46 protein-coding genes are annotated in these 50,355 nt (G+C 39.5%); 34 read left to right on the forward strand and 12 right to left on the reverse strand.

Annotation, left to right across the window (positions count from 1 at the left end):
• The 8 genes from ACLR96_RS05755 to ACLR96_RS05790 form a co-directional block, all read left to right on the forward strand.
• Positions 1 to 1,501: ATP-dependent DNA helicase (locus ACLR96_RS05755; protein ID WP_412265415.1), on the forward strand; the 1,501-nt coding region annotated here is incomplete at its 5' end.
• Positions 1,501 to 2,262, forward strand: coding sequence for a double zinc ribbon domain-containing protein (locus ACLR96_RS05760; protein WP_177267619.1), 762 nt, complete (start codon positions 1,501 to 1,503; stop codon positions 2,260 to 2,262). The genes ACLR96_RS05755 and ACLR96_RS05760, both read left to right, overlap by 1 nt.
• Before the next feature lie 581 nt (positions 2,263 to 2,843).
• On the forward strand, positions 2,844 to 3,368 hold the full coding sequence (gene hpf / locus ACLR96_RS05765; protein WP_177268953.1) for a ribosome hibernation-promoting factor, HPF/YfiA family: 525 nt from the start codon (positions 2,844 to 2,846) through the stop codon (positions 3,366 to 3,368).
• Positions 3,369 to 3,620: 252 nt separating this feature from the next.
• Positions 3,621 to 4,472: a diadenylate cyclase CdaA gene (gene cdaA / locus ACLR96_RS05770; protein ID WP_177268955.1), complete on the forward strand. Its 852-nt coding sequence runs from the start codon at positions 3,621 to 3,623 to the stop codon at positions 4,470 to 4,472.
• Positions 4,462 to 5,400: a CdaR family protein gene (locus ACLR96_RS05775; protein WP_177268957.1), complete on the forward strand. Its 939-nt coding sequence runs from the start codon at positions 4,462 to 4,464 to the stop codon at positions 5,398 to 5,400. The genes cdaA and ACLR96_RS05775 overlap by 11 nt, the downstream gene beginning before the upstream one ends.
• 28 nt (positions 5,401 to 5,428) lie before the next feature.
• Positions 5,429 to 6,778 (forward strand): phosphoglucosamine mutase, encoded by a 1,350-nt coding sequence (glmM, locus tag ACLR96_RS05780; RefSeq protein WP_177268959.1) that lies wholly within the window; start codon positions 5,429 to 5,431, stop codon positions 6,776 to 6,778.
• A gap of 10 nt (positions 6,779 to 6,788) precedes the next feature.
• Positions 6,789 to 8,618: a glutamine--fructose-6-phosphate transaminase (isomerizing) gene (gene glmS, locus ACLR96_RS05785; protein WP_177268961.1), complete on the forward strand. Its 1,830-nt coding sequence runs from the start codon at positions 6,789 to 6,791 to the stop codon at positions 8,616 to 8,618.
• Positions 8,619 to 8,687: 69 nt separating this feature from the next.
• Positions 8,688 to 9,938, forward strand: coding sequence for an adenosylhomocysteinase (locus ACLR96_RS05790; protein WP_177268963.1), 1,251 nt, complete (start codon positions 8,688 to 8,690; stop codon positions 9,936 to 9,938).
• 7 nt (positions 9,939 to 9,945) lie between these two features.
• Here ACLR96_RS05790 and ACLR96_RS05795 read toward each other — a convergent pair whose 3' ends face one another.
• Positions 9,946 to 10,926 (reverse strand): helix-turn-helix domain-containing protein, encoded by a 981-nt coding sequence (locus ACLR96_RS05795; RefSeq protein WP_177268965.1) that lies wholly within the window; start codon positions 10,924 to 10,926, stop codon positions 9,946 to 9,948.
• A 140-nt stretch (positions 10,927 to 11,066) separates the two neighbouring features.
• Here ACLR96_RS05795 and ACLR96_RS05800 point away from each other — a divergent pair, with 140 nt between their 5' ends.
• From ACLR96_RS05800 to ACLR96_RS05810, 3 genes are read left to right on the forward strand one after another with little or no spacing between them, the layout of a single operon-like run.
• Positions 11,067 to 12,731 carry an amino acid permease gene (locus tag ACLR96_RS05800; protein WP_177268967.1) on the forward strand — a complete coding sequence of 555 codons (1,665 nt, stop codon included), beginning with the start codon at positions 11,067 to 11,069 and terminating at the stop codon, positions 12,729 to 12,731.
• Complete coding sequence (locus ACLR96_RS05805) at positions 12,728 to 14,335, forward strand: amidohydrolase family protein (RefSeq protein WP_177268969.1); 1,608 nt, start codon at positions 12,728 to 12,730, stop codon at positions 14,333 to 14,335. Before ACLR96_RS05800 ends, ACLR96_RS05805 begins: the two co-directional genes overlap by 4 nt.
• Positions 14,328 to 15,605 (forward strand): M24 family metallopeptidase, encoded by a 1,278-nt coding sequence (locus ACLR96_RS05810; protein ID WP_177268971.1) that lies wholly within the window; start codon positions 14,328 to 14,330, stop codon positions 15,603 to 15,605. The genes ACLR96_RS05805 and ACLR96_RS05810 overlap by 8 nt, the downstream gene beginning before the upstream one ends.
• 101 nt (positions 15,606 to 15,706) lie before the next feature.
• On the opposite strand, the gene gltX is transcribed toward ACLR96_RS05810, so the two are convergent.
• The 3 genes from gltX to ACLR96_RS05825 all read right to left on the reverse strand — a co-directional run bounded on the left by gltX (position 15,707) and on the right by ACLR96_RS05825 (position 20,253).
• Entirely contained in the window at positions 15,707 to 17,368 is a 1,662-nt protein-coding gene (gene gltX, locus ACLR96_RS05815) for a glutamate--tRNA ligase (protein ID WP_177268973.1), read from the reverse strand.
• 265 nt (positions 17,369 to 17,633) lie between these two features.
• Positions 17,634 to 19,904, reverse strand: a complete 2,271-nt coding sequence (locus ACLR96_RS05820; RefSeq protein WP_177268975.1) for a heavy metal translocating P-type ATPase — start codon at positions 19,902 to 19,904, stop codon at positions 17,634 to 17,636.
• Positions 19,897 to 20,253, reverse strand: coding sequence for an ArsR/SmtB family transcription factor (locus ACLR96_RS05825; RefSeq protein WP_412265420.1), 357 nt, complete (start codon positions 20,251 to 20,253; stop codon positions 19,897 to 19,899). The genes ACLR96_RS05820 and ACLR96_RS05825 overlap by 8 nt, the downstream gene beginning before the upstream one ends.
• 215 nt (positions 20,254 to 20,468) lie before the next feature.
• On the opposite strand from ACLR96_RS05825, the gene ACLR96_RS05830 reads away from it, so the two are divergent.
• From ACLR96_RS05830 to ACLR96_RS05850, 5 genes are all read left to right on the forward strand, one after another.
• A complete protein-coding gene (locus tag ACLR96_RS05830) occupies positions 20,469 to 21,254 on the forward strand; it encodes a nitroreductase family protein (protein WP_177268977.1) in 786 nt (261 codons plus the stop codon).
• Positions 21,255 to 21,353: 99 nt separating this feature from the next.
• Entirely contained in the window at positions 21,354 to 21,737 is a 384-nt protein-coding gene (locus ACLR96_RS05835) for a GntR family transcriptional regulator (protein WP_177268979.1), read from the forward strand.
• A complete protein-coding gene (locus tag ACLR96_RS05840) occupies positions 21,730 to 22,578 on the forward strand; it encodes an ATP-binding cassette domain-containing protein (protein ID WP_177268981.1) in 849 nt (282 codons plus the stop codon). The genes ACLR96_RS05835 and ACLR96_RS05840 overlap by 8 nt, the downstream gene beginning before the upstream one ends.
• The gene (locus tag ACLR96_RS05845; protein WP_177268982.1) at positions 22,575 to 23,210 is read left to right on the forward strand and encodes an ABC-2 transporter permease; all 636 of its coding nucleotides are present in this window, start codon (positions 22,575 to 22,577) and stop codon (positions 23,208 to 23,210) included. Before ACLR96_RS05840 ends, ACLR96_RS05845 begins: the two co-directional genes overlap by 4 nt.
• Before the next feature lie 85 nt (positions 23,211 to 23,295).
• Entirely contained in the window at positions 23,296 to 23,808 is a 513-nt protein-coding gene (locus tag ACLR96_RS05850) for a ferritin (RefSeq protein WP_177268984.1), read from the forward strand.
• Positions 23,809 to 23,920: 112 nt separating this feature from the next.
• On the opposite strand, the gene ACLR96_RS05855 is transcribed toward ACLR96_RS05850, so the two are convergent.
• Positions 23,921 to 25,519, reverse strand: coding sequence for a cytosine permease (locus tag ACLR96_RS05855; RefSeq protein ID WP_177268986.1), 1,599 nt, complete (start codon positions 25,517 to 25,519; stop codon positions 23,921 to 23,923).
• Between the two features lie 159 nt (positions 25,520 to 25,678).
• On the opposite strand from ACLR96_RS05855, the gene nth reads away from it, so the two are divergent.
• Positions 25,679 to 26,320, forward strand: a complete 642-nt coding sequence (gene nth, locus ACLR96_RS05860) for an endonuclease III (RefSeq protein ID WP_177268988.1) — start codon at positions 25,679 to 25,681, stop codon at positions 26,318 to 26,320.
• A gap of 150 nt (positions 26,321 to 26,470) precedes the next feature.
• Here nth and ACLR96_RS05865 read toward each other — a convergent pair whose 3' ends face one another.
• Positions 26,471 to 26,968: an SEC-C metal-binding domain-containing protein gene (locus tag ACLR96_RS05865; protein ID WP_177268990.1), complete on the reverse strand. Its 498-nt coding sequence runs from the start codon at positions 26,966 to 26,968 to the stop codon at positions 26,471 to 26,473.
• Positions 26,969 to 26,989: 21 nt separating this feature from the next.
• Entirely contained in the window at positions 26,990 to 27,961 is a 972-nt protein-coding gene (locus tag ACLR96_RS05870; RefSeq protein WP_177268992.1) for a homoserine dehydrogenase, read from the reverse strand.
• A gap of 238 nt (positions 27,962 to 28,199) precedes the next feature.
• Here ACLR96_RS05870 and trmL point away from each other — a divergent pair, with 238 nt between their 5' ends.
• The 8 genes from trmL (at position 28,200) to ACLR96_RS05910 (ending at position 37,162) form a co-directional block, all read left to right on the forward strand.
• Positions 28,200 to 28,670 (forward strand): tRNA (uridine(34)/cytosine(34)/5-carboxymethylaminomethyluridine(34)-2'-O)-methyltransferase TrmL, encoded by a 471-nt coding sequence (gene trmL / locus ACLR96_RS05875; protein ID WP_177268994.1) that lies wholly within the window; start codon positions 28,200 to 28,202, stop codon positions 28,668 to 28,670.
• A 73-nt stretch (positions 28,671 to 28,743) separates the two neighbouring features.
• The gene (gene rpoN / locus ACLR96_RS05880) at positions 28,744 to 30,204 is read left to right on the forward strand and encodes an RNA polymerase factor sigma-54 (protein ID WP_243206926.1); all 1,461 of its coding nucleotides are present in this window, start codon (positions 28,744 to 28,746) and stop codon (positions 30,202 to 30,204) included.
• 65 nt (positions 30,205 to 30,269) lie between these two features.
• Positions 30,270 to 31,286 carry a type I glyceraldehyde-3-phosphate dehydrogenase gene (gene gap, locus ACLR96_RS05885; protein WP_177268996.1) on the forward strand — a complete coding sequence of 339 codons (1,017 nt, stop codon included), beginning with the start codon at positions 30,270 to 30,272 and terminating at the stop codon, positions 31,284 to 31,286.
• A gap of 87 nt (positions 31,287 to 31,373) precedes the next feature.
• Entirely contained in the window at positions 31,374 to 32,558 is a 1,185-nt protein-coding gene (locus ACLR96_RS05890; RefSeq protein ID WP_177268998.1) for a phosphoglycerate kinase, read from the forward strand.
• Positions 32,558 to 33,304, forward strand: a complete 747-nt coding sequence (tpiA, locus tag ACLR96_RS05895) for a triose-phosphate isomerase (protein ID WP_177269000.1) — start codon at positions 32,558 to 32,560, stop codon at positions 33,302 to 33,304. The genes ACLR96_RS05890 and tpiA overlap by 1 nt, the downstream gene beginning before the upstream one ends.
• 85 nt (positions 33,305 to 33,389) lie before the next feature.
• A complete protein-coding gene (gene eno / locus ACLR96_RS05900) occupies positions 33,390 to 34,685 on the forward strand; it encodes a phosphopyruvate hydratase (protein ID WP_177269002.1) in 1,296 nt (431 codons plus the stop codon).
• An 80-nt stretch (positions 34,686 to 34,765) separates the two neighbouring features.
• Complete coding sequence (gene secG / locus ACLR96_RS05905) at positions 34,766 to 34,996, forward strand: preprotein translocase subunit SecG (protein ID WP_177269004.1); 231 nt, start codon at positions 34,766 to 34,768, stop codon at positions 34,994 to 34,996.
• A 138-nt stretch (positions 34,997 to 35,134) separates the two neighbouring features.
• A complete protein-coding gene (locus ACLR96_RS05910; RefSeq protein WP_177269006.1) occupies positions 35,135 to 37,162 on the forward strand; it encodes a sodium-translocating pyrophosphatase in 2,028 nt (675 codons plus the stop codon).
• Between the two features lie 119 nt (positions 37,163 to 37,281).
• Here ACLR96_RS05910 and ACLR96_RS05915 read toward each other — a convergent pair whose 3' ends face one another.
• Positions 37,282 to 37,680 carry a hypothetical protein gene (locus ACLR96_RS05915; RefSeq protein ID WP_412265422.1) on the reverse strand — a complete coding sequence of 133 codons (399 nt, stop codon included), beginning with the start codon at positions 37,678 to 37,680 and terminating at the stop codon, positions 37,282 to 37,284.
• Positions 37,681 to 37,810: 130 nt separating this feature from the next.
• Here ACLR96_RS05915 and ACLR96_RS05920 point away from each other — a divergent pair, with 130 nt between their 5' ends.
• From ACLR96_RS05920 to rnr, 3 genes are all read left to right on the forward strand, one after another.
• Positions 37,811 to 38,056 (forward strand): helix-turn-helix domain-containing protein, encoded by a 246-nt coding sequence (locus ACLR96_RS05920; RefSeq protein ID WP_187525244.1) that lies wholly within the window; start codon positions 37,811 to 37,813, stop codon positions 38,054 to 38,056.
• A 101-nt stretch (positions 38,057 to 38,157) separates the two neighbouring features.
• Positions 38,158 to 38,454: a hypothetical protein gene (locus ACLR96_RS05925; protein ID WP_187525245.1), complete on the forward strand. Its 297-nt coding sequence runs from the start codon at positions 38,158 to 38,160 to the stop codon at positions 38,452 to 38,454.
• Positions 38,455 to 38,531: 77 nt separating this feature from the next.
• Positions 38,532 to 40,481 (forward strand): ribonuclease R, encoded by a 1,950-nt coding sequence (rnr, locus tag ACLR96_RS05930; protein ID WP_177269192.1) that lies wholly within the window; start codon positions 38,532 to 38,534, stop codon positions 40,479 to 40,481.
• Here rnr and ACLR96_RS05935 read toward each other — a convergent pair.
• The 4 genes from ACLR96_RS05935 to trkA all read right to left on the reverse strand — a co-directional run bounded on the left by ACLR96_RS05935 (position 40,453) and on the right by trkA (position 45,292).
• Positions 40,453 to 40,887 carry a CBS domain-containing protein gene (locus ACLR96_RS05935; RefSeq protein ID WP_177269194.1) on the reverse strand — a complete coding sequence of 145 codons (435 nt, stop codon included), beginning with the start codon at positions 40,885 to 40,887 and terminating at the stop codon, positions 40,453 to 40,455. The genes rnr and ACLR96_RS05935 overlap by 29 nt on opposite strands.
• 76 nt (positions 40,888 to 40,963) lie before the next feature.
• Positions 40,964 to 42,433 (reverse strand): TrkH family potassium uptake protein, encoded by a 1,470-nt coding sequence (locus ACLR96_RS05940; protein WP_177269196.1) that lies wholly within the window; start codon positions 42,431 to 42,433, stop codon positions 40,964 to 40,966.
• Between the two features lie 12 nt (positions 42,434 to 42,445).
• Positions 42,446 to 43,909 carry a TrkH family potassium uptake protein gene (locus ACLR96_RS05945; protein WP_177269199.1) on the reverse strand — a complete coding sequence of 488 codons (1,464 nt, stop codon included), beginning with the start codon at positions 43,907 to 43,909 and terminating at the stop codon, positions 42,446 to 42,448.
• A gap of 12 nt (positions 43,910 to 43,921) precedes the next feature.
• A complete protein-coding gene (gene trkA, locus ACLR96_RS05950) occupies positions 43,922 to 45,292 on the reverse strand; it encodes a Trk system potassium transporter TrkA (protein ID WP_177269201.1) in 1,371 nt (456 codons plus the stop codon).
• Positions 45,293 to 45,433: 141 nt separating this feature from the next.
• On the opposite strand from trkA, the gene ACLR96_RS05955 reads away from it, so the two are divergent.
• The 6 genes from ACLR96_RS05955 to ACLR96_RS05980 all read left to right on the forward strand — a co-directional run.
• A complete protein-coding gene (locus ACLR96_RS05955; protein ID WP_177269203.1) occupies positions 45,434 to 46,030 on the forward strand; it encodes an MBL fold metallo-hydrolase in 597 nt (198 codons plus the stop codon).
• Positions 46,031 to 46,034: 4 nt separating this feature from the next.
• A complete protein-coding gene (locus ACLR96_RS05960) occupies positions 46,035 to 46,862 on the forward strand; it encodes a Cof-type HAD-IIB family hydrolase (protein WP_177269205.1) in 828 nt (275 codons plus the stop codon).
• 240 nt (positions 46,863 to 47,102) lie between these two features.
• A complete protein-coding gene (locus tag ACLR96_RS05965; RefSeq protein WP_177269207.1) occupies positions 47,103 to 47,441 on the forward strand; it encodes a YraN family protein in 339 nt (112 codons plus the stop codon).
• A 23-nt stretch (positions 47,442 to 47,464) separates the two neighbouring features.
• Positions 47,465 to 49,003, forward strand: a complete 1,539-nt coding sequence (locus tag ACLR96_RS05970; protein WP_177269209.1) for a YifB family Mg chelatase-like AAA ATPase — start codon at positions 47,465 to 47,467, stop codon at positions 49,001 to 49,003.
• Positions 49,004 to 49,023: 20 nt separating this feature from the next.
• Positions 49,024 to 49,896, forward strand: a complete 873-nt coding sequence (gene dprA / locus ACLR96_RS05975; protein ID WP_177269211.1) for a DNA-processing protein DprA — start codon at positions 49,024 to 49,026, stop codon at positions 49,894 to 49,896.
• Between the two features lie 57 nt (positions 49,897 to 49,953).
• A partial coding sequence (locus ACLR96_RS05980; RefSeq protein WP_412265425.1) for a toprim domain-containing protein occupies positions 49,954 to 50,355 on the forward strand: 402 nt, incomplete at its 3' end.

The following is a 50,355-nucleotide window of genomic DNA, read 5'->3' on the forward strand; positions in this document are numbered from 1 at the left end:
GCTTTTGGATTTGTCTATACAGCTGATAGAAGATGAGCTTCCGGCTATGGCGTTTTCAGGTGATATCCGTATAGAAAATCTGGACGGCAGGAATGTGGTGTTTCTGGAAGCATATTATATGGCAGAGCAGAATGTATGCAAGCGACTGGCTGCCATAAACAGTGCTGAGCTTAAACCAATATCAGGGGGTGTTGACAGTCTTATAAGCAGAACTGAAAACGCCACCGGTATATATCTTTCGGAAAATCAGAAGCATGCAGTCATAACATCCCTGAATATGGGTGTATCGGTGATAACAGGAGGCCCCGGAACGGGGAAGACAACTATAATAAATACTATAATAAATATACTTGAGGAAAGTGGACTGAAAACCGCAATAGCTGCTCCTACGGGAAGAGCGGCAAAAAGAATAACCGAAACATCGGGACATTATGCGTCAACTATACATAGACTATTGGAATACTATTTTTCAGAAAGTGAAAATATGATGAGGTTTGGAAAGACCAAAGAAGATCCTCTCGATTATGATGCTGTTATTGTTGATGAAGCTTCTATGATAGATTTGATGCTGATGAATGGCCTTGTAAGTGCTGTAAGGCCGGGGACACGCCTTATAATAGTGGGTGATGCCGATCAGCTTCCGTCGGTAGGTGCAGGGAATGTTCTGCGGGATATAATAAACAGTGAATATATATATTGTACTAAACTGACTGAAATATTCAGACAGGCCAAAGAAAGTATGATAGTAGTCAACGCTCACAGAATAAACAGAGGAGAATATCCTGACTGCAATGCTAAAGATAAAGATTTTTTTCTTCTCAGAAGGGGAAGTGAAAAAGAGATGTTGGAGACTATAAAGAATCTGTGTCTTACCAGACTTCCCGGATATTATAAGGATGTGTCGCCCACTGCAGATATACAGATACTTACTCCGGTAAGAAAAGGCATATTGGGAAGTATAAATCTTAATAAGGAACTGCAGGAGGTACTGAATCCTCCCCAGCCAGGACTTGAAGAAAAACAGCTGGGAGAACGCATTTTTCGAGAGGGTGATAAGGTCATGCAGATAAAGAACAATTATCAGATGACATGGAAAAATCTTGAGGATTTTACAGAGGGAGAAGGAGTTTTTAATGGAGATGTCGGTTTTATAAAGAAGGTGGACAGAGAATTTAATGAGATTACTGTAGTCTATGATGAAATAAGATATGTTACATATCATTTTAATCAGCTGGACGAGCTGGAATTAGCTTATGCCATCACTGTTCATAAGAGTCAGGGAAGCGAGTTTCCGATAGTGATAATGCCTGTAAGCTGGTTTCCTCCGATGTTGGCAACGAGGAATCTTTTGTACACCGGAGTAACGAGAGGAAAAAAGTCTGTAGTTCTGGTAGGATCAGAAAACAAGCTGAATTCAATGGTGGATAATGACCGGATAAGCGAGCGATTTTCAGGTCTTGGAATACGGCTGAAGCGCCTTATGGGTATGGAAGGGATATAGTGATAAAAAGAGTATTGGAAAGAGCAAGGAAAATAATTTTTGAAGCAATATTTCCGTCAAATATATACTGTATAAGCTGTGGAAGCCTAATAGATAAAACCAGAAATTATTCTCTGTGTGATAAGTGTATGGGAAAGCTTCACTGGATAAACGGAAGAACCTGTGATAAATGTGGAAAGGCTCTTCCTCAGACATATAAAGGACGGTTCTGCTATGATTGCATGACATATAGTCATTATTTCAGCAAAGGATATAGCTGTTTAACGTATGGTATGTATGAACGGGAGCTATTGTTTGATTTTAAATATAGGGGAAAATCATATCTGGCTGAGAAATTTGCAGATATTCTTTATGATCGTATGGCTTGTGAAGATATACAGATAGATGTTATAATACCTATACCTGTAGGAGCAGAAAGACTGAGGAAGCGAGGTTACGATCAATCGGTACTTATGGCAGACAATCTTTCGGCAAGATGGTGTGTGCCTGTTGCCAAAGATATTCTTTTGAGGAAAAGGGATACGCCTTTTCTAAGAGGCCTTTCTCCTGTTGAGCGTGAGAATGTTTTAAAGAATGTATTCTGTATTTCGCAAACAGGGCAAAAGACTGTTAGATCAAAGCGTATTTTGCTGGTGGATGATATATACACTACCGGATCTACAGCAGATGCCTGCAGCAAAGAGCTTCTGGAGAAGGGAGCTGAGGATATATTTTTATTGACATTGGCATCGGGAGGCAACCGGAAACCGAAAATGGTATAGCGTTAGTTATAGTATTTTAAGTATTGCTCTAAGAACAAGGTTTCTGTGTTTGTTCTGCATGACAAAATAAGTTTTGGACAGAAATTTCACTGAAAAACCGCCACGAAGCAGAGCTTCTGTGGTTTCTGTGTTTGTTCTGTACACCAAAACAAGTTTTGGACAGAACATAAGCAGCGTATATATATGGCTCAGGTCTGTGATTGAAAGGCCATGCCAGCTACGGGCAAAAGGCTCCACGTAAGCTGATCCGCAAGGCGGCAGTGATCATGGCGTAGCTTAGAAGTAAGTCCTCTGAAAAATTCAGGTAAAGGCGAGTGTGGGGGCAAAGATCAGGTCAGCTGAGTCATATATATGCGCTGTTTTTTAGGTGAAATAATTCTTATATAGTTTGTTTTTTTTTGAGCTTGAGGATTTGATGACAGATTTTTACTGAAGAGTGTTTTGATTCTTCATGATTGAAGGTTTAGTAAATGTTTTCAGATTTTTCTGTGAATAATTCAAAAAAACGATGCAGCCCGGCATTATATATGGTATACTTAGTAAAAGCATCAAAGTGCAAGCTTGAAAAGGAGGTTGCTATTATGAAGACAATTATAAACGGTAAGAACTATAGCCCAAGCGACAAATTGAAAGCCACTATAGAAAAGAAGTTTGAAAAGCTGGACAAATATTTTTCGAACGAAATAACAGGTACTGTAATGACAATAAAGGAAAAGGGCGGCTATAAAGTGGAAGCTACGATAAATGCCAAGGGCACTATATTCAGGGCTGAAGTTAAAGCTGATGATCCTTATGATGCTATAGACGGTGTTATCGATAAACTTTCGAGTCAGATGTCCAAGTTTAAAAGCAAGCTTCAGAAAAAGTATAAGGGCAGTAAGGAGTTTATGTTTGCTGAACTTCCTGAAGCAGAGGAACAGGAAGAACTGCACATAGTCAAAAGAAAGAGATTTGAATTGATCCCAATGACAGTAGATGAGGCGATTATTCAGATGGAGCTTCTCGCTCATAATTTCTTTGTATTTCTTAACATGGAAACTGATTCTGTGAATGTAGTATACAGAAGAAATGATAAGGATTATGGTGTATTAGAGACAACCTATTAATGTTTTCTGTTTTTTAAATAAAAAATTCCAAGATAAAGTCAGTTTAATAAAATAAATATAGGGACTTCATGTAGGCATGAAGTCCCTTTTTATCTGTATCAGTTTTTTCAGAGAACTAAGTATGAGACAGTGACCGGCAATATTTAAAAACTAAGTGAAGCATTGGTGTTTTATCGGCGTTACTATTGAAAAAGACACCTATTTTTTGTAAAATGTAAAGGAGTCTTTAAATTAATACAGGGGAGCAAATTAATGCAGAAATTTTTTGAAAATATATTTTCCGGTGTTGGGATCACCGATATAATAGACATATTGATAGTCGCCTTTGTAATATATAAATTACTTGGCCTGATAAAGCAAACGAGAGCTGAACAGCTTATGAAAGGCGTGCTGCTGTTGGTAGTGGCTACTTTTTTGTCGGGGCTGTTCAATTTACATACGATAAACTGGATTCTTAAAGGAGCGGTTACTTTGGGAGCGGTGGCTATTTTAGTTGTTTTCCAGCCGGAGCTGAGACGCGCTTTGGAGTATATGGGAAGAAGCAAGATTGTAAAAGCCCCTCTTCGTGAAATGGATAAAGAGAGAGGAAAAGAAATTACGTCTCATATAGTCAAGGCGATCGATACATTTTCAAAGGATCGTGTCGGCGCTCTCATAGTTTTTGAGAGACAGACGTCACTATCGGACATAATTGAGACAGGGACAGTAGTAGATGCAGATATTTCAGAACAACTTCTGGGAAATATCTTTTATGAGGGAGCGCCTCTTCATGACGGAGCTGTGATAATACGAGACGGCTGTTTGTACGCAGCGGGCTGTGTACTGCCTCTTACAAGGAACAATACCATAAGCAAAGAACTTGGTACAAGACACAGAGCGGGTATAGGAATAACGGAAAATTCAGACGCCTTAACTCTTATCGTCTCTGAAGAAACCGGTATAATTTCCATGGCGAGTGAAGGTCAGCTGTCCAGATTTTTAGACATCAAAACGGTAGAGAAGACTCTGCTTAATATGTATCTTAATACAGGGGAGATAACGGGAACTATGTCAGTTATTGCAAGATTTATTAATAAGATCAGGGGGAAGAACGATGCTGAATAATAAAACTTTTCTCAGAGTTTTTTCCCTCGTAGCAGCGGTGTTGCTGTGGGCCTATGTTATGCTTGAAGTTGATCCGTATAAAACAGCAAAGATAAGTGATGTTTCCATAACGTTTGCCAATGAGGATGTTTTGGCTGAAGAAGGGCTTGCGCCTATTTCCGGAGATGATATGGAAGTGGCTGTCAAAATAAAAGGACGCAGATCTGATGTGAACAGTGTCAGAAAAACAGGACTTACGGCTTATGTGGACGTATCATCATGTAAAAAGGGTGAAAACAGTGAAGAAATAGTGATAAATACTCCGGATGGAATAAGTATAGAGACTGTATCAGAGGAATATCTGACATTTGAAGTAGAGGAACTTGCAGAGGAGGAAAAGACTCTTAATATTGAATTTGATAAGGAAAACGGTGAAAGTGAATCAAAGGTTCCGTGGGTCGTTGCAGCAGAAACTGATTCAGTAACGGTAAAAGGAGCAAAAAGTCTCGTTGATAAAGTGGAGAGTGTAAAGGGTATAGTATCTTCGGAGAATATGCCTAAGGAAAAAAGTGAATGGAGAGATGTAAGTGTAACAGCTGTGGATAAAGACGGGAATATTGTGCCTGATGTTTCAATACTGAATGGGGATGATATTCAGGCACAGGTAAGGCTCATGGCTCTTAAAACTGTGGAGCTTGATATTTCCTCTTCGGATCTGAGGGAAGATTTTCAGATAGATAAGCTTGACGTGGCTGATAACATAAGGATAGTAGGGCCCGAAGATATGATACAAGAGATAGATAAGATAAAAGGCTTTGCAGAGCTTGCAGGAATTGACGATACTCAGACTCATAAAATAAACGTGAATCTGGATTTGCCGGAGGGCATATATTTGTATGATCAGAAAAATCCGCTGACTGTAAAGGTGAAACTTAAGGCAGTCGAATAAAATAGAAAACCAAAATGAGGAGAAGATTATGGGAAGATTATTTGGAACAGACGGAGTCAGAGGCATTGCCAACTCCGAACTTACCCCTGAACTGGCTTTTAAGCTGGGAAAAGCAGGGGCTCATGTACTTAGCAAAGACAAAAAAAGACCGATTGTCATTATAGGTAAAGATACACGGCTTTCAGGCGATATGATTGAAGACGCTCTCAGCGCAGGGATATTAGCGGTAGGAGGAAACGTTATAAAAGTAGGTGTGCTGCCTACACCTGCAGTCGCATATTTGGTTAATGTTTATAAGGCTGATGCAGGGGCAGTGATATCGGCATCCCATAATCCATTTGAATATAACGGTATAAAGTTTTTTAATGGTGATGGTTTTAAATTGGATGACAGTATAGAGGATGAAATCGAAGATATAATTCTCAGTAATGTAGATGTTAACAGTCATATTACAGGAGATAAGTTGGGGAAATGTCTTGAAGCAGACGATGACGCTATAGAAAAATATGCTGATTTTTTAAAGTCTACAATAGATGCAGATATAAGTGGCTTGAAGCTGGTGCTCGACTGTGCCAACGGAGCATCATATAAAGTAGCGGAAAAGGTATATTCAGAGCTTGGTGCGGATGTTACTGTAATCGGAAATGAACCTGATGGTATAAATATAAACTATAATTGTGGGTCTACTCATCCTGAGAGGCTGCAGCAGGAAGTCATAAAGCAGGGAGCTTTTATGGGTCTTGCTTATGATGGGGATGCTGACAGACTTATAGCTGTAGATGAGAGAGGAAGAATTATTGACGGAGATAAGCTGATATGTATATGTGCCAAGATGATGAAGGATATGGGCAGACTGAGCGGCGATACAGTTACAGCCACGGTTATGAGTAATCTCGGATTTCACAGATATATAGAAAAAATGGGTTGCAGCGTAGAGGTCACATCTGTCGGAGACAGATATGTGCTTGAAAGCATGCTGAAGACCGGAAGCAAGATAGGCGGAGAACAGTCCGGACATATAATATTCTTAAATCATACGACTACGGGAGACGGAATTCTTTCCTCTCTTCAGTTGTTGCAGGCTGTATTGATGTCCGGGAAAAAAGCATCGGAGCTTTCGGATGAAATAGAGATATTCCCTCAGGTGCTCAGGAATGCCAAGGTAAAAAATGAGAATAAGAATAAATTCATGGAAGATAGTGAGGTAAAGGCTGCCATAGAAAAAGTTGAGAAAGATGTAGCGGGACTAGGCAGGCTTCTTATAAGACCTTCGGGTACGGAACCTCTTGTAAGGGTTATGCTGGAAGGTCAGGACGTGGAGCATATCACAGGACTTGCAGAGGGGCTGGCCTCTCTGCTTACTAAGAGGTTTGGATAGGAGGATTTATATGTGCGGTATAGTTGGATTTGCGGGGAAAGATCACGCTAAGGAAAAAATAATAGATGGGCTTAAACGACTGGAATACAGAGGTTATGATTCTGCAGGTATTGCCTTGCCTATAAATGGAAAAATAGAAATAAGAAAACATGTCGGCGAAATAAAGAATCTTGAAAAGATAATAGGGGATGATGGATTTGACAGTTCTGTGGGAATTGGCCATACGAGATGGGCAACACATGGTGTGCCGTCTGATGTCAATGCACATCCTCATGCCAATGCAGATGATTCTATAGCTATAGTTCATAACGGTATTATAGAAAATTATCAGGAAATAAAGGAATGGCTTATCAGAGAAAAGGGAGTTGTTTTCAAGTCGGAAACAGATTCGGAAGTAATTGCTCATTTAATAGGAGTGTTTTATGAAGGTGATTTGTTGAAGGCTGTCAATAAAGCTGTAGCTGAAATGAGGGGAGCTTATGCGGTATGTGCCATTGCAGCTGCGGAACCTGATAAGATTGTTGCAGTGAGAAAAGATGCTCCTTTAGTAGCAGGGATAGGAAAAGGATTCAATTTCATAGCCTCCGATATTCCTGCTTTGCTTAAATATGTAAGACAGGTATATCTTATAGAAAACAATGAAACGGTAGTATTGACTAAAGATAATATAACTATTTACAATGAAAGAGGTCAAAAAGTCAACAGAGACGTGTTCCATGTGACATGGGATGCTGATGCAGCCGAAAAGGAAGGCTACGAGCATTTTATGCTTAAGGAGATACATGAACAGCCTAAGGGAATTTATGAGACTATAAACAGGCGGCTTAATGAAGATGGAAGCATCAATCTTGATGGCATAGCTATGACGAAAGAGGACATAGAAAATTTCAATAAGGTATATATAGTTGCTTGCGGAACAGCATATCATGCCGGTCTTGTAGGGAAAATGGTTATTGAGAAGATGGCTAAAGTTCCTGTAGAGGTAGATGTTGCATCCGAGTTTAGATACAGAGATCCGTTTGTTGATGAAAATACACTGTTTATTGCCATAAGTCAGTCGGGTGAAACCCTTGATACTCTCGCGGCTTTGAGAGAGGCTAAAAGAAAGGGAGCGCGTATCCTTTCTGTAGTCAATGTAGTGGGAAGCTCTGTAGCCAGAGAATCTGATGATGTGTTTTATACATGGGCAGGACCTGAGATTGCAGTTGCTTCTACAAAGGCATATACCACTCAGCTGATATGTATGTATCTTATAGGTCTTTACATGGGAAGTACGAAAGGTACAATAGAAAAAAATTATTACGATAAAGTCTTAAATCAGCTTAAGGAACTTCCTTATAAAGTGGAAGAGCTTTTGGAAGGAGAAGATGCCATAGCAGAGCTGGCCAAAAAGTATTACAGGAAAGAACAGGTCTTTTTTATAGGAAGAGGGCTTGATTCAGGTGTATCATATGAAGGTTCTCTTAAATTAAAAGAAATTTCATATATAAATTCTTTTGCTATTGCTGCAGGGGAGCTGAAACATGGAACTATAGCTTTGATGGAAGACGAGACTCTTGTGTTTGCTCTTGCTACTCAAGATTTTCTGTATGAGAAGATGATTTCTAATGTTGAGGAGATAAAGGCCAGAGGAGCAAGGGTAATAGGTATGGCTAAACAGGGCAGAAAAGAGATGGAGTCTGTTGCCGATGAGGTTATCTATATACCGTCCTGCATAGATGAGGTGTCTCCTGTTCTTGCAGTCATTCCTCTTCAGATTTTCGCTTATTATGTAGCCAAGGAGAGAGGTTGTAATATAGATAAGCCCAAGAATCTTGCAAAATCGGTAACGGTAGAATAATAGAGCAAATATTAATTCAGGCTGGCGATTATTCGTCAGCCTGAATGTTGCTTATGAAAGGATGTTAATATGAATAAATATGATATCAGAGATATAACATTTGCAGAGTCCGGCCACAGGAAAATAGAGTGGGTGAGAAACAATATGCCGCTGCTTCGGGCTATGGAGGAAGAGTTTAAAAGGGATAGGCCTTTTGATGGAATTAAAATAAGTCTTTCGGTACATCTCGAGGCTAAAACTGCTTATCTTTGTCTTGTACTGGCGGCAGGCGGTGCACATATGTCGGTGACAGGAAGCAATAGTTTGTCGACCCAAGATGATGTAGCAGCTGCACTGGCGGACAGAGGCCTTAAAGTATTCGCATATCATGGGGCTACTGATGAAGAGTACATGAGGCATCTTGAAATGTGTCTTGAACATAAACCTAATATTATAATAGATGACGGCGGAGATCTTGTAGAGCTGCTTCACAGAAAGCGTTTTGACTTGGCAGAGGATGTTTTTGGAGGATGTGAAGAAACAACTACAGGAGTGATAAGACTCAAAGCGATGGAGAGAGAAGGCATTCTTAAATTCCCTATGGTGGCTGTAAATGATGCTAAGTGTAAACATCTATTCGATAACAGATATGGTACGGGGCAGTCCGTGTGGGACAGCATGATGAGAAACACTAATCTTATCGTGGCTTCCAAGACTGTGGTAGTAGTGGGATATGGATGGTGCAGTAGAGGCATAGCCATGAGAGCATCAGCTCTGGGTGCAAAGGTAATAGTAACAGAGATAGATCCGGTAAAAGCTATGGAAGCAAAGATGGATGGGCATGATGTAATGCCTATGAATAAAGCGGCATCCATGGGAGATATGTTTATCACAGCTACAGGCTGCAAGCACACCATAACTGTAGAACATATGGTGAAAATGAAGGATGGCGCTATTTTGGCTAATGCAGGACATTTTAATGTAGAGATCGACATGGCCGGCCTTGAAGAAGCAGCTATCAGCTCTTGTGAGACAAGAAATAACATTATAGGTTATACTTTGAAAAACGGAAATGTTATAAATGTTATAGGAGAAGGCAAGCTTGTCAATATCGCTGCGGCAGATGGACATCCGGCAGAAATAATGGATCTCAGTTTTGCTGTTCAAGCAATGTCAGCGCTATATATCAAGGACAATTATAAAAATCTTGATAATAAGGTAATAGATGTTTCTGGGGAAATAGATAATGTGATAGCCCGCAAGAGGTTAGAGGCATGGGATATAGAAATTGACAGCCTCACGGAAGAGCAGAAGCTGTATCTTAAAAGCTGGCAGTTATAAGGTGAATTTATGTAATAGAGGTTATTTTAAAAGTATGGTATCTGGCGATATGTTTTTCTAATATATACAGAATATCAGAATTTTGTAATATTTGATATTGCTGGAGTGTGTTAGACTGTTGAATATACTGATTCCTATGCTCACTTGGCGTATGTCCGTACCATTTCTTAAAGTTTTTATAAAAGTATTTAGGATCTGAAAATCCGCATTTATATGATATTTCTATATTAGGTAAGTTTGTGGTAAGTAAAAATGTTTCGCTTTGATAACATCTTATATAATTTATCATATTGCTGAAACTCTGGAATGGTGATTTTGAGAGAAATTGAGACAGATAATTTTCATTTATAAATTCTCTGCTGGCTATTTCACTTACAGTTATTTTATTCATGTAATTTTGCTGGCAGAATTTTAATATGCGGTTAAATCTTTCTCTACTGATATTATTAGTGTTAGTGTTGGGATTTGTATTCATATAATCATACCATTCAAAATATGACAGCATTATGTTTATTAATTTATTGGCCAGCCTTGAGTAAAGATTAGTATGACCGTGAATATTCAAGTCTTCGTTAGATAAATAGATATAAGCTATTGACAGTAAAGTATCTGTTATATTATACATCGGCAGTTTTTGATATTGATTGCAGGCATCACTTCTGCATGTAAAAAAAGTGTACTTTAAATAGTCGAAAGAACTGTCAACTTGTGATAGGTCTATATATAATGACATTACTATATTGTTTTTGCTTTCCGAATGTAAATAATGTATATCCATACAGTCTATGGAAAAAACGTCGCCCTCACGAAGTTCTATTGTCTGATCTGCAGATATAAGCTGGATGTTTCCTTTTAGGCATAGAATAATTTCCAGTAAAGTTTCGTGACGATGTGGCTTGATATTAGTAACATTATAAAAAGATACTCCGAGAGGAGTATTTTTTATTTTTTGTATTGAATTTTCATTGGCAATTATATCTGTATACATGGTTACATTATAGTCTGCTTGTTCAGAATAGTCAAATCTTATAAAACTATAATATTAACCCACAAGAAACGGCAATCGTAAAATTTATGCAGGGTATTTACTATATGAATAAGAAGTTGTTAAAAATGGAGGTGATTTATATGGATAGGAGAGTAACGGAAGACTCAGGAGGGGTATCAGGCTTGAAGAAAAGAAAAATACGGCCTTTTGGTATAGCTTTTATGCTTTATTGCCTTGTGGCGGCAGGGGCCTTTGGAATCGAGGAAATGATACCTGCCAGCGGACCCGGGCTAACAATAGTTATACTGGCAGTATTTCCAATAGTTTGGGCTTTGCCAATATGCTTGATGGTATCGGAATTATCAGCTCTCATGCCTCGGGAAGGAGGTATTTATGTGTGGGTTAAAGAAGCGCTTGGGGAGATGTGGGGATTTTGTACATGCTGGTGGAGCACGATATGTACTTATTTATGCAGTGCCACATATGTGGTTTTAGTAGTTGGATATGCAGAAAAGTTCATCGACATGACGAATGTGCAGGTCATGGCCGTAAAAGTAGCGATGATTTTAATTTTTACGGTAATTAACCTAATGGGCCTTAAAGAGGTTAGTGTTGTCAATACTGTTTTTTCTGTAATGATTATTGCTGTATTTGCGCTGGTAACTGTGGTTGGGTTTGCTAACTGGGAATTCAATCCGGTAGAGCCGTTTACACCTGAAGGAGAGAGTGTAGTAAGCAGTTTAGGGGGAAGTGTGTGCATTGCCATATGGATGTATTGTGGGTATGAGTGTGTGGCATATGTATCCGGAGAAATTGAAAATCCTAAAGTTATTCCTAAAGGTTTTTTTATTGCAATGCCCCTTATCGCACTTAGCTATATTCTTCCTACTGTGGCAGGCTTAGGCTCTATAGGAAGCTGGGAGAGCTGGTCGACTGAAAGCGCAGAAGGGACAGTAGGATATGCTGATGTTCTGACTCAGAATTTGGGACAGGCGTGGGGAGTGGTATTTATTATAATAGCAATTATTTCCCAGTGTGCAATATTCAATACATACATAACAGCAGGGTCAAGAGGATTTCTCGTAATGTCAGATGATAATCTTTCTCCTAAATTTTTGGGGAAAGTGGATAAAAAAAGAGGCATGCCATATTGGGGAATAATATTGATAGCAGCTGTAACAATGATAATGTCAACGTTTGACTTCTCTACAATTATTATTTTGGTTGGTCCGGTATGTATAGTTGTTTATTTTACCATATCAGTTTCACTTATAGTTTTGCGTAAAAAATATCCGGTGGATAAAAGAGGGGATATTTATTATATAAAAGGCGGAAAGAAAGTGATATATGTGATAACAGCACTTGTGTTTATCGTAGGTATCGCGGGGATTATAGTAAACGGAACGGAATATTTTATCATGAGCTTCATTACCATAGGCTCAGGTCTTGTAGCTTATATAATATTTAAGCTTCTGTACGGGGGTCTCTATAGGAAAAGCCCTGACAGATATCCCATTAATGAAAAGACAAGGCTTGCAACAGGAGATGTTATGAGGATAGGGCTGTTCATGTTGCTCTGCGGCATACTGGCATTTTTCGGGGCTCTGTTTATAACATGGTATGAAGGCTCATACGGCGAAGAATATTATCTCGAAACATATGAGAAAGGTATTTTAAGCGATTTCTGGCTCATGATAAAGATATTAAAATTCGGAGGGATTATATCAGGGATATTAGGAATTATACTCTTGATTTTAGGAAAACGGTACGACGATACAGAAAGGATAAAAAAGGAAAGTTTATGATTATAAAATCTCGGTGCATATTTGACGGGGTGTCCCCAGAACCATACGAAGGATATGTGGCCATAAAAGAGAATAAAATACACAGTGTTTTAAAGGGCGATAGTATTCCCGTCAGACTCAGAAATGATGAGGAAGTTTTGGACGTAGGAAATAGAACTGTAATGGCAGGGTTCTGTGATAATCATGTACATATTTTCTTGGCGGCTCTTGACCTTACAACGTGTAGCTTAAGAGATTGTGAAAGTGAGGAAGAAGCAGCAAAAAGGCTGGCTGACTTTTACAAAAATCGCAAGGATAAGTGGGTAATCGGTTTCGGCTGGTGTAATTATGACTGGGCAAATCAAGAGCTTCCCTCTAAAGAGACTTTGGACAAATATTTTGGAGGCAGACCTGTAATGCTTATAAATGATGAGTTGCATGCTTTGTGGGTCAACAGTAAGGCTCTTGAATTATGCGGCATAGATAAGTATACGGAAAATCCTCAGTATGGGGAGATTTACAGAGATGAAAAAGGGGAGCCTACAGGATATATACTTGAACAGTCAGCTATGAGGCTATTTACTGATATTGCATTAGATTATACTGAGGAAGAAGAGAAAGGCCTTATAAAGACTTTTGTCAAAGAGGCGCATAAAAAAGGCGTTACATCGGTAGGCGATATGGAGATCATAGGTATTATGAAAAGTGATATTTATAAAGCCTTGGAATGCGAGAAGGAATTGAAAGTAAGAGTGTTTTTTTCTCCGTCAATTCAAAAACCCTTGGATGAATTTATAGAGCTGAAGGGAAATTTCGATTCGGACAATTTATCATTGCTCGGGGCCAAAGGATTTATCGATGGTACACCTTTGGGGCATACGGGATTGATGATTGATGATTATAAAGATATGCCGGGATTTAAAGGAGAACCAGTTCTGCACCTTGCAGAATTGAGGAATAAAGTGGAACAATTAAATGGAGAAGGGATTCCGGTAAGGCTTCATGCGTGCGGAGATGGTGCGGTAAGGGAAGCGCTTGATGATATTGAGAAAGCAAATCACAATAGAGGTTTAGAGAATGTGAGAAATACAATAGAGCATATTGAGTGTCTGCATCCTGATGATATAGGAAGATTTGCCAAGTCCGGTACGATAGCATCTATTCAGCCTAATCATATGACTATGAATTCAATGGAAGAACATCCTATTTTTGATATTCTGGGACAAAAACGTTCTGAGCTTTCATGGCCTGCTAAGACACTATCACGCTCAGGAGCGTGTGTGGCTCTGGGAACAGATTGTCCTATAGTGCCATTGGAACCGATGATGACATTATACTGCGCGATAAACAGAGTAATGGAAGATGGTTCTCCACAAGGGGGCTGGAATCCTAAAGAAAAATATACTATGCAGGAAGCGTTAAAAGGAGTCACTGTAAATAATGCCTATCTTTTCAAAATGGAAGATAAAATAGGAACATTGGAAAGCGGTAAGTATGCTGATATTGTAGTATTGTCTGAAGATATTTTTAAAAAGGATGTACTTGATATATTGGACATAAAAGTTGATATAACCGTGTGGAATGGTGAAAAAGTTTATGAAAGAAAAGGAGGAGAACATGAATAACAGAAAGTTTGAATTAATACCCGGTGTTGAAAATTGTGCCGGCGAGATGAAGGTGGCATTTCCCATAGAAGAGTATCAGAATCGTTTGACCCGGACGAGAATGCTTATGGAGAAAGAGGGGATTGATCTGATATATGCCACGGCTCCGGAAAGCATGAATTATATTACAGGTTACGATGTAGTATGGCACAGAGTCAACTCTCCTGCGGCATGGTTTGATACTATGACTGCAGGAACAGCCATACATGTGGATTACGATGATTTTATACATTATGATTTGCCGGACGAAGAGGGAGTGTTAAAGCTTACAAGTATTTCAAGAAATACAAGGTTGTTTTATGATACTCCTGCAGAAATGTATGGAAAATCATATATTGTAACGACAGAAGATGAAAATTTTAAGCAGTTGATGGTAAAAAATCTGAAAGATGAAGGCTGGGTAAGGGATGGCATGACAGTAGGATTGGAATTCGGAAGCTACAGACCTAATTATGTTGTTTTTTCTCAGCTGAAAGAGGTCTTTGAAAGCGTCGGATGTAGAGTTGTAGACGCAACTCATATCATCAGGAAAGTGAGGGGGATTAAATCTCCTTTAGAACTTGAATACATAGAAAAGGCAAGCCTTTTGTGTGATGTAGGAATGAATGCAATATATGAAGCCTTGCGGCCGGGGATAACGGAACTTGAAATCGTGGGAGAATATACGCGGGCTCAGAGTGAAGCCGGAAGTGAAGCTCCGGCCATAGTAAATATGGTGCGTTCCGGACCTTCCAGAGCATGGTGTTTCCATATACCGGCTTCAAGGAGAAAAATAATGATAGGTGATCCCGTAGGTGTAGATTTATCCGGAGTATATAACAGATACCATTCCAATCAATGCAGATATTTTTCAGTAGGTGAGCCGCCTAAAGAGTTTAAAGAAAAATATGCTGTAAATAAAGAAATTATATCAATCGTTTCGTCTATAATAAAGCCTAATATGCTTGTATCTGATTTTCTTAAAGAACTGCAGAAATTTTACGAATCTGAAAATTTATGGGGAAAACAATACTGGATAGGAGGGTATGAACTTGGAATAGCATATCCTCCGGACTGGGTAGGTGCATATACATTCGATATATATGATGATATAGATGATATGGAAACAAGATTCGTACCGGGGACAGTAACAAACTTTGAGACAGGCTTTGGGTGTATAGACACATTAATGTTTAAAGAAAGTGACGCATATGTACTGGGGAAGACTACAAGAGATCTTATGATAAAATAGTCATTTGATATTCAGATTGAAATTTAGTCTACAAAAAGGATGAAGTAAAAATGATGGTACTACATATTAAAAATAACAGTACCATCATTTTTTATGATTTATTATTTAATCATGATCTCCAGTCTTTCCCTGGTTCTTTTTTCACCAAGTATTTGCTGGATTTCCCAAACATCAGGAGACTGAGTTCTCCCCATTATAGCTATTCTGATAACAGTGCTTACATGGCCGACATGGCCTTTGTACTGATCCGGATTTTTCTTAAAGTCTTTGGGTTTTGAGGCATATCCCATTTCCTCTGCAATGGATCGTATCTTATCGAACCACTGACTTTGATCATCACTGTGGTCGTAGGAAGCCAAGTATCTGCGCAGAATTTCTGCGGCATCTTCATCATTCACTTCTTTTGGTATACTGTCTTTTATAATAAAGTAATCATCGAAGAAGTAACTGATAAAATCAAAAATTTGTTTTGCGTATATAAGATCTTTACGAGGTTTCTTTCCGTTTCGGCCCAGATCGAGAATTTTAGTTACATATTCTTTGTTATTTTCGATAAGAGAAAGTATTTCAGGTCTGAATTCTTTTGCCCAGTTTAAAAGGAAGCTGTAAAGTTCTTCTGCCGGAATTTTTACAAGAACATCTTTTGATATGTCATTGAGTTTATTAAGATCAAACAGGGCGCCGCCGCTGCTCATTTTCTCTGTTGTGAATTTAAAGTCATCAATAGAAGCATCCGGATTGGCGATTCTCCATTCTTCGAAGTTGGAGTTAAGTATAGTAAGCAAATATTCTTTCACTGCTTGGGGATGATAACCTTCCTGCCTATAATAATCAAGGGATAGTTCAGGGTCTTTTCTTTTGCTGAGTTTTCGTTTGTTGCCGTTATCCAGTTTTAGAAGCTGTGCGGTATGGCAGTAAACAGGTATTTTAAATCCAAGTTTCTCAAAGAGCTCAACATGAATAGGAAGTGACATGAGCCATTCCTCGCCTCTTACCACATGAGTTGTTCTCATGAAGTGATCATCTATGACGTGAGCGAAATGATAGGTAGGTATCCCATTTGCCTTGAGAATAATAACATCCTGATTGTTTTCCGGCATTGAAAGCTTTCCTCTTATTGCATCGTCAATCTCTATATGTCTTATTTTTTCGGATGGCATATTGTGATTGCCGGAGGATTTGAGCCTCACTACATAAGGTTTATTATTTTTTATGTTTGATTTTATATCTTCATAGGAAAGGTTGCGGCTTTTTTCTGCATACTTTCCATATATTCCGGTAGTTTCTTTTGCGGATTCTTGGGATTTTCTTATTTCTGAAAGTTCAGCTTCTGTCAGAAAGCAGGGATAGGCCAGTCCTTTTTTTACAAGTTCTTTAGCAAAGCACTGATATATTTTTCCTCTGTTACTTTGAAAATAAGGTCCGTAATTTCCCTTTTCTCCATTCAGTAACGCGCCTTCATCAAAATTGATACCAAAAAAACGAAGGGATGTTATTATGGTTTCAACAGCGCCTTCGACATATCGTTTCTCATCAGTGTCTTCTATACGAAGGTAAAAAGTACCGTTTGACTGGTGAGCCAGACGCTCATCAACAAAAGCTCCGTACAGGTTTCCCAGATGTATGAAACCTGTAGGGCTTGGACCAAGTCTGGTTACCATAGCACCATCCGGTAGATTTCTTTCAGGGAATTTTTTCTGATAGTATTCAGGACTTTTATCTATACAAGGGAATAAAAGCTCCGCAAGTTTATTGTAATCCATTTTTGTAATGCGATGCTGCTATAATTATGAACAGCCCGCGCCTCCTTTCATTGTATAACTATGGGGTATTTTATTAGTTTGTGATCTGTGCATACTTAAATCATTTTAGCAATATTTTTAATGGGTTGCAACATTATAAATGTAATACCTGTAGATATCAACATTTGAAAATACAATAATGAAAATTTTTTATAATAAAAACTGTGTACAGTCTTGAAAATATCAAATTCATGTACACAGTTATGTTTTTTAATAAGTGAAATAATTAGTATTTTTTCCACAGAATCCTAAGTGAGTTTAATATACATATCATCGCTACTCCGGTGTCGGCAAATATAGCTGCCCATATGTTAGCGAACCCTATGAAGCCAAGGAGGATTACCAGAAGTTTTACAAATAGCGCTATAACGATATTTTGAACTGCTATAGTATTGGTATTTTTTGCAATGGTAATCGATTGAGGTATAGATTCTACCGATGAATTCATGAATACTACATCAGCAGCTTCTATAGCTGCATCAGCTCCGGTTCCCATGGCAGCTCCAACATCTGCGCCGGCAAGAACGGGGGCATCATTTATGCCGTCTCCTACAAACATGACAGGACCTATCTTTTTGCGTATATCCTTAAGAGCGGAAAGTTTATCATCGGGCATAAGCTGAGATCGGACTTCACTTATGCCGACATTTTGGGCGATATCAGCAGCGCTCTTTGCATTGTCGCCTGTAAGCATGGCAGGAGTGAGACCAAAGGATCTTATTTTGGAGATGGCGCTTACGGCATCAGGCTTCAATGTATCTGAAATGCTTATGGAACCGGCATATAATCCGTTTACTGCTATGAAAACTTCCGTCCCTTTTGGATCTTTTACATTTTCCATAGATACACCATGGGCTTTCATGAGAGCTTTGTTTCCGCACAGAACATCTCCTGAAGAAAGATCTGCTTTTATACCCATTCCCGATATCTCTGACAGAGAGCTGGCTTTTTCAATGGAAACATTCATCTGGCGAGCCTTTTCGACTATGCTGACAGCAATTGGATGAGTGGAACTGAATTCACATGATGCGGCTATCGTAATAAGCTGTTCATCAGTAAAGCCTTTTTCAGGGGATATTTCCTGTACTGAAAAGTTCCCTTCGGTGATGGTTCCGGTTTTATCCATTACTATTGCTTTGACGTTTTTAAGAGCTTCTATGGAAAGACCGCCTTTAAAAAGTATGCCGAGCTTTGAAGCGGCGCCTATACCGGAGAAAAAGGCCAGAGGTACACTTATTACAAGAGCGCAAGGGCAGCTGATTACAAGGAATGTTATTGCTGTGGTAATCCAAGTACTCCACTCTCCTGTGATAAGAGACGGAACTATTGCTGTAATGAGAGCCAGAGCTACTACTATTGGAGTATACACTTTAGCGAATTTAGTTATGAATCTGTCCATTTTAGGCTTTCCGGCAGCTGCATTTTCTACGGAATTGAGAATCTTTGTGACCATAGATTCAGCAAGAGGTTTAGTGACTTTTATTTTTAGCAGACCCTGCTCATTTACACAGCCGGAGATTACTTCTGTACCGACAGAAGCTTTTACGGGGACAGGTTCTCCTGTTATAGGTGAGGTGTCTATGCGGCTTTCGCCTTCTGTTACGATGGCGTCCAGAGGGATTCTGTCTCCCGGGCGTACAAGAAGTATATCTCCTGTTTTCGCATCTGCGGCCGGAATGATTTTGATCTCGTCTCCTTCTGCAAGAGATACTGTTTCAGGTCTCATGTCGACTGCTTCCATGATCTGAGAGCGGCTCTTATCTACGGCTACATGCTCAAAGAATTCACCTATTCTGTAAAAAAGCATTACTCCGGCACCTTCGGCAAAATCACCTATGCAGAATGCCGCCACAGTAGCTATGGACATGAGAAAGTTTTCGTCGAAAACCTGACCTTTGAATATATTTTTAACGGCAGTAAACAGAACCTCCCATCCGAGAACAAGGTAAGCTGCGGCGAATATAGGAAGCAGGGCAGGCTGTAAAATACCTGTATGTTCAAATATAAGCCCTGCTGCAAATAATAATATTCCTGCTGATATAGATATCAGATCACCCGTGTGCTCTTTAAAGAATCCTTTTTTAGGACTTTTATAAGCAGGTATGCTATCTTCTTTGTTCATTATCTTTACATTATCCTCGACAGATCTGCAGGCTTTTTCCAGTTTAGGCAGCAGTGAATCAGGATCTTTGGCGGCGATTCTAAGCTGTTTTGTAGCAAACGTGATGGAAGCGGCTTTTACTTCCGGCATAGCTTGTATTTTTCTTTCTATTTTGGCAGCGCAGTTGGCGCAGTCTAATCCCTCAACGATATAGATCCGCTGATCGTTTTCTGATATATTATCAAAATCATGATTATGACTGTGATCATGGGATATATGTTCGTGTTCATGATGATCATGATCGCAGCCACAATCACAATGTTGGTGTTCGTGGTGATGATCGTGTCCGCAGCTGCAGTGATCGTCATGGTGATGGTTGTGTAATTCTTTATTCATTGATATGTTCCAGCGCTACGTCTAATATTTCTCTGACATGATCGTCAGCAAGGGAATAATAGGCGTGCTTTCCTTTCTTTTGAAATTTGACCAGGTTGTTATCCCTGAGAACCTTTAACTGATGGGAGACAGCAGACTTTGTCATGTCAAGCAGAACAGCAATGTCGCATACGCACATCTCATGACAATTCAGCGCTGACATTATTCTTATTCTGGTACCATCCCCAAATATTTTAAAAAGTTTTGACATGCTGGTAAGATCAGAGTCAGGAACTATCTCGTCTCTTACATATTTTAGTATATCCTGATGTATAGCTGCGCAGTCGCAGCTTACTTCATTTTTTCCCACGTTTATAATCACCTCCAGGAAATATATTGTTTTAAAATATAATCATAACGATTGCATGATTGTTCAACTGTTTCTTGAGTTCATTATAGTTGAATGTACATGCAACTGTCAACAGTAAAATAAAAAAAGTTTAAATTTATTTGACGGAATTTCAAACTTTGTCTATGATAGTAGAAACAAAACGTGTAGATATGTTATGAAATAGGGAGGATTAAATGATAAAGATTAATAGGGATGTATGTATTGAGTGTATGACTTGTGTTACAGTCTGTCCCTTCACTGTCTTGGAGGAATCCGGCGAAGGGATCCGGAAAATAGAAGGAAAAAAGTGCATAGGATGTATGCACTGTGGAGCAGTATGTCCTACAGAGGCAATAACATATGACGGAAAGCCATCTATAGTAGATGATGAGCTTCCTGTAATAAGGGAGGGATTTTACAAAGATCTCAGGAATCATATACTGAAAAGGAGATCTTACAGACATTTCAGTGAAGAGCAGGTTCCCAGATCAGTTATAAAAGAGGCTCTTGAGTTGGCGGCATGGGCCCCAAGTGCTAAAAATCAGCATCCCACCAAGTGGATGATAATAGAATCTCAGGATGTAATGGAAAAGATGATGGATTTTATACTGGAGTATGTGCAGTCTACAGGGGTTTCTACGGAAATAGCTTCAGAAATGGAAATAGGAAACAATGTTGTTATGGGAACTGCAACATCATTGCTTTTGGCATATGCCAGCGATAATGCAATATCTCCGGAGACGGATACAGCAATAGCTATGACTACTGCCGAACTGTATTTACAGGCTAAAGGAGTCGGCACATGCTGGGCCGGATATTTGAAAAGGATGGCAAACAATGTTCCGAAAATAAAGGAACTGCTGCCAGAGTTGCCTGAAAACCATAGTTTTTACGGAGCTTTTATGATAGGTTATCCGGAAGATGAAGAATATCTACATATTCCTCAAAGATTTAAACGGGCTGATATAGAGTGGGTGTGATATCCACTCTTTTTTTTCGATATTATTGTCAGTAACTATTGACAACATGTTCACATTGTATATAATGAGTATATACAATATGAAATGGAGGTGTTCAGTTTGGACATCATAATAAGCAATTCAGACGGGCGGCCTATTTATGAGCAGATAAGTTCGCAGATAAAATCCAAGATAATGACCGGGGAACTTAATGCAGGCCAGATGCTGCCTTCTATGAGACTTCTGGCTAAAGAACTGCGAATAAGCGTGATAACGACAAAAAGAGCATACGAAGAACTTGAACGTGATGGTTTTATAATCACTATGACCGGAAAAGGAAGCTTTGTTGCAGAGAAGAATACTGATTTGGTCAGAGAGGAATATTTGAAACGTATAGAGAGCCATCTAAATGAAATTATAAGACTGTCAGTAAGCTGTGACCTGTCACTGAAAGATATAAAGGATATGCTGACTTTGATGTATGAGGAGGAGAATAATGAATAATGCTATAGAAATAACAGGTCTTTCGAAGAAATACGATGGATTTAAACTGGAAAATATAAATATAGTCTTGCCGAAAGGATACATAATGGGATTCATAGGTGAAAACGGAGCTGGTAAAACCACTGTAATTAAAGCCATGACAGGACTTATACGTTATGACAGCGGAGATATAAAACTTTTTGGGGAATCCTTTAAAAATATAGGAGCAGCTGTACGTGAGAATATAGGAGTAGTGATGGATGATTACGGACTTCCTCCCGAGGCAGATACAAAGGATATAAATAAAATAATGAAAGGAATATATTCTACGTGGAATAGCAGGGCTTTTTTCCGGTATACCGAAAAATTCGGGCTTCCTCAAAATAAAAGGATAAAATCATATTCTACAGGTATGAAAAGGAAGCTTTCAATAGCTGTAGCTCTTTCACATAACAGCAGACTTCTTATACTGGATGAAGCGACATCGGGGCTTGATCCTGTGGCAAGAGATGAGCTTTTGGATATACTGCGTGAATTTATACAGGATGAAGATAACAGCGTGTTTATCTCGTCACATATATTGAGTGATCTTGAGAAGGTATGTGACTATATAACATTAATACATGAAGGCAGGATTGTTTTCAGCGATGAGAAGGATGAGCTTTTGGCTTCATATGCAATAGCAAGATGTACTGTTAAAACTTTTGAGAATATAGATAAGTCGGCGGTAGTTGCTTTTCGCAGGACAGAATTCGGAATAGAAGCACTGGTAAAGAGACAGATGGTGAATGAAGCTTTGATTACGGATAATGCTACTGTAGAAGATATTATGGTGATGATGATAAAGGAGGAAAAAAGATGAAGGGGTTATTGATAAAAGATTTTATAAATCTGAGACAGCAATTGAAGATATATATAATTATAATCATTTTATGGTTTTTTATCAGTTTGTGGAATGGTCAGCCGGGATTTTTCAGCGGTATCATGGTAATGTTTGCGGTAATGATTCCAATGACAGCTGTTGCTTATGATGACAGCTGCGGGTGGAATGTCTTTGCAGTGACATCACCTCTTTCAAGGAAAAAGATTATACTGTCCAAATATCTTATAATGTTGATATCGATTGTGGTCTCTGCAGTTATAGCCTGTGCAGGGAGTATGGTTTTGGGGGAGTCGCTTGAAGAAAGTATATTTTTGTCAGCCGTACTTTTTCCGTTTGGTATCATAATGGGGGCTGTTCTTATGCCTGTAATATTTAAGTTTGGCGTGGAGAAAGGACGTTTTGCTTTTATCGCTGTCGTGGCTGCAGCAATTGCAGTGATAAGTTTTGTAGGTCCTAAACTCCCGGATTTATTTGGAGAGGGAGCTTTTTTTAATGCTGTGATATCCATGAGCAGGTGGTCTTGGCTTGCTTTTCTTACTGGTTTTATGGCAGTTTTGGGATGTATCTCATTTTTTTTATCAGTAAGAATATATGGGAAAAAAGAATTTTAATGGACTGTTTTAGTAGACTTTTTTAAAATGATATGTTACAATAAATTTACAGTTAAAAAATAAATATGGGCGAGGAGGAATTACAATGTTATCAAAGAAAATAGTTGAATTATTGAATGATCAGGTAAACAAAGAGTTTTATTCGGCATATTTGTATTTAGATATGGCAAATTATTATAAGGATGAAGGTCTTAATGGTTTTTTCAACTGGTATAAGATACAGGCTCAGGAAGAACGTGATCATGCCGTTTTGTTCATGGATTATCTCCAGCAGAACGGTGAGGCTGTTGTTTTGGAAGCTATAGATAAACCGGATAAAAATTTTAAAGAATTCATAGATCCGCTTAATGAAGGGGCTAAACATGAAAGATATGTTACAGGCTTGATACATAATATCTATGCTGCAGCATATGAAGAAAAGGATTTCAGAACCATGCAGTTCTTAGATTGGTTCGTTAAGGAGCAGGCAGAAGAAGAAGATACAGCTGATGATCTTGTCAAGAAATTTGAACTCTTTGGCGGAGACAGCAAAGGTCTTTATATGCTTGATAATGAACTGTCTGAAAGAACTTATACAGCGCCTTCACTGACACTGTAGGGAAGAATGCATAGATAAAGTCAGATTTGTGATTTAGTTTTGATGATAGTGGTTGATATTATAATAAATAAAAACAGCGAAGTTGTAAAAGCAGCTTCGCTGTTTTTTCGTATCAAAGGATTCTTTCTGTGAATGATTCATGTTCTTCGCTGGTGACATATGAGCTTTTTCCCATTTTTGTCTGCATAAGTAACACGTATAATATAAAGCCTATGATAAATGACCAGATATAGCTTACGGAGTTAATAATCTCCCAGAATGATCCATCCATTCCAAAATAAGTGAACAGCGGCAGCACAAATGCCGCAGCCCATGAGATAATGGCGGCCGGATTAAATCCGTTTGAATACCAGTATCTTCCGTCAGCTCCTTTAAACAACCCTGCTACATCTATCCGTCTGTGTTTGCATATGAAATAATCAGCTATAAATATCGCTGCCAGCGGGGCAAGAACAGATCCATAGGCATTCAGCCATATCAGATATGCTTCATTTCCTGATCCGTATATCCACCATGCCTGTAATACAAAAAAGGAAATGAACATAGTGATCAGAACACCTCTTTTATAAGATATTTTTGTAGGTGATACATTGGTGAATCCATTGGCCGGGGCCACCATATTAGCGGATACACATGTGGTGAGTGTGGCGGCCATTACTCCTATAGCAGTTATTAAAACTATTATTTTATTGTCGATGTTATAGAGTACTGATATGACATCAAAAGGATCGTACCAGTCCGGATCACCTTGGTTCAGACCGTTGGCGGTATTGAACATAGTAGCTGATTGAGCATAGAAGGCCCCGATAAAAGCGCAGAATGTCATGGGAATAGGCATACCGTATAATTGTCCCTTGAACTGAGCTTTCTGTGACTTAGCATAACGGGAAAAATCAGGAATACTGAGAGACATCATTGCCCAGAAAGCTATATTGCCCATAAGTCCTGCAAGATAGGCCGCTGCAAAACTTTTTCCGCTCAATGTACTTTTTTGACTCATTATTTCTGCAAAACTGAAGCCGGCATCGTTTCCGATCTTTAAAGACCAGATAAAAAGGCCGACCAGCAGAATAAGCAGCAGTGGACCTCCTATATTCTGTATCAGTTTTATTTTGTTAATTCCTTTGTAAGCTATCCATGTCATGACAGCGAAAAAAATTGCATACCCGATAAAGGTTCCGGCAGAATGTGACTGTATGCCGCCCCACGAAGGGAGATTTATTGTCCAGTTTTGATCGGAAAATTTATGTATAAAACATCCGATGATAGCAGCGACAGCTCCGCCGCCTACCCATGCCTGTACAGAAACCCAGCCGCATGCGGTGATGGCTCTTGAAAGTACCGGAATCTGAGCTCCTCGGCTGCCGAATGTAAGCCTTGCCAGGCCGGGAAACGAGAGACCGTATTTACAGCCGATCTGAGAGTTGAGCTGTATAGGTATAAGTATTATGAGATTTCCGATAGCCACATTTAAAATTGCCAGCCATGGCGATATTCCCGCAGTTACCAGCCCTGTTGCAAGAGTCAGAGACGGCAGACAGATAGCCATTCCCACCCACAGCATAGAAATATTGTAAGTCGTCCAGGTTCGCTGAGAAACAGATGTAGGCGCAAGATCCTCATTGTAGTATTTAGATGATATGAGCTCAGCACGTGCTGCGTCAGTCAATTGGAACAGCCCGTTCTTTTCGACCTGTGTATATGTTGACATAAAAACCTCCATGTTTATATTTTGATCAGAATATAATAAAATAATTATACATTATAGTTACAGAAATGGCTATTGAAAATACGCAAAGGTTCGTGCCGGGTTTGCAAAATATTCTTATTCGTATATAATGAAAACATAATTGAAATGGAGGAAAAAATCATGGCCTTTACGAAGAAACAGATTAACCAGATACTGGATGCTCTGAAAGCAGAATATCCCGATGCAGGATGCGCCCTGGTACATATGGATACATATCAGCTTCTGATAGCTGTAGTTTTATCAGCTCAGACTACCGACAAAAGTGTTAACAAAATAAGTGATGCTTTGTTTAAAAAATATCCGTCGCCTGCAGAGCTTGCCGAAGCGAATCAGGAGGATGTGATAAATATAATAAAAACCATAGGCATGTATAAGACAAAATCTAAAAATATAATAGCGCTGGCTAAAAATTTGATGCAAAATTATGATGGCAAGGTTCCTGATGATTATGATGAGCTTATAAAGCTTCCGGGGGTGGGAAGAAAAACCGCCAATGTGGTGCTGTCTGTAGGTTTCGGACATCAGAGGATAGCAGTGGATACTCATGTCTTCAGACTTGCAAACAGAATAGGGCTTGTAGAAGAGAAAGATGTTCTTAAAACAGAGTTGGCTTTGATGAAGGTGCTTCCGCAAGACAGATGGACCGAAGCTCATCACAGTTTGATCTACCATGGAAGAAACTGCTGCATTGCCAGAAATCCTAAATGCGATGAGTGTGTTATAAAGAAGCTTTGTAAATATGAAAAAAACGGCAGCCGATAATTACAGCTGTCGTTTTTAAGTGCGAATTATTGGAATACCGCAGCTCATTTTATATCGCTGGGTCAATTCTTCTGCGTCGTTGGTCACCACGGACTAAAGTCCTGTGACATATGACGGGGGAAATACCACAGCTCATTTCATATCGCTGGGTCAATTCCTCCCGCAGCAGTGTTTATATTTTTTGCCGCTGCCGCATGGACAAGGTTCATTGCGGCCTATTTTTTTGCCTTTTACGACTGTTTTTGATTTTTTATATTCTTTTGCGATCTCTGTCATTTTGTCTTCACCTAAGATGTCTGTCCATTGGGGGAGTCCGTAAAGATAATCAGCGCCTGCGGCAAGCATATTATAAAAGAGCTTTTCCGGTTCAATTTGAATTTCTACATTTGACTGCTCATCAAAATTTTCAAAGTCATTTTCTTTTTTCAGACTTGAGTTTATTCCGTCTAAAAATCCCATGAAGATCACAGGACGTACTTCATATCCGCAAGCCAGATCTCCTAAAGTCCCCGTCACTTTCTCATTGGGTTTGTCCAGTATATCACTGTATATCTTGGTTTCAGCTTCGCTGTATTCCTTCCAAAACTCGGGAAATGTTTCTTCAGTTTGATTTTCTATAAGATCTTTCCATTCTTCAAATAAAGTCATTTTAGACCTCCTGTCGAGTTTTTATAAAATTGTTTTTGCAATATCTATGACATCACCGAGTACGGCGCTTCCTGTAGGAAGCGGACCGGCTCCTTTTCCGTAAAACATAAGATCATCTACGGCATTGCCTTTTACAAATACCGCATTGAATTCTTTATTGATATTGGCAAGAGGATGGGTCTCGCTTATATGCATAGGACGCACTTCATATTCAATTTCCCCGTTTTCCAGTTTCTTGGCATGAGCTATCAGTTTAATTTTGCAGTTATTGGCTCTTGCTTCTTCGATCTTTTCTTTTGTTATTTGAGTAATTCCTGTAGTAGGGATATCTTCGGGAGCAACGTACTTATCAAACATGAGAGCCATCAGAATAGTAAGTTTATTGGCAGCGTCGATACCCTCCACATCTGCAGTGGGATCAGCTTCGGCGAAACCCTGCGCCTGTGCATCTTTGAGTGCTGTATCATAATCAACGCCTTCTTTTGTCATCATTGTAAGTATGTAGTTTGTAGTTCCGTTAAGGATACCTAAAACTTCTTCAAATTTATTGGCTCTGAGAGGACCTGTCAGGGTTCCGAGAATAGGTATGCCGCCACCGACACTTGCTTCGAATCTGAAGAGCACATTATTGGCTTGGGCAGTTTCCATCAGTTTATGATAGTTGGCTGCTATAGCGGCTTTATTGGCAGTAACAACATGTTTACCGTTTTCCATAGCCTTCAGTATAAATGATGTGGCAGGCTCTATCCCACCAAGAAGTTCAATGACTATATCGATTTCGGGATCTTTAAAGATCTCGTCGGGATCGGATGTAAACTTTTCCTTTGGAACGGCGATCCCTCTGTCACGTTCTGTATCTCTTTCCAGTATTTTTACGATCTCTACTTTTGAATTCAGTGTGGATTCGATTTCGTCTCTGTTCATTTCCAGTGTTTTGTATGTTCCGGTACCTATATTTCCAAGACCAAGCAATCCGATTTTTATTGTTTTCATGTTTTCCCTCCACTCAATTTAACATTTACTATTAATTATATAATAAATTTCACGTTTTGTCTTTAAAATTTTTTACTATACTATAAATATGGATTGGCATTTTGAAATGACTGATAAAATTTGTTTTGATAATTAAGAGCATCAGTTAATTTGGAAAGCTTTTGCTTTATATATTGACTTTACGGCAGGGGAACGTACAATAAAATATAAAGGTTATTTATTAAAGGAGAAAACGTTTATGGCTATACATATAGTTTTGGTGGAACCTGAGATTCCTCCTAATACAGGCAATATAGCGAGGAGCTGTGCGGCAACGGAAACTGTTTTGCATCTTGTGAAGCCGCTGGGGTTTTCCATAGATGACAGGAGCCTGAAGAGAGCCGGACTTGATTATTGGCCTTATGTGAAACTTCAGATTCATGAAAGTCTTGATGATTTTATGGATGAATACCGAGATCGTAGGATGTTTCTGGCTACTACTAAAGGAAAGCATATTTATACCGATATACAGTTTAAGGATGAAGATATGATCCTTTTCGGGAGGGAAACGGCAGGTCTGCCTGAACCCTTTATAGAGGAACACAGAGAGAGTGCTGTAAGAATACCTATGAGCGAGGATACCAGATTGAGATCTCTTAATCTGGCCAATTCAGTCAACATAATTCTTTTTGAAGCTTTGAGGCAAATGGGGTTCCCCAGTTTAAAATAATGAGGCTAATTCCCGGCAAAGCACTGGCAAAAAATTTGCTATATGTTATAATATAAACCGAGGTATTTAAAAGATGAGTATGAGACTTGGTTATGACCTGAAGATTGAACAGTCTCAAAAACTGGTTATGACGCCTGAACTTATCCAGGCGATTCAGATTTTGCAGTTCAATACTCAGGAACTGGATTCTTATGTGCAGGAGCAGCTTCTGGTCAATCCTGTTCTGGAACAGGCCGGCAGTGAACCGCGCGAATCATCTGAACATGTGAGCGGCGTAAACACTGCGGAACATTTCGAAGAACATATGACAGAGCACCGGGAAAAGGCTTCGGATTATAAGAACGATGAATTTGATTGGAAGGAATACGTCAAAGACAGACAGTATGATGACATAAGCTACAGACAGTGGGAAGACAGGAACGGTGAAGAAAAAGAAAATGCATATGAACAATATGTATATTCTGATGTCACTCTTCCTGAACATCTTATGTTTCAGCTTCAGTTTGCATCCAATAAAAAGGGATGCAGACGTGTAGGCAAGTATATAATAGAATCTCTTGACGAGAATGGATACATGACGTCAACTGTAGAGGAGATAGCCTGTGCTACAGGTGCTCCGCAGGAAAAGGTCGAAGAGGTTTTGGAGATTATACATGGTTTCGATCCTGTAGGGGTGGGGGCTAAAGATTTGGCTGAATGTCTTGTGATACAGCTGAGACAGAAAGGACAGCTTACAGATCTTTTTGAAAAAGTTATAAATCGGCATTTGGAGGATTTGGCCAACAGCAGGTTGGGAGTCATAGCTAAGGATATGGGAATATCTCCTCAGAAAGTACAGGAGATGAGCGATATCATCAGAACACTTGAGCCTAAACCGGGCAGGTTGTTTGCATCTCAAATGGAGACAAAATATATAGTGCCGGATGTTATAATCGAAAGATCTGACGATGATTATGTGGTAACGGTAAATGAAAGCAGCACTCCGAGGCTGATGGTAAGTTCATATTACAGTAAGCTGATGAAACAGTCGGAGAATGATGATAGTCTTTCAAAATATTTATCTGACAGGGTCAATTCGGCTGTTTGGCTTATAAAGAGTATAGAACAGCGGAAGCAGACAATTTATAATGTGGTTACGGCTGTAGTGAAACATCAGAAGGAATTTCTGGATAAAGGCAGCAAATATTTGAAGACGCTTACTCTGAAAGATATTGCGGAGGAGTTGGGGATACATGAGTCTACGGTGTCACGTTCTATAAACGGCAAGTATCTTCAGTGTCCGAGAGGTGTCTTTGAGATAAAATATTTTTTTTCGGCAGGAGTGTCGGGAAGTCATGGGGAAGGAATCTCTTCCAACAGCATAAAAGAATTTATTAAAGAAATAGTAGATAATGAAGATGTAAAATCACCTTACAGCGATCAGGAAATGGTAAAAATGCTTAAAGAAAAGGGCATAAGCATTTCCAGAAGGACGGTGGCAAAATACAGAGACGAGCTGAACATACTGTCATCATCCAAACGAAAACGATATTAACCCGCAGAGGGTAAATATATATTAAATTAAATAAACTTAGTGATATTTTTAGGAGGAGTTTAAAAATGGCAATTAAAATCGGAATAAGCGGCTTTGGTCGTATTTCGCGTGTAGTTATTCGCGCAGCAATGGACATGCCTGAGATAGAAATCGCAGGTATCAATGTTCGTAATGCTGACAAAGAATACATGGTATACATGCTGAAGTACGATACTGTATTTGGACGTTTTCCGAAAGAGCTTGGAGTATACGACGACGGACTGATCATCAATGGTAAAAAAGTACCTGTATACAGCGAAAGTGACGCTTCAAATATTCCGTGGGATCAGTGCGGAGCAGAATATATAGTTGAGGGAACAGGCGCATATAACACTACCGAAAAGGCAATGGTACATATCAATCAGGGAGCCAAGAAGGTTATCATTACAGCGCCGGCTAAGGATAAGACAACGCCTACTTTCGTTATGGGTGTAAACCATAATGATTATGAGAAAGATATGACGATTGTTTCCAATGCTTCATGCACTACTAATTGCCTGGCTCCTTTAGCAAAGGTGATTGAAGATAACTGGGGGATCGAACAGGGACTTATGTCAACGATTCATGCAGCGACAGCAAAGCAGAAGGTTGTTGATGCGCGTTCACAAAAAGACTGGAGAACGGGGAGATCTGCTTTCGGAAATATTATCCCGACAAGTACAGGGGCTGCCAAGGCAGTGGCACTCGTAATCCCTTCACTGGCAGGAAAGATGACGGGTATAGCCTATCGTGTACCTACAAATGATGTATCTGTTATCGATCTTAATATACAGCTGAAAAAATCAGCAAGCTATGAGGATATCTGCAGAAAAATAAAAGAAGCGTCCGAAGGGGATATGAAAGGTGTTATAGAATATGTTGATGATGAAGTGGTTTCATGTGATTTCATCGGCGATCCTCATACATCGATTTTCGATGCAAGAGAAGGGATACAGCTCAATGATAAGTTCTTTAAGCTGATAGCATTCTATGACAATGAATATGGTTATTCCACCAAAGTACTGGAGCTTATAAAGCATATGTACAGTGTGGATAACGCATAATATTAATATTGGAAAAAACGACAGCCGACCTTGTGCCGGCTGTTGATCTTTAAGAACCTGTACAAAAATTAAAAAGGAAGGTTTTGAATGAAAAAGACTATTAGAGACATTGATGTCTCAGGGAAAAGGGTGCTGGTAAGATGTGATTTTAACGTACCCATGCAGGATGGCAAGATAACCGATGATATAAGAATAACATCAGCGCTGCCTACCGTAAAATATCTCATTGAGAATAATGCTAAGGTTATACTGATGTCTCATATGGGAAGACCTAAAGGCGAGCCTAAGCCTGAGTTTTCACTTAAACCTGTTGCCGACAGACTGTCGCAGCTTCTGGGGAAGGAAGTTATCTTTGCGGCATCTGATGTTGTGGTAGATGATAAGGTGCGTGAAACTGCCGAGGAGCTTCAGCCGGGACAGGTAATGCTTCTGGAAAATGTAAGATACCGAAAAGAAGAGACAAAGAACGAGGAACCGTTTACAGGTCAGCTTGCTCAGCTTGGAGAGATATTTGTAAACGATGCTTTCGGAACTGCCCACAGAGCACATTGTTCTACAGCAGGTCTTGCTGAATATATGCCGAGTGTATCAGGATTTCTTATAGAGAAAGAAGTAAAATTCTTGGGAGATGCTCTTGAGAACCCGGAAAGACCTTTCGTTGCCATAATGGGCGGCGCCAAGGTCGGAGACAAGATTCCCGTTATAGAAAATCTTCTTAAAAAAGTGGATTCTCTCATAGTAGTGGGAGGAATGAGCTATACATTCTTTAAAGCTATGGGATACGAAATAGGAACTTCAATTCTGGATGAGGAAAGCATAGAGCTTGCCAAAGAGCTTATGGAGAAGGCGAAGGCCGTAGGAGTACAGCTTATGCTTCCTGTAGATACCGTATGTGCAAAGGAATTTGATAATAGCAGCGAAAAAGGCGTGTTTGATAGAGATAAGATTCCTGCTGATATGATGGGTATGGACATAGGACCGAAGACAATTGATATGTATAAGAAAGTTATTTCCACAGCTAAAACGGTTGTCTGGAACGGACCTGCAGGAGTATTTGAAATGCCTAATTTTGCTGAAGGAACGAAGGCAATAGCAGAGGCTCTCGCCAAAAGCGAAGCTGTCACTATAATAGGAGGCGGAGATTCGGCTGCGGCTGTGGAGCAGTTTGGATATGCTGATAAAATGACTCACATTTCAACCGGAGGGGGAGCTTCTCTGGAATTTCTTGAAGGAAAAGAACTGCCGGGAATATCGTGTTTGGAGGAAAAGTAATGAGAATACCGTTCATAGCAGGCAACTGGAAAATGTTTAAGACAAAAGCAGACGCTGTAAAATTCGCCGAAGAATTTAAGTCTCTTTATAAGGGTACAGATATACAGGCGGCTATATGTGCTCCGTTTACGGATCTTGAAGCTTTAGCGGAGATTTTTAAAGGAACAGATATAAAAATAGGCGCACAGAATGTACATTTTGCAGATGAAGGCGCTTATACAGGGGAAATATCTGTCTCTATGCTGGAAGAGATCGGAGTTGATTTCTGTATAGTAGGGCATTCGGAAAGAAGACAGTATTTTGCAGAGACAGATGGAACTGTAAACCTGAAAATGAAAAGACTTCTTGACAGTTCAATAAGACCTATCATGTGTGTAGGAGAAAGTCTGGAAGAAAGGGATGCAGGAAAGGCTTTTGACAGAGTCAGATCGCAGCTGGAGCAGGGGCTTGCGGATATAGATGCCGAGGCAGCAGTGCGTATCGTCATAGCTTATGAACCTATATGGGCTATAGGTACGGGGAGAACAGCCACAGGAGAGCAGGCCGGGCAAATGTGTGAATTTATAAGAAATACGCTTATAGATCTTTACGGAGAAGATACCGCTGATCAGGTGATAATCCAGTACGGAGGCAGCGTGAAGCCTGCCAATGCTGCAGAAATAATGAATATGGCTGAAATAGACGGAGCTTTGGTAGGAGGAGCAAGCCTGAAAGCCAAAGATTTTATGGAAATCATAGATTTCTGATCTGTATGAAACTATTGTGTCCGCAAGACGGATCATATGAAAATTTTTCAGTTGAATATATCAAAACTTAAGGAGGTAAATTGTTATGGCTTATATTGAAGACGTAATTGCAAGAGAAGTCCTTGATTCAAGAGGAAATCCTACGGTTGAAGTTGAAGTAATGCTTGAAGACGGATCCATAGGGCGAGCTATCGTACCGTCGGGAGCATCAACGGGAATCCATGAAGCGGTAGAACTCAGAGACGGAGACAAAGCCAGATATTTAGGTAAAGGAACTCTCAAAGCAGTTGATAATGTAAATGATATTATTGCAGACCAGATTCTGGGATGGGACGCTTTTGACCAGGTGGGTCTTGATAAAATGCTGATAGCGCTTGATGGAACTCCTAACAAGGGTAAGCTGGGTGCAAATGCTATTTTAGGCGTTTCCATGGCTGTAGCCAGAGCTGCCGCGGAATCTCTGGGACTTCCTCTGTTTCAATATTTGGGCGGCGTAAACGGAAAAGTACTGCCTACACCTATGATGAATATATTAAATGGTGGTTCCCATGCAGATAATACGGTGGATATACAGGAATTTATGATAATGCCTGTAGGTGCCTCAAGCTTCAGAGAAGCTTTGAGAATGGGCGCTGAGGTTTTTCATAATCTTAAAAGCGTACTTAAGGCAAAGGGCATGAATACTGCAGTGGGAGATGAAGGCGGCTTCGCGCCTAATCTTTCTACAAATGAAGAAGCAATACAGGTTATTATAGAAGCAATAGAAAAAGCGGGATACAAACCGGGAGATGATGTGAAAATCGCTCTTGATGTTGCTGCCAGTGAGTTTTATGATGCTGAAAAGGATATTTACAATCTTACCGGCGAGGGTGTGAGCAGGACCGCCGAAGAAATGGTTTCATATTATGAAATGCTCTGCGATAAGTATCCGGTTATTTCTATTGAGGATGGTCTTGCTGAAGACGACTGGAAAGGATGGGCGCATCTTACAGAAAAGCTTGGCGGCAGAATTCAGTTGGTAGGTGATGATTTGTTTGTTACGAATACAGAAAGACTTTCAGAGGGTATCGACAAAGGAATTGCCAACTCTATTCTCATAAAAGTAAATCAAATCGGAACTCTTACAGAAACATTTGATGCTATCGAGATGGCCAAAAAGGCGGGCTATACAGCAGTAGTATCCCATAGAAGCGGAGAGACTGAGGATACTACTATAGCGGATATCGTTGTGGGTCTTAACGCCGGACAGATAAAGACCGGTTCGCTGTCGAGAACAGACAGGATCGCCAAGTATAATCAGCTTCTCAGAATAGAAGAGCTGCTTGATTCTGCAGGACAGTATGCAGGCAGAAATGCTTTTTATAATATAAGGAAAAAATAGACTGTGGAACAAGCAAAGTCATTGATTTTTGAATGGCCCTGTGATAAACTTAAAAAGTTAGAATATGAGGAGGATTGAACATGGGAATAGCTCTTAAAATAGTGCTTGCACTTGTTAGTGTAATACTGATCATAAGTATTTTACTGCAATCCAGCAACAGCGACGGACTTTCCGGATCTATCGCCGGAGGAGCCGAACAGCTTTTCGGAAAGAGAAAGAGTCAGGGCTATGATGCTATATTAAGTAAAATAGCAGCAGTTGCAGCAGTATTATTTATCGTGTTATCATTGGTTCTTGTGGCGATCGAGTAGCGCTCGCCGTTTTGGAACCTTTGTATAAAGTTGTTTTTTATTATTAAATGCTTTAATAGTTCGTGCTCAGCATGTTAGTTAAGAGGTGTCATTGACGCCTCTTATAGTGTACGGGTACGAGGGGGAGGTATCATTAAAATGGAAATCTTTGCAATTCTTGCCGTTGCTGCGGCAATTATTGGACTAGTTGTTGCCGTAGGATTAGCCTCATGGATAAAGAAGGCAGACGAAGGTAACGACAGAATGAAAGAGATCGCCGGTTACATAAGAGAAGGTGCCATGGCGTTTCTTTCAAGAGAGTACAAGATTATGGCTATCGTAATCATTGTGCTTGCTCTGCTCATCGGGTTTGGTCTGCAGAGTGTTACGACAGCAGTTCTTTATGTTGTAGGTGCTTTACTGTCAGTTCTGGCAGGGTATTTCGGAATGAAGGTGGCTACTCTCGGTAATGTGAGAACTGCCAATGCAGCTATGGAGTCCGGAATGAATAAGGCGCTTAAGATCGCATTCAGATCAGGTGCCGTAATGGGATTGGCTGTATCAGGGCTCGGACTTTTAGGACTTGGAGTCGTTTTATGCGTTCTTGATCTGGCAACAGTGGTAGAATGTGTAACAGGATTTGGTTTCGGAGCATCATCGATGGCTCTATTCGGAAGAGTCGGAGGCGGTATCTATACCAAGGCCGCAGACGTAGGAGCTGACCTTGTAGGTAAGGTTGAAGCAGGCATACCTGAAGACGATCCGAGAAACCCTGCTGTTATTGCCGATAATGTAGGGGATAACGTAGGTGACGTTGCCGGAATGGGTTCGGACTTATTTGAATCATATGTTGGTTCTATTATTTCAGCAGTTACTTTGGCATCAGTTGCAGCTGTAAATTCAGGCGGTCTGTTTGATGAAAGCATGGCGGCGCTGTTCCCGCTGATTCTGTCAGGCATAGGAATTCTTGCGTCGGTTATAGGAATATTTATCGTAAGAGGCAAGGAGGGATCAAACCCTGCAAGCGCTCTCAACATGGGTACATATCTGGCAGGTATAATAGTTATTATAGCTACAGTGATCCTTTCAAAGGTAATGCTGGGAAGCTTTAACTATGCTATTGCTATTATCGCAGGTCTGGTAGTGGGTATAGCTATTGGTAAGATTACTGAGATATATACTTCTGCAGATTATAAATCAGTTAAAAAAATTGCAGATCAGTCACAGACGGGTTCGGCAACTACTATAATAAGCGGTCTTGGCGTTGGTATGATGTCAACGTTATGGCCTATAATCTGTATAGCAATAGGAATATTTGTTGCGTACTATACTGCGGGAATGTACGGAATCGCTCTTTCGGCGGTAGGCATGCTTTCAACAACAGGAATGACTGTAGCGGTTGATGCTTATGGTCCGGTTTCAGATAATGCCGGCGGTATAGCTGAGATGTCTGAGCTTCCTGACAATGTGAGAGAAATAACGGACAAGCTTGACTCTGTAGGCAATACTACTGCAGCTATAGGTAAAGGATTCGCTATCGGATCAGCTGCTCTTACTGCTCTGGCGCTGTTTGCATCATATGCTGCAGTGACAGATCTTGAGGCTGTTGATTTACTTGACCCTGTAGTGGTAATCGGACTGTTTATCGGAGCTATGCTTCCATTCCTGTTCTCGGCGTTCACTATGAATTCTGTGGGTAAAGCAGCTAATCAGATGATTGAAGAAGTCAGAAGACAGTTTAAGGCTGACAAGGGAATTCTTGAAGGAACCTCAAAGCCTGATTATGCTCATTGCGTTGATATTTCGACAAGAGCGGCTCTTAAGGAAATGATTGTTCCCGGACTTATGGCAGTGCTTGCTCCATTAGTTATCGGAATCGTGTTGGGACCTGCATCTCTGGGCGGTATGCTCGGAGGAGCTTTATCATCAGGTGTTCTGATGGCTCTTATGATGGCTAATGCCGGCGGAGCTTGGGACAATGCTAAGAAGTATATAGAAGAAGGCCATTATGGCGGAAAAGGTTCAGATCCGCATAAGGCTGCAGTTGTAGGAGATACTGTAGGAGATCCGTTCAAGGATACCTCAGGTCCTTCAATAAACATTCTTATCAAACTTATGACTATCGTGGCATTGGTATTCGCACCTGTATTCGTACAGATCGGCGGACTTATCAATATGCTGTTCTAAACAGAAGAAAAATAACTTTCAAATCAAAAGGCCCGGAAATTTTTCCGGGCCTTTTGATTTACAGAAAATACTGTGCTAAAAGATTTTTATCTTGATACATTGAAAAAACAAAGCATTTTTTACATATTATCCATGTTCATGTAGAGGCAGATGTTGTTTTCTTCAACTGTATTTTCTTTTATAAGAAGAATAAGGAAACGGCCGTCATTTGAGAGAGCATAATTATAGACGGATTTGCAATCGGAATTTATTGTGGTGAGTTTATTTCCTTTTATATCATATGTTCCGACTTTTTCTGATAGATAGATTTTGTTGTTTCTTAAAAATGATATATGGTCGGGGAATAGGTCTTTTTCAGTATTTTCACTTACTGCGACCCATGTTCCCGTAATTTTATATTTGGAGCTTCCTGTATATAAACAATAGATTATATAAATAATAAATACTATTAATATTAGAGATACTGTTGCTTTAAATATTATTTGATAGTGAATTTCAGTTTTGTTTTTTTGTTCCACAGTGGCACCCTTACTTAAAATAAAAGTTTATAGTACATAAATGACATTTAGTAGATGTCAAATTAATTGATATTCTATCATATTATTGCATTAATGACAAGCACTGAATGTCAATGTGGGGAGTCACAGAATGTACAAAAATAAAAATGGAAACAGGAATAATATATGTGGTGAGAAGATACGTGTATTGAGGACTGTACGTGGATCTAATATGTCTCAGAGAGCGCTTGCTGATAAAATGCAGCTTCTGGGAATAGATCTGGATAAAAATGCTATTCAGAGGATAGAGTCAGGCCAGAGATTCATTACTGATATAGAATTGAAAAGTTTTGCGGATTTTTTTCATATAAGTGTGGATGAATTATATAAAAACTAATTAGACTAATTTTACTTTTCAAAAACTTGGAAGCTATCTGGTGCGATATTTTTTTTATAAAAAGCAGATAATAAAAGGGAAAACAAGAGAGGAGAAAAGTGATGAAAAAGACAAGACTTTTTCTGGCAGCAATTCTTTGTGTGTCACTCTTGGCTTTTGCCGGATGCGGAAGTGATGACAATAACGGAAACACTGACGCCAGCGACGGAACCGTAACGGAGAAGAATGTCGACAGAAACGACGACAATAAATCTAAAGACGATGATTCCTTAACTGATGATATGGCAGATGGCGCAAGAGATGCTATCGATGATGTTGAAGACGGAGTTAATGATGTCAAAGACGGTATCGACGGCAATGACAGAACAGATGCTACCAAGGAAACAAATAACAAGTAAAAGTTTACAGCATAAAAGGTGGCATTGCCACCTTTTATGCTGTAAAATGAGATTAATACATATGAGAGGAACATCTGATGGGAAAACGTAAGAAAAAAAAGAGGTTATCGGGAGTACTGAGCAAACATAGAAGAGGATTCGGATTTGTCAAATGTGGCGGATTTGACAGCGATATATTTATAGCCGCAGATTCTATGAACGGTGCCATGAATGATGATGAAGTAGAAGTAGATCTTATTCCGGAGTATCTGTGGAGAGAATCTCCTGAGGGAATAATAACTAAAATTCTTAACAGAAAAACATCTGAAGTTGTGGGAACTTTTGAAAAGAGTAAAAAGTTTGGTTTTGTCGTCCCTGACAGTAAGAAATACAGGGAAGATATTTTTATAAGAAAAAAAGATTTTTCAGGAGCAAAAAAAGGAGATAAAGTAGTTGCTCAGATAACCAAATATCCTGATAAACATAATAATGCAGAAGGAAAAATAACAGAAATAATTAGCAGAGCCGGGCAGCCGGGCGGAGATATTAAGGCTCTTGCAAGAAGTTATGATATGAGAGAGACGTTTCCCAGTAAGGTGAATGCAGAGGCTAAGGCGGTAAAACGTAAAGGCATAACTTTTGATGAGTTGAAGAACAGAAGGGATCTTCGCAGTAAAAAGATATTTACCATAGACGGAGAAGATTCCAAGGATTTTGATGATGCTGTATCTATAGAGCTTCTCGATAACGGGAATTATCTTTTAGGAGTGCATATTGCAGATGTTGCGCATTATGTGAAGGAAGACGGACCTCTTGATAAAGAAGCCTTGAAGCGCGGAACAAGCGTGTATCTTTTGGATCAGGTTATTCCTATGCTGCCTAAAGAACTCTCTAATGGCATATGCAGTTTGAATCCTCATGAAGACAGATTGACTTTATCTGTAGATATGGAAATTACTCCTGCAGGAACGCTTGTAAGGCATGAGATATATGAAAGTATTATAAATTCAATAGAAAGACTCATATATGATGATGTGTCAGATCTTATAGAGAAAAACGACAGTAAGGTGAGCGAAAGATATGTTCATATAAAAGATGAATTGTTTATGATGCAGAATCTTGCGGTAAGGCTTTCTAAAATAAGACATGACAGAGGAAGCCTTGATTTTGATTTAGATGAGGCTTATATAACGCTTGATGAGAGCGGTATTCCTGTAAATGTGGGTATCGCGGAGCGAAGAAGCGCGAATAAAATGATAGAGGAGTTTATGCTTCTGGCAAATGAAACTGTCGCTGAACATTTTTTTTGGTTGGAAACGCCTTTTGTATATAGAGTTCATGAAAAACCCGAGGCAGATAAAATTGAACAGCTTAAGATTTTTTTAAGAGGGTTTGGCATTGTTTTGAGAGGGAATGCAGGAGGTATGTATCCTAAAGCAATAAGTTCTGTATTGGACGGTGTAAAAGGTAAAGTAAATGAACGAGTTGTTAATTCTGTTGCTCTTAGAGCTATGCAGAAAGCGTATTACAGTACTGAGTGTCAGGGCCATTTCGGTCTGGCTTTAAAATATTATTGTCATTTTACTTCACCTATAAGGCGTTATCCTGATCTTATAATACACAGAATAATAAAGAGATACCTGAAAGAAGGAATTACATCTAAAACAGCAAGGCATTACAGAAAAAAGGCTGAGTATGCGTCAGAACAGTCCTCTCTTATGGAGAGAAAGGCAGTTGATGCCGAAAGAGAGGTCGAAAAACTAAAAAAAGCGGAATATATAAGTTATCATGTGGGAGAGTTCTTTGACGGAATAATAAGCGGTGTAACTAATTTCGGAATATATGTGCAGCTTGAGAATACTGTTGAGGGACTTGTGAGAATAGATGAACTCAAAGATGATTATTATGATTACCACAAAGAAAAATACGCCCTCATAGGAAGACGTACCAATAGAGCCTACAAATTAGGCGATGAAATTTCCATTATTGTAGATTATGTTGATCTTGACAAGCGAGAAATTAATTTTTTGATTGCAGACCGCCTGTAATACTTATAGCAGAAAGTGCATCTCCTGCTTCATCTATAAAGACCGGCTTTGAAGCTATGTCACCAAGAGACAGAATTCCCACTATTTTAGAGGCTTCCACAACAGGAAGCCTTCTTATTTGGTGTGAAGAAAAAAGAAGCGCTGCATCGTGGATACTCATATCCGGTGAAACAGTAACGGGATCATTTGTCATTATATCTCGCGAGGTCATACCGTCTATCTGTTTTTCAGCGAGAACTCTAAGAACCAGATCTCTGTCTGTTACTATACCTTTAAGATGGCCTGCGTCATCACATACGGGAAGACTTCCCACATTATCTTTTCTCATATGGGAAGCGATCTGTGATATTGGCGTATTTTCACTTACACATGTAATGTTGGTACTCATAAGATCTTTGACTTTCATTTTACTGCCCTCCTATATATCTATATAGATAGGATTGCCACAATGTAAAAGAATTATCACATGAGTAAAGATGGTATTATCGGTCACGTCCCCAGAAAGTTTTGCTGAAAAGTATTATTATTGTAAAGAGTTCCAGTCTTCCTATGATCATCAATCCGCTGAGATACACTTTGAGAACCGGATGGAATGCAGAAAAATTTCCTAAAGAGGCTGTTTCGCCAAAAGCAGATCCTGTATTGGAAAGCATCGCAAGGGCAGAAGTGATAGTGGATTCCAGATCCAGACCCTGAAATGAAAGTATAAATGATGAAACCAGAAATATAACCATATATGTGCAGATAAAAGCTGATATGGAAGACACCACAGGGGCTGAAACAGGACGTTTTCCTATTTTGACAGCTACTACAGATCGGGGATGTATTCTTTTTATACATCCTCTCCAGATGAGTTTAAGCATAATGATTACTCTTACAACTTTTATGGAGCCTGAAGTGGACGAAGCACAGCCTCCGATGAACATCAGTATCATAAGTACAAGTTGACACATTGAAGGCCATGTCATATAAGGAGAGCGAGTATATCCTGCAGTAGTGCCCATACTGACTACCTGAAAAAAGGAATCACGCAGAGCAGATCCGGGACTGCTTCCGTTGACATACATGAGGCTCAATGTACAAAGAACAGTAGATACAGCCATTATAATCATGAATGCTCGCAGCTCAATATCCTTAAAGAAAAAGGAAAATTTACCGGTTATAAGATAGTGATAAAGTACAAAGTTTAGGGATGATAACACACAAAATGAGGAAATGACTATCTCTACATAAAGGCTGCTGTAATAAGCAATACCTGTAGGGTGAACCATAACACCTCCTGTGCTGATGCTGCCCATGGAATTTATGACTGCATCAAAAAAAGGCATTTTTCCGGATAGCATTAAGAGCGTTATTTCGATCAGGGTAAGTGAAATATAGGTTATATATAGTATCTTTGCCGAGTCACTCATGCGTACTGTCATTTTTCTCAGAACAGGTCCGGGGGTTTCGGCTTTCGCTATTATCTGGCCGTTTATTCCTAATGCAGGAAGAATAGAAATGACAAACAGGAGTATCCCCATACCGCCAACCCAGTTGGAGATGGCTTTCCATAAAAGCATTCCTCCGGAGAGAAGCTTTCCGGAAACAGCCGTGCATCCTGTTGTAGTAAAACCTGATGTAGCTTCAAAGAATGCATCTACATAATTATCTGTAAAACCTGAGAGATAGTAGGGGAAAGCGCCTATCAGAGAAGCAAGTATCCAGCATGCAGCAACGACTATATATCCTTCACGGGCTCTGAATTTGATTTTATGGGATTTTATTAGAACTGCTGTCAGAGTACCGAATATTATTGAGCAGGGAGAACATATTCTAAATGCATGTGATGCGCTTATATCTCCTGTCTGCTCGGAATATATCCATGGTATCACCATAGATATACCGAGAATAAGAATTATTATCCCTAAGATTTTCACTATAGCTTTATAATTCAGATTTGGGGTATACATTTTAAAAATCTCCTAACGGTCGGGGTTCCAGAATCTTGGAGTCAGAATGATAAACAGAGTATAAAGTTCCAGTCTTCCTGCCAGCATATATATCGAAAGTAAATATTTTGAAAGAGGGGACAGAACCCCGAAGTTCTGAACAGGCCCCACCATACTGAATCCCGGACCTGTATTTCCTATACAGGTTATGACAGATGAGAAACAAGTCATCATATCAGCATTTTCCAGTGAAATGACAAAGGCCCCGGCAAATATCATTACAATATACAAAAATAAGTGATTTACGATTGCCGATACAGTATCACTCGGCATATTTTTACCGTTAAGTTTTATCGATTCGACAATATTAGGGTGAAGTCTTGTGGATATACCTCTTTTTATCAGTTTCAATACTACAAGTATTCTTATAACCTTGATACCGCCTCCGGTAGATGATGAACAGCCGCCGATAAACATAAGCAGAAGAAGGATCATCTGGCATACTATAGGCCATGTTTCGTAATCTGCTGTGATGAATCCTGTTGTTGTAAGTATGGAAGATACTTGGAATACAGAATCGCTGAAGGCAAGCTTTACAGAATCATATTGGCCGCTTGCCAGCAGACAGATAAAGATAAATACAGAAGAAAATACAAATATAAGTAAATATAGTTTAAATTCGGAATCTCTTGTAAAAGCTTTTATACCTTGCTTGATGGAATGATAATACAGGTTGAAATTCACTCCGCATAAAAACATAAAAACTGTGATAACCATACGTATGTATGTACTGTCGAAGTGACCGACGCTGTCGGAGTAATTAGACAGACCGCCTGTGCCGACAGATCCGAAAGAATTTATCAGAGCATCGTATAAGCTCATTCCTCCAAACATGAGAAGTATTGTTTCCAAGACTGTAAAAAAAAGATAAATAGTATAAAGTGTTTTGGCAGTATCAGACATTTTTGGCGTAACTTTATCCAAAGAAGGCCCGGGCGCCTCGGAAACTGCGATGTTCTGGCCGCTTATTCCCAGAGACGGCATAAGCGCTATTGCAAAGATTAGTATTCCCATACCGCCTATCCAGTGAGTAAAGGATCTCCAGAACAATATACCTTTAGGAAGCAATTCCGGTTTTGCCAGAACTGTTGAACCGGTAGTGGAAAAACCTGAACATGATTCAAAAAAGGCATCGGCAAAATGTGGGATACTGTCTGTTGCAATAAAAGGGATAGAACCTAATATGGCAGATATGAACCAGCATAATGTGACTATTAAAAATCCATCTCTGACTTTGAGCTGCTGAGTTTGTTTTTGACACAGTTTCATGAGAAGCATACCAATAAGACTTGCTATCAGCATTATGAGAAGGAATGGTATATATATGGATGAATCATCATATATAAAGGAAACAATAACTGACGGAAGCATCGAAAGGCCGACTACAGCCAGTACGATGCCGATTATTCTTAGTATTGAACTGAGACTTAGATTCATAAATTCACCTGTTTACCTTTTGAGAAATCCCAGCTTTCCTGTATCTTTCAGGAGTGTTTCTGTGATAGCTCTGTCTCTCAAAAGGCTGAGAAGAATAATCCTGTCATCTTCGTGGATTTCAGTATCACCATTGGGGATTATAACGTCACTGCCTCTGTGTATGGCAGCTATTATGATACCTTCATGAAGTTCAAGCTCGCAGATAGGGGTATCGAGTATACTCATATGGGGAGTAGCGATGATTTCCATAAGTTCGGCCTGACCTTCGATGAGATGAGAGGACAGTATCTTTTGTGAACCGAGAACAAAGTGGAGTATATTACTGGTAGTTATGTCAAGAGGATTGAGAGCCATGTCTATGCCCATGCGGGAAATTATCTCGGCGTAGCTTGTCCTGCTGACCTTGGCAATAACGTCTTCAATACCATGTTGCTTTGCTGTCAAGGCGAGAAGAAGATTATCTTCGTCGAATCCCGTAACAGTTACTACTGCATCCATCATATCCAGATTTTCCTCTTCAAGGAGGGTAAGGTCTGTAGCATCTCCGTGAAGTATCATAACATCTTCAAGGTGAGTTGAAAGATAATGACATCGTTTTTTGTTCATCTCTATGATTTTTACAGCAGCTCCGAATTCGGACAGCATCTCAGCGAGATAAAAGCCTGTTTTCCCTCCTCCTATTATCATAACTTTTTGCAGATCAGTATATTTACCTCTTTCATGTACTTTGGCATTGAGAGACAGTATGGGAGCTTTTTCTCCTATAACATAAACGAAATCTTCGTCTTCTATGACCTCATCTCCATGAGGTATAATGACTTTGCCGTTTTTCGATATAGCGACTACAAGCATATTGGGTAGTATTTTAGGTATCTCTCTCATGGATTTTCCAATCAGCCGAGGGTATCTGTCTACGGAAAATTCTACGAGAGAAACTTTCCCGGATGAGAATATACCGTTACTGAGAGTATATTTTTCTGCAAGGTATTTATAGATCTCAACCGTTATACCTTGATCAGGGTTAACAATATGATCTATTCCCATGGATTCTTTGATAAAATTAATCTGCTGCATGTGTTCGGGGTCTCTTATTCTTGCTACTACTTTGCTGCAGCCCAGACGTTTTGCGAATGAAGCTATTACTATATTTGCTTCATCGTTGCCTGTAGTTGTAATGAGGAAATCGTATGAATCAATATCCAGTTGTTTTAATATTTTTATTTCCTTGGCGTTTCCGTTTATGGTCATGACATCTATTTGAGAACTGATTTTCTGTAAGAGATTCTCATCAGTATCTACGATGGTGACCGAATGATCGCCGCCGAGCAATGCTTTTGCTACACTCATTCCAAGCTTGCCGGCGCCGACTATTACTATTTTCATAACTTCTCCTCTGTATCTATCCATATATAATCAAACATAATAATTTTACCACTTCTTATGCGGATTTCAACATCTAATTGCAAGAAGCCTGCAAATGCATTAAAATATTATAGAAAATATCGGAACGAGGTGAAGGGAAAAATGAAGATAAAGAGGTTTATATGTGGGATGCTGGAGAGCAATGGATATGTGATATATCAGCAAGACGGAGCGGATTGCTATGTAATAGACCCTGGATATGGTCCAAATGTATTTAAGGACTTCATAAAAGAACATTCTCTTTATTTAAAGGGAATACTTCTGACGCATTATCATTATGATCATGTAGGGGCGGTACAGAAACTCAAAGATTTTTTTGATTGTCCAGTATATATGCATCGATATGATTGTGACCTATATAAAAAGGATGTGGACGTATATCTGGAAGATGGTGATATCATATACCTTGATGGGGAAGCCATCAGAGTGATAAATACTCCAGGACATACGAAAGGCAGTGTATGTTTTTTCAGTGAAAGGAGTAAGCTGGCTTTTACAGGGGACACTGTTTTTAATGTAGATCTTGGCAGGACAGATCTTGAGAGTGGGTCGGAATCGGATATGCGAAAGAGCATACATGATATTGTTGATACATGGGGAAACGATATTATGATATATCCGGGACACGGGGATGGCTGTACTATGAAAACAGTAAGGAAGATAAACAGAGAATTCATTGATATAGTGAATGAGAGGTAATTAAATGGCTGTAAAACTGATAGCTCTTGATATGGATGGAACAACGCTCAATGATGACGGGATAATAAGCAGGCGAAACAGGGAGGCTTTGAACAGAGCAGCGAGAAAAGGTGTGAATATAGTGGTGGCTACAGGGCGTCCTCGTTCCGCCCTTCCAAAAGATGTTTTTGAGATATCGGCTATAAGATACGCGCTTACATCTAATGGAGCGAGGATAACGGATCTCATCGAAGAAAAATCTATTTATGAGAACTGCATGTCATCGCTGGCTGCAGAAAGCGCTGTCAGACTTCTGCAGGAGTATCACTATGTTATAGAATGTTTTATAGATGGAGTGGCCTATATAGAAAAAGAGTATTATGAAAAAGTGAAAAAATCGGGGAAGAGTTTCCGCAGCGTCAGTTATATTCTGAACACCAGAAATCCGGTTGAAGATATATATAGTTTTATTTTGGAACATAAGAATTCTATAGAGAATATAAATGTAAATTTTGAGGATACGTCAGAAAAGCCGGCGATGAGAGAAAAGCTGATGACTATTCCGCAGGCTACTATAACCAGTTCTTTTAATCATAATCTTGAGATAGGGGGTGCCACTACCAGTAAAGCAGAAGCTTTGAAACATATGTGCAGGATGATGGGAATAGATCAGAAGGAAATGATGGCTGTAGGAGACAGCCCTAATGATATAGCGATGCTGAAAGCTTCAGGGCTTCCGGTGGCTGTGGGAAATGCCAAAGATGAAGTTAAAGCCGTGGCAAAGTATATAGCTCCGACAAATCATATGGACGGAGTGGCAGATGCTGTAGAAAAATTCGTGCTGAAAGAATAAACATCGCTGTTAAAGAAGAATTACTTATGAAAAGGATCCGTAGACAGATCCTTTTTTTGTTGCACAGATAATATTCATAATAAATACAAAACTTGTCCTTAAACATAATAAATGTCTTTTAATATCAGCATTTTTTATTATATAGGATAAAAATATATGGATAAATTTGTAAAAAATGTGTTGACACAAAACAAATGGCATACTATCATATATGTAAAAATATGGAAAAAGGAGGAGCCTATGAACAATCTGGAACTTGGACGGGCAGGGGAGGAAGCTGCGGCAAAAATTTTGGAATCGGGAGGATATAAAATCCTAGATCGTAATTACAGATGTACTTCGGGAGAAATAGATATTGTAGCTGAAAGAGATTTAGAAATAAGTTTCATAGAGGTTAAAACAAGAAGAAATTACAGATATGGAAGACCATGTGAAGCTGTAAATCAGATAAAAAAGAAGCATATAAGAAATGCTGCTATTTCTTATTTAAAGGAGAAAAACAACGGAAGAATTTTTTACAGAAAAATAAATTTTGATATTATGGAAATCGTAGTAGAACATATGAAGAATGTGTTCTGATGAAAATAAAGGGGTGAGAAGGGATGCTTTCCAAGATAAGGACAGCAACGCTCAAAGGGATAGATGGCTGTGTGGTAACTGTAGAAGCTGATATACACAGAGGTCTTCCTCTATTGACGGTAGTAGGCCTTGCTGACGTTACAATAAAGGAGGCCTGTAAACGTATCAAACCGGCTATAATAAATTCAGGATATAGTTTTCCTAATGAAAGAGTGACGGTTAATCTGTCGCCTGCAGGAAAAAGAAAGGAAGGAAGTCATTTTGATTTGCCCATCGCTGTGGCAATAATATCTTTGCAGCATGGAGGTATTGATATACGTGATACCGCTCTGATGGGGGAGGTATCACTGGATGGAAAAATAAATCCTGTAAACGGGATCTTACCACTTGCTTTGAGTGTGAGAAAAGCAGGAATTAAAAATATAATTCTTCCGCTCAAAAATGCTCAAGAGGCATCGGTTTTAAAAGATATAAATGTATTTCCTGTTACAGATCTGTGTCAGGTTACAGATCATATTTTCGGAATAGAGAAAATAAAGGTATATAGATGTAATGAAATATCCGGAAATAAAAATGAGAACAGAGATTTTTCTCAGGTTATAGGGCAGGAAACTGCCAAAAGGGCGGTGACTATCGGAGCTGCCGGAAATCATGGAATATTGATGATAGGAAGCCCTGGGTGTGGGAAAACTATGATAGCTAAACGTATACCTACGATAATGCCGGAACTCACATATGAAGAAAAACTTGAGATCACAGGGATATACAGTGTTGCAGGGCTTCTGAAACAAGGTCAGGCCATAGTAAGTGAGAGGCCCTTCAGAGATCCACATCATACGACTTCAAAAGCGGCATTGATAGGTGGAGGAAAGAAGCCTCGGCCGGGAGAATTATCTCTGGCTCACAGAGGAGTGCTTTTTTTGGACGAATTAGGAGAATTTGAAAGCAGTGTTATAGATACCATGAGGCAGCCCGTAGAAGATGGCTTTATAAGGATAAAGCGTCAATCTGATGAGGTGATATTTCCCTCAAAAGTAATGATAGTAGCTGCCGCCAATCCATGCAGATGCGGCAATTTATGGGATGAGAAAAAAGTTTGTACATGCACAGACAGACAGCTTGATAATTATATGAAAAAACTTTACGGACCTTTTTCCGATAGGATAGATATGCATATAAAAATGAGTCCTGTTGAAGGAAGTGAGATAATAAACGCAGGAAGGGCAGTACGTGTGATGTCATCAAATCAAATGAGAAAAAAAGTAAATGATGCGGTGGCTTTGCAGCGTGAAAGGTATCGAAATACAGTGTATGAAAATAACGGGAGTCTGGATGAGCGAGGTATAAAACAATTTTGTATGCCTGACACAAATGGTTTGAAATTGATGTCGGAAGCCTATGAGAAAATGGGGATATCTATGAGAGCTTACGGCAAACTTTTGAAAATATCCAGAACCATAGCAGATCTTCAGCAGGACAGAGAAATAAGAGAAGAACATGTGGCCGAAGCATTGATGTACAGAATATCTTCCGTAAGAAATCAGGGTATCCGAAGGTTTTGAAATATTAGGGAGGTTGGAATATGAAAAGAAGTATAAAAAATATAGAAAGAATAACGCCGGGTATGCATCAATATCCTCAGCTTTTGAAAGAAATATGCGATTATCCTAAAGAGCTTTTTTGCAGAGGAGATATTTCTCTGTTGAAAAAGAGGTGTGTAGCAGTGGTGGGTTCCAGGAATACTACCGTATATGGAAGGAGTACAGCTGTCAAATTTTCCGGGCAGCTGTCAAGAGCCGGACTTGCTGTCGTAAGTGGTATGGCAAAAGGTATAGATACTTGCGCTCATAGGGGAGCGCTTGATGTTGGAGGAAAGACAATAGCAGTCTTGGGCTGTGGCATAAATGTATGCTATCCCAAATCAAATCTTGAATTGAAGAATGATATAGAAGAAAAAGGTCTTGTGATATCTGAATATTCTCCGGATACAGTTCCGCAGAGATACTTTTTTCCACAGAGGAACAGAATAATAAGCGGTCTTTGTGAGGTGACGATAGTGGTTCAGGCAGGAAACAGCAGCGGAGCTCTTATTACAGCAGAGTGTTCTGCGGATCAGGGACGTGATGTTTGTGCTGTCCCGGGGAATGTGGACAGTCAATATAATATGGGAAGCAATAAATTGATAAAAGAGGGCGCGATACCTGTGCTGAGTCCCGGCGATGTCTTTGAGCTGCTCGGAGTAAATACGGAAGATGACAAAGAAACAGAAGAAATATTGGGGAGCACGGAGAGATGTATTTATTCTGCGTTGAAAAAACATGGAGAATTAAGACTTGATCAGCTTTGTGAGATCTTGTCAAAACCACCTTCATACATTGCGGGAATTGTAACTGTAATGGAAATGAAGGGCTTTGTTTTTTCGAATCTTGGAAAAATTTTTATTGCAAAAGGATAAAAATATACATATAATCAAATACTAGAAGCTAAACTTAGGTAAAAAGGAGGGGTCTTCATGGCTGCAGCAAAAAAAATACTGGTAATTGTCGAGTCACCATCGAAGGCTAAGACAATAGGGAAATTTTTAGGGGGACGTTATAAAGTCATTGCTTCGGTGGGACATGTGCGTGATCTGCCTAAAAGTAAGCTGGGCATAGATATAGAGAATGATTTTGAACCCCAATACATATCGATAAGAGGTAAAGGGGATATAATAAAAGAATTAAAGAAAGAAGCCAAGAATGCATCTAAAGTCTATCTTGCAACTGACCCGGACAGAGAAGGAGAAGCTATATCTTGGCATTTGGCGTTTTTGCTGGGAATAGATGCAGCAACGCCTTGCAGAATTGTGTTTAATGAAATAACCGAAAAAGCAATTAAGGATGCGATAAAGAAGCCGAGACCTATAGATCTGAGT

It is taken from the genome of Lentihominibacter sp., from assembly GCF_046951855.1.
Classification (GTDB): domain Bacteria; phylum Bacillota; class Clostridia; order Peptostreptococcales; family Anaerovoracaceae; genus Lentihominibacter; species Lentihominibacter hominis.

Excerpts from the sequence above, each read along its gene's own strand:
- hpf (WP_177268953.1), top strand. The coding sequence starts at position 2,844 with ATGAAGACAATTATAAACGGTAAGAACTATAGCCCAAGCGACAAATTG.
- cdaA (WP_177268955.1), top strand. The coding sequence starts at position 3,621 with ATGCAGAAATTTTTTGAAAATATATTTTCCGGTGTTGGGATCACCGAT.
- ACLR96_RS05775 (WP_177268957.1), top strand. The coding sequence starts at position 4,462 with ATGCTGAATAATAAAACTTTTCTCAGAGTTTTTTCCCTCGTAGCAGCG.
- glmM (WP_177268959.1), top strand. The coding sequence starts at position 5,429 with ATGGGAAGATTATTTGGAACAGACGGAGTCAGAGGCATTGCCAACTCC.
- glmS (WP_177268961.1), top strand. The coding sequence starts at position 6,789 with ATGTGCGGTATAGTTGGATTTGCGGGGAAAGATCACGCTAAGGAAAAA.
- ACLR96_RS05790 (WP_177268963.1), top strand. The coding sequence starts at position 8,688 with ATGAATAAATATGATATCAGAGATATAACATTTGCAGAGTCCGGCCAC.
- ACLR96_RS05795 (WP_177268965.1), bottom strand. The coding sequence starts at position 10,926 with ATGTATACAGATATAATTGCCAATGAAAATTCAATACAAAAAATAAAA.
- ACLR96_RS05800 (WP_177268967.1), top strand. The coding sequence starts at position 11,067 with ATGGATAGGAGAGTAACGGAAGACTCAGGAGGGGTATCAGGCTTGAAG.
- ACLR96_RS05805 (WP_177268969.1), top strand. The coding sequence starts at position 12,728 with ATGATTATAAAATCTCGGTGCATATTTGACGGGGTGTCCCCAGAACCA.
- ACLR96_RS05810 (WP_177268971.1), top strand. The coding sequence starts at position 14,328 with ATGAATAACAGAAAGTTTGAATTAATACCCGGTGTTGAAAATTGTGCC.
- gltX (WP_177268973.1), bottom strand. The coding sequence starts at position 17,368 with ATGGATTACAATAAACTTGCGGAGCTTTTATTCCCTTGTATAGATAAA.
- ACLR96_RS05820 (WP_177268975.1), bottom strand. The coding sequence starts at position 19,904 with ATGAATAAAGAATTACACAACCATCACCATGACGATCACTGCAGCTGC.
- ACLR96_RS05830 (WP_177268977.1), top strand. The coding sequence starts at position 20,469 with ATGATAAAGATTAATAGGGATGTATGTATTGAGTGTATGACTTGTGTT.
- ACLR96_RS05840 (WP_177268981.1), top strand. The coding sequence starts at position 21,730 with ATGAATAATGCTATAGAAATAACAGGTCTTTCGAAGAAATACGATGGA.
- ACLR96_RS05845 (WP_177268982.1), top strand. The coding sequence starts at position 22,575 with ATGAAGGGGTTATTGATAAAAGATTTTATAAATCTGAGACAGCAATTG.
- ACLR96_RS05850 (WP_177268984.1), top strand. The coding sequence starts at position 23,296 with ATGTTATCAAAGAAAATAGTTGAATTATTGAATGATCAGGTAAACAAA.
- ACLR96_RS05855 (WP_177268986.1), bottom strand. The coding sequence starts at position 25,519 with ATGTCAACATATACACAGGTCGAAAAGAACGGGCTGTTCCAATTGACT.
- nth (WP_177268988.1), top strand. The coding sequence starts at position 25,679 with ATGGCCTTTACGAAGAAACAGATTAACCAGATACTGGATGCTCTGAAA.
- ACLR96_RS05865 (WP_177268990.1), bottom strand. The coding sequence starts at position 26,968 with ATGACTTTATTTGAAGAATGGAAAGATCTTATAGAAAATCAAACTGAA.
- ACLR96_RS05870 (WP_177268992.1), bottom strand. The coding sequence starts at position 27,961 with ATGAAAACAATAAAAATCGGATTGCTTGGTCTTGGAAATATAGGTACC.
- trmL (WP_177268994.1), top strand. The coding sequence starts at position 28,200 with ATGGCTATACATATAGTTTTGGTGGAACCTGAGATTCCTCCTAATACA.
- rpoN (WP_243206926.1), top strand. The coding sequence starts at position 28,744 with ATGAGTATGAGACTTGGTTATGACCTGAAGATTGAACAGTCTCAAAAA.
- gap (WP_177268996.1), top strand. The coding sequence starts at position 30,270 with ATGGCAATTAAAATCGGAATAAGCGGCTTTGGTCGTATTTCGCGTGTA.
- ACLR96_RS05890 (WP_177268998.1), top strand. The coding sequence starts at position 31,374 with ATGAAAAAGACTATTAGAGACATTGATGTCTCAGGGAAAAGGGTGCTG.
- tpiA (WP_177269000.1), top strand. The coding sequence starts at position 32,558 with ATGAGAATACCGTTCATAGCAGGCAACTGGAAAATGTTTAAGACAAAA.
- eno (WP_177269002.1), top strand. The coding sequence starts at position 33,390 with ATGGCTTATATTGAAGACGTAATTGCAAGAGAAGTCCTTGATTCAAGA.
- secG (WP_177269004.1), top strand. The coding sequence starts at position 34,766 with ATGGGAATAGCTCTTAAAATAGTGCTTGCACTTGTTAGTGTAATACTG.
- ACLR96_RS05910 (WP_177269006.1), top strand. The coding sequence starts at position 35,135 with ATGGAAATCTTTGCAATTCTTGCCGTTGCTGCGGCAATTATTGGACTA.
- ACLR96_RS05920 (WP_187525244.1), top strand. The coding sequence starts at position 37,811 with ATGTACAAAAATAAAAATGGAAACAGGAATAATATATGTGGTGAGAAG.
- ACLR96_RS05925 (WP_187525245.1), top strand. The coding sequence starts at position 38,158 with ATGAAAAAGACAAGACTTTTTCTGGCAGCAATTCTTTGTGTGTCACTC.
- rnr (WP_177269192.1), top strand. The coding sequence starts at position 38,532 with ATGGGAAAACGTAAGAAAAAAAAGAGGTTATCGGGAGTACTGAGCAAA.
- ACLR96_RS05935 (WP_177269194.1), bottom strand. The coding sequence starts at position 40,887 with ATGAAAGTCAAAGATCTTATGAGTACCAACATTACATGTGTAAGTGAA.
- ACLR96_RS05940 (WP_177269196.1), bottom strand. The coding sequence starts at position 42,433 with ATGTATACCCCAAATCTGAATTATAAAGCTATAGTGAAAATCTTAGGG.
- ACLR96_RS05945 (WP_177269199.1), bottom strand. The coding sequence starts at position 43,909 with ATGAATCTAAGTCTCAGTTCAATACTAAGAATAATCGGCATCGTACTG.
- trkA (WP_177269201.1), bottom strand. The coding sequence starts at position 45,292 with ATGAAAATAGTAATAGTCGGCGCCGGCAAGCTTGGAATGAGTGTAGCA.
- ACLR96_RS05955 (WP_177269203.1), top strand. The coding sequence starts at position 45,434 with ATGAAGATAAAGAGGTTTATATGTGGGATGCTGGAGAGCAATGGATAT.
- ACLR96_RS05960 (WP_177269205.1), top strand. The coding sequence starts at position 46,035 with ATGGCTGTAAAACTGATAGCTCTTGATATGGATGGAACAACGCTCAAT.
- ACLR96_RS05965 (WP_177269207.1), top strand. The coding sequence starts at position 47,103 with ATGAACAATCTGGAACTTGGACGGGCAGGGGAGGAAGCTGCGGCAAAA.
- ACLR96_RS05970 (WP_177269209.1), top strand. The coding sequence starts at position 47,465 with ATGCTTTCCAAGATAAGGACAGCAACGCTCAAAGGGATAGATGGCTGT.
- dprA (WP_177269211.1), top strand. The coding sequence starts at position 49,024 with ATGAAAAGAAGTATAAAAAATATAGAAAGAATAACGCCGGGTATGCAT.